Here is a 57,671-nt window from a genome sequence, read left to right on the forward strand (position 1 = left end):
GCTGGCCGGTTACACATACGAAGAAATGGTCGCCTACCTGCTGCTGACCAACGTCAGCCGGGCCTTTTCCAGCATGCCGGGCCTGGCTTCGACGATCGCCCTGCAAATCCGCAACGGCGAAATCAAGAAGTTCATGATCCAGCCGATCGACATGATCGGCTTCCTGCTTCTCTCGCGGGTGGCGCACAAGCTCGTCTATTACATGGTGGCCTTCGGGCCGTACGCCCTGATCTTTTATCTCTGTCGTGGATTCTTCTCGGGCTGGCCCGACGCGGCGACGATGGGTGCTTTTCTCGTGTCCCTCGTGTTGTCGTTCCTGCTGGGATTCTTCCTCGAAGCGACGCTGGGGATGGTGGGCTTTTGGATTCTGGAAGTCAGCTCGCTGTTGTTCGTGTATCAGTTGTTCAGCTTCTTCTTCTCGGGCCAGATGTTCCCGATCGATATCCTGCCGGACGTGGCGCGACAGATCGTCGATCTGCTGCCGATTCCGTACATGGCCTATTTCCCGGTGGCCGTATTCCTGGGAAAGATCGTGGGCCGTGACCTGGTCGTGGGCCTGGTTGTTCAGGCCGCCTGGGTCGTGTTCTTCGTCATCGCCAGCCGGCTGGTGCTGAAAGTCGGTCTCAAACGCTATAGCGGGTACGGGGGTTAGCTGATGGCGGCCCGCGAAAAGCCCTCCTACCTGCGAGTGTTCCTCACGTTCGCCCACAACAGCCTGGTGCGGGACATGACGTTCCGCGCGAACTTCATCATCGATTGCGTGGCGTCGCTCTCGTGGGTAGCGATTCAGTTGGCGTTTTACCTGCTGATCTTCAAACTCTCGCCGTCGATCGGACTGGAAGGGGGCTGGGGCAAATACCAGTTCCTGATCTTTCTAGCCACGACGCTATTTGCCAACAGCCTGGTCGGCGCCTTCTTCATGCCGAACCTGAGCGAGTTCAGCGAATTGATCCGCACCGGCAATCTCGACTTCGCCCTGCTGAAGCCGATCGATACGCAGTTCCTTATCTCGTTCGCGCGGGTCGAGTGGTCGGCATTGTCGAACTTTATCTTTGCGTTTGTGGTGATGATCGTGGCACTGTTTCACCTGGACGCCTGGCCGCAGCCCGTGCAGTGGCTCTTGTATCCGATCTACATGCTGTGCGGCGTGGCGATGCTGTACGCGCTGATGATCGCGCTTTCGAGCCTGAGCGTGTGGATGGGCAGAAACCAGAACATCTACGATTTCTGGTTCTACATCACGAACTTCTCGCGCTACCCGATGGAGATCTACGAAGGACCGATCGGCACGCCCCTGCGGAAGATATTCACCTTCGCCATTCCGATTCTGGTCGTGGTGAACGTGCCGGCGCGAATCCTGGGCCAGCCGCTCGAGGCGCAAAACTGGCCGCTGGCCGGCTTTGCCGTCCTGGTCACGATTGCGAGTCTGGCCGGCTCGCGCTGGTTGTTCAAAAGTGCGCTGGGAAGCGACCGCAGCGCGAGCAGTTGAGAACCAGGCCACGTCATGGAACCTGTAGCCGGGGTCTGTGACCCCGGAGCGAATCAAGATCACATTCGATCTCAAACGGTTTACCAATGAACGGCGGCCATCTGACAAGGCTCGACCGAATCTGGGCTGAGCAACCGGTTTTTTTCATCACCACGTGTACAGCGTCTCGACGGCGCCAACTTTCGTCACCGCAAATGCACACCATTTGCTGCGACGTTTGGAGCATCGTGTCCGAGCGCCATGGCTGGCGCGTTGGCCGTTACGTGCTCATGACCGACCACGTCCATTTCTTTTGCGCGCCGCTAGAAGCGTGTCGGCCGCTGTCGCTGCTCGTTGGAAAATGGAAGGAATGGACCGCCAAGCGCGCAGCCCGCGAACTTAATCTTGCCGTTCCTCTGTGGCAGGAAGAATTCTTCGATCACGTGCTACGATCGCAGGAAAGTTACGAGCAGAAATGGATCTACGTTCGAGATAATCCGGTCCGAGCAGGGCTTGTTTCCAATGCCAACAACTGGCCATATCAAGGTGAGTTACAAGAGTTGCGATATTAAGCAGCACGCGATTGGCTTCCTCCTTCGTCCTTCAGTCCCGGGGTCGCAGACCCCGGCTACAGAAGAAAGGCCTATATCACCCAAAGCGCTGCCAGCACCATCAGGCCGATCATCGTCAAGACGGCGATCAAGAACCATAGGCTGCCGGCCGCCGACGGCGCCCTTGAACGTGGCGTGATGTAATCGCCGCACGCGGGGCAGCGCTCGGAATCCTCGTACACGCTTGCGCCGCAGCTTGGGCAGATATATTCGTCGTCACCGGCATCGTCCTCATCGTCCGGTTCCGGATCCTCCCAATCCTCCAGTGGGCGGCGCGACATGGCGATTTTTCAACTCCCTAACCGTATGGGGAAAACAAGCTTGGCCGCGACAAATCACGCCTCTGACGGCCACGCCTGTCTTAGCATAGAATAGTTCCTCAAAGCTGGCCTCCTACCGGGCGGGCCCTGTTGTGCCGCCTGTATCTCCCCACCTACGATCCGCATCCGCATGCAACTTGCCTTCAGCTCGAACGCCTATACCCAGTTCCCGATCGAAGAAGCCGCCGCGCGGATTGCCGCCGCGGGCTATACCGGCATCGAGCTACTGGCCGACGTGCCGCACGCCTGGCCTGTCGGGCTGTTGCCCGCGCGTCGGCAAGCGATTCGCGAATGCCTGGCGGCAAACAATCTGACGGTCTCGAACGTCAACGGCTTCATGATGAATGCCGTGGCCGATCCGCGGCAACCGTATTGGCATCCGTCGTGGATCGAGCCCGACCCGAACTATCGCGCTATTCGCCGTGAGCATACGAAACGCGCGCTGGTGCTGGCGAAGGAGATGGGGGCAAAGAATTTGCAGACCGAGCCGGGCGGACCGCTCGCGCCGGGCCAGACCTGGCGCGAAGCGGCCGATATCTTTTACGAAGAGCTGATGCCGTGTGTCGAAGTCGCCGAGCGTTTGGAAGTCGGCCTGCTGATCGAACCGGAACCCGACCTGATGATCGAGCGTTTCGGCCAGTTCCTGGAATTTATCGAGCGCATCGATTCTCCCTGGATCGGATTGAACTTCGACATCGGCCACGCCTTCTGCGTCGGCGAGCAACCGCAAGATTGGGTCGCCCCGATGGCGCCCTACGCCCGGCATTACCACTTCGAGGATATTGCCTCGACGCGCGTCCATCGCCACTTGATCCCCGGCCACGGGGCCATTGATTTCGCGGCCGTGCTGAAAGCCATTAAGGCGACCGGCTACGACGGCTGGATCACGGTCGAACTGTATCCCTACATCGATCAGCCCGACGAGGCCGCCCGTGCGGCGTACACTTATATGGCCGAGGCGATGGCGAAGGTGGGCATCGATTTCCAGAAACGGTGAGCGTCGGGCCATGGCAACCGAATCGGAACCGGTCGTGCCCGAACTCGATAACGATCCGCCGGGCATGAGCGCGCGGGCGTGGCTGCAACTGTTCCGGTTGCCCAACGTCTTCACGGCGATGGCCGACATCTTCCTCGGCTATCTGCTGGTACACGACTCGCTTGAGCCCTGGTGGAGCTTTTTGCTCCTGCTGGGGGCGTCTTGCCTGTTGTATACCTCAGGCATGATTTTGAACGACGTCTTCGACGTTGCCGTCGATCGTCAGGAGCGTCCGGCGCGGCCCATCCCCTCGGGCCGCATTCCACTCTCCGTGGCTTTGCACACGGGCGGAGTCATGCTGGGTTCGGGCGTGGCGTTCGGATGGGCAGCAAGCGCGCTTGTCGGAGAGGCGCGCCCTGGCATCGTGGCCACGGCACTTGCCGTAGCAGTGCTCGCTTATGATCGAGTACTCAAGCGCACGCCGGTGGCCCCATTGATTATGGGGAGTTGCCGCACGCTCAACGTCTTGCTCGGCGCAAGCACGGCCGCTGGTGCCTGGCACACGATTCACTACATCGTGGCCGCGGGCGTGGGGCTGTACATTACCGGCGTCACCTGGTTTGCGAGGACCGAGGCACGGCAGAGCAACCGGATGGCACTAGCCGCCGCGACCGTGGTGATGGCCGCGGGCCTGACGACGCTCGCCTATTTCCCGTCGGCAGTGGACGACGCGCTCGAGCTGGCCTGGACGCCGCTTTACGCGTTAGAAATCGGCTCGCGCTGGTACGTGCTGTGGGGATTGCTCGGGCTTTTGATCCTGCGGCGTCCCGCCGCGGCGATTGCCGAGCCGATACCACGGCGCGTGCAATTGGCCGTGAAGGAATGCATCCTCTCGTTGATCGTCATCGACGCCGTAGTCTGCTATTCCGTGCGCGGCGTGCCGTGGGCGATCGTCATACTTGTTCTGCTCGTCCCGACACTTGTTCTCGGTCGGTGGATCTACTCGACGTAAGAATCCGTGTGAGCACGGTCGTCGCGCAGCGCCTTGCTACGCGAGCGAATAGGTCCCATGCCCGGCGCGGCGGAGCTTGCCTTCGTCGGCCAGCGCTTCCCAAACGGCTTTCGGATATTGATCCGGGGGCGTGATGCCCGCAATCGAAGAATGGCCGCCCGAACTCGTCGGCCCACGCCCGATGCGTGACGCATCGTCGAGCTGCGTCAACTTCAACCGCTTCTTGAAGGCCTTGAAGGCGGCCTTGAGAACCTCGGGGGACGGTGGCGCGGGCTGCGCAGCCTGGCCGGCGGTTACATCGGGAGAATTGGAGGGCGTTTCCGACATGTTACTGGCTCTGTTCTGAAGGATTTCGGGCGGCACGAGAAGCAAATCCCATCGCTCGAACGTTCTGGCCAGGTATCAATTTACCCTTCGCCTGCCCGCTCGCTAGTCTCGCGATTGGCGGGCTTCCAACGCCCAGCATTTGGGCATACCGCTCCGTCGCAAAACGGCGCCGCCGAGCGAGAACTCCGTAAGGCCCGGGGTGAACCGGGGCCAAGGCCGGGAAACGCCCTAAAACAGGACCCCGGCGCGGGATTTGCGTGCGCCCCAGACGCGTCTTTCGATTCCCTGTCTTTCTCGCCGCGTTCTCATGAACAGTTCCGCGCGCCGCGTCATCATCGGCGGAATCTTCTTCGGCCTCACCTGCGTAGCGGCCGTGGTGGGCTACATGGCGGCGGGATGGCACATGCTCGACGCCATCTACATGGTCGTCATTACCGTCTTCGGCGTGGGCTACGGCGAGGCCAAGCCGCTCGATAACTCGGTCCTCAAGATCTTCACCATGGGGGTGATCATCGCCGGCTGCTCGTCGGGCATTTACGTCGTGGGTGGTTTCGTTCAAATGCTCGCCGAAGGCGAGATCAACCGCGTATTGGGGACTCGTCGCATGTCAAAGGGAATCGAACAGCTCGAGGGGCACACGCTGATCTGCGGCTACGGCCGCGTCGGCCAAATGCTGGCCAGCGACCTGGCGGCCGCCGGTCAGACGTTCGTTGTGATCGACACCTCGGAAAGCCGTGTGGGCGAGGCCCAGGCCGCCGGCCATCTGGCGCTGCTGGGAAGCGCCTCGGAGGAACGCACGCTGGAAGCGGCCGGCATCGCGCGCGCCAAGGTGATGGCGGCCGTGCTGCCGGACGACACTGCGAACGTGTTCGTCACGCTCACGGCGCGCGATTTGAATCCGTCGATTCAGATCATCGCCCGGGCCGAATCGCCTTCGACCGAAAAGAAGTTGATGCGCTCGGGCGCCAATCGCGTGGTGCTGCCTACGCTGATCGGCGCCACAAAGATTGCGCACATGATCGTGCGCCCCTCGGCCGAAGATTTGTTGCAGGAAACCGCCGGCAAAACGCATCTGAACGAAGAGCTGAAGCGAATCGGGTTGGAGCTGACGGAAATCGAGCTGAAAGCGGCGTCGCCACTCGTGGGTCAAAAAGTGGGAAATGTCGAGGTCAGCGGACAGGGCGGATTCGTCGTCGTGGCGATCAAGCGCGCGGACGGGACATTGGTTCGTGCGCCCCAGCCCGATACGTTACTGGCCGTGGGCGACATCTTCATGATTCTTGGACATGAGGAAGCCTTACCCGAGATTGCCCGCCGCGCGAAACCGCGCGCCGTCATGAACTATCGCGGCGCTAAGGTGCAACTGCCGGGTTAGGTTTACGGTCGCGGCGTCAATGGCGCCTGCGGAACCGGCGGCGTCACTTGCGGTTGCCCGCCGCCGTTCGCCAGCGACTCCCGATAGGACCTGGCCCAGGCTTCGAGACGCGCCGCTTCGGCCGGCTGCCCTTGTTCGCGGGCCGTTTGTACCGCCGACGCGGCGGCCGCCAGCGCACGCTCCGGCTGCTTTGCCTGCGCACAGGCAACGGCCAGATTCGCGTGGGCCTGGATCGATGGCTCGAGGCGCAACACCTGTTCGAAATGCTCAATTGCTTCCGCGCCCTGGCCGGCGCCGACGAGCAGAATCCCCAGCCTCTTATGGGCCGCGGCGTAATCGGGTTTTAGTCGCAGCGCCTCGCTATAATGTTGCCGCGCCGATTCCGGCTTGCCTGCCGTCTCGTCCAATTCCGCAAGCGCGTAATGTATGCGGTAGTCGGGCAAGAGCGCGAGCGCCTGCTCGTATTCGCTTCGGGCTCGATCGGTTTCTCCCTGCTTCACGAGCAGCCGCGCGTAACTGAAATGCAGCGCCGCCATGTCGGGACGCAGGCGCAGCGCCTCTTCGTAGTGCTCTTTCGCCTCGGGCAGCCGGCCCGCGGACTCAAGCGCGCCGGCCAGGCTTTGATGCCCCACGAAGTTCGGCGCAAGCTGGAGGGCCCGCTCGTAATGCTGGATCGCCTCGTCGACTTTCCCCGTTCTTTCCAGCGCGTCTCCCAGATTGATTTGCACCAAGGAATTCTCGGGCTGGTGCTTCTCGGCGTCGCGCCACAAGGTGACTTCGTCGGCATAAACAGCCACGCGCCGCACGTCGAGCAGGAGATAGCAGCCGGCCGCGCACAATACGCCGACCATCGTCAGCCGCAGTGGCAGAGCCTCGTTCGATCGGCGGCCGCGCGAGATTCGTCCAGCGAGCATGCGGCTCGACAACGCGTAGCAACCGGCCACGACCCATGGAATGACCGCCGCGAGCACGAGGTACAAGCGGCGCTCGGCGGCCACCTCGGTGGCGATCGGCACCAAAAGCGTTGGTGACAAGACAATAAGCGAACTTGCGCCGACGAATCCCAACGATTTGCCACGATGCGTCAACCATGCAACGGTGGTTGCAAGCACCGCGGCCCCGATCACCCAGGGCCACGCGGCTGCAACGTCCGGAAAATACGGCATCGCATAATGAATCACTAGCGGCCACGGCCAGACAATCAGTTTCAAATACAGAAACAACACTTTCGACTGCGTCAACCACCACTCAGGACCCGTCACACCATTACCAAAGCCGACGACCGGCGTGCGCGGGCCGTGCAGGTTCAGTGCAGCCAGCGGCAGCCAGGTCAGGATCAGGCCCAGGTACAGCGGCCACGAGGCGCGCAGCGCCTGGCGAAACGATCCGGCGACAAACGTTCGCTCGTAAAGCAGGACGACCGCCGGAACCGTCGCGCACGTCTCCTTACTCAACATCCCCAGCAGGCAGCACAGCACGGCCAACGTCAGCCAGCCAGCACGGCCGCGCGTGGGCTCTGCCGCCCAATAACGCTGCGCCATGTACATCGTCAGAAAATAGCAGAGTGCCATCAGCACTTCCGTGCGCTGTGTGATATAGACAACGCATTCCGTTGCCAGCGGGTGCAAAGCCCATAGAAGCGCCGCGGCGATTGCCAATGGGTCCGCCACGGCAGCAAACCGTTCCTGCAAGAACGACCGTCGCAGCGTCCGTCGAACGATCGCCGCCAGAACGATGGCCGCTAAAGCGTGCAGTGCGATATTCGTCGCACGATACGATCGCGGGTCCAACTCCGCGAAGTGGTAATTCGCCGCCAGGGACAGGTTCACCACCGGTCGGCCATGCACCGGAGATCCCGGTGCGGGTTGCAGCGGGCTGTACTGGCCCGAAAAGCTTATCGCCGGCCACAAAAAGCGTATCGAGGGATTATGAACGACCGTGGCCAGGTCATCGAAGATGAACGGCGCGCTCAGCGAATCGCGATACGTCAGTCCGATAGCCACCACCAGCAGCACCGCGCCGCCCCAACACCACGCCCTGGCATGGCGGTTTTCGGCAACAACTACGCGAGCGCCATTGGGTGGATCCCTTCGCGGTGCCGCGGCCGACGTCCGATCTTTCCTGCGCGCGTTCATGGAGCTTTGCCATCGGGCAACGCCCGGTCGGAAGTCGCGGCCGGCAATGATTGGTGGTAGCTTTTCGCCCAAGCCTCTAACTGCGCCGCCTGGTCGGCTTGTCCTTGCGAGCGCGCCATGAGCGCTCCGGCTTCCGCCATCGCCAACGCCTCCTTCGAGCGGCCGATGCGCGAATAAGCAATCGCCAGATTGCCACACGCGTCGGCCGAAGGGGGCATACGGCGGAATTGTTCGATGGCCTCGCTGACCTCACCTGCCTCCATCAAGAGCAGGCCTAGCGCACGCCGGGCTGCGGCAAAATTGCCTTGCGCACGGATCGCGCTTTCATAGTGCTCACGCGCCGCAGCTCGGTTTCCCTCTTGTTCCGCTAATCCCCCCAGCGCGAAATGCGCTCTGGCGAAACCGGGGAAAATGTTCACCGCCAGTTCCAGTTGGCCCTTCGCTTCCTGTGTCTTGCCGAGCCGGCGCAACGTCTGCCCCAGACCGTAATGGCCTGCGGCCATCTCCGGATTGAGCCGCACTGCTTCCTGATATTGCGGTTCCGCTTCCTCGAAACGCCCGGTCCCGGCCAAGGCTTCGGCCAGGCGAAAATGACACATGAACAGGTTGGGCTGGATCTGCACCGCGCGCTCGTAATAAGGAAGAGCTTCCGCGCGGCGCCCCAAGTCTTCCAGAGCGCCACCGAGATTCAACAGCACGAGCGGGCTGTCGGGCTGATTCTCAGCCGCGTCGCTCCAAAAGGCATAGGCGTTTTTGTAAACCTCGAGCCGCTGTACGTCGATCAAGCCGTATGCGCCGGCCAGCACGAGCGCGATGAGCAGGGTCATCATCAGCGGAGCGTTGCTGGTCGACCGGCGGCGTGACGAGGCGCGCCTTTCGACGATGTGCCGGACGAGCATGTAGCAGCCCGTGACAGCAGCCGGAATTACTGCGGCCAGGGCCACGTACATCCGCCGCTCGGCGGCGACTTCGGTGGCGATCGGGATCACAAGCGTCGGTGAAAGAATGGCAAAGAACCAGGCGCCGACAAAGCCCAATGCCGTCCCCCGCGCCACGAGGACCAAAACGCCAATCAACAAAACCGCCGCGCCAAGCACCCAAGGCCACGCCAAGGCGACCGTGTTCAGGTACGGCATTTCGTAGTGTACGACCAAGGGCCAGGGCCAAATCGTCAATTTCAAGTACAGGAACACCACCTTCGCCTGCGTACACCACCACTCGAGCGCAGAAATACCCAGGTGAAAGCCGCCGGCTTCGGTGCTCGGCCCTTGCAAGTTCCACAGCGCGAGCGACAGCCATGCCGTGGCAAGCCCGAGATAAAGTGGCCACGACTTTAGCAGGGCACGCCGGAACGAGCCTTGCAAGAAAGTGCGCTCGTACAACAGCACCATCGCCGGTGCAGAGAGCATCATCTCTTTCGTGAGCATCCCCAACTGGCAAGCGACGGTCGCACAAACCAGCCAGGCCGCGCGAGTCCCACGACGCTCGGCCGACCAATAGTGCTGGGCAAAGTCGAGCGTCAACAAATACATCAACCCCATCAACACTTCATTGCGCTGGGTCACATAGGCGACCGACTCGGTATTGAGCGGATGCAGAGCCCATAGAAGCCCCGCCGCAAACGCCAGCGGATCAGCGACTGCGGCGAACCGACCTTGAAAGAATTCGAGGCACAACGTGCGTCGCACGACCACCGCCAGCACAATGGCCGCCAGTGCGTGCAACACGATATTCGTTATGCGGTAGCCGCGCGGGCGCAGTTGGCTGAAGTGGTAGTCGATCGCCAGCGACAGGTTCGCCACGGGCCTGCCCGTAACCGAGGTTTGCGGCGGCGGCTGGAGCGGACCGCGACGATCGGAAAAACTCACGAGCGGCCACAAGCTTCGAATCGACGTGTTTCCGATGATCGTCGGCACGTCGTCGAAAATGAAGGGGCCGTCCAACGGGCCGCGGTACGTGAACCAGACGGCCAGCGCGATAACGAACGCCCCGGCCAGGCGTCCCACCTGACGCAGGCTGATCTTCGATCGTGAGCTACCCGGCGCGATCTTGCCCGAGTTCTCCTGGCCAGCAGCGCGTGTCCGATGTTTCATGCCTGCGTGCTGCCAACCAGCAGCCAACGATTCCGCGCGCGGCAAGAGCCGCTTTCGGCGCTAGAAACGCCCCACGCAAGAGCAACATCCAAGGGCTGCTACAGCATGACCGCCGCTGACAAGCGGCTCGGCGGCCATGCATGCCTCGTACTCTGCGCGTCGCGTCCATAGCGAACGATCGATGCGACAAAGCACTAGCCTAAGTCCGCCGGCCGCGGCTTACCAGTAGCGATAAACCGTGCGGGCCCCCCACGGACGAACGATCGTCCGGGCACGCACGGGTGCGTAATACACAGGCGCCGGAGCATAGTACGTCGTCACCGGAGCGACGACGGGAGCCGGAGCGACAATCGGAGCGGGGGCCACGACGGGCGCCGGGGCAACGACGGCCGGGGCGGCAACCACGGGTTGCTGCACGATCACCGGAGCCTGAGCCACGGTAACCGGAGCGTACACCGGATAGTTGATCGGCAGGGCCGACTGCACCGTATCCAAGCGGTAGGTTCCGGCACCGGCCGTTCCGATACCCAACAGTGCAATCGCGGCTGCGGTCAGAATCGTCTTCATATTTCTCGCTCCTGTCGTTTCGCGCCACTTCACGAGCGGCGCGGTCTCTGTCGCGAAACAGTTATGTCTACGCGACGATGGGAATTTTGTGCGGTTGTCGCGTGCGTTTTTCGCAACGCTGTGGAAACGTAGTTTATCGCTGCGCACCGCGGCGGACAAGGAATGCAACGCTGGCCAGCACTGCTGTCACGCAGCGCCCGCGCATGCGGAATAATCGGCAAAGTCGTTCGTCACTTGCGCGTGAGTCGCGGCAGATCCGCGATAGCAGGCAAACGGAAATCTTCGACGACGTGCGCCACTCGACGGCAATCGTGTCTTCGAGCGCGCGTCATCACGCCTGGTCGGCGCGCGAGTCGACGTACACGGCTTCTTTGGCCGTGGGGCGATGGCTGGTTTCCACTTCCTTACCACCAGGGCCGATCTCGACGAGCTTGTAGCCGCCGATCGCGCGGAAGTAGAGCAACAAGAGCAAATACCCAACCGCCATCGTGGCCGGGATGGCAGCCGTGACTTTCAGCGCCATCTGGCCGCCATAGTCGGTAGCCTCTTTCACTTCGGTCGCGGCCTCGCTGTCCTTCGGCAGCTCCGCGACTTTCGTACCGTCGAATCCGGCGACGGGCGGAAAGAACAGGAAGTGGTTCTGCTCGTCCGACTTCACTTGCTCGAAGACCGTCGGATTCAATTGCTGCAACTTGGCCGACGCGTTGACATCTTGCGTGTAGCCGATGCCCGGTCCGCCCAGCAGGCCGGCCGACAACATGCCGATACCGCCCATGGCGCCCATCGTCAGCGCGCCCCCCTTGGGAAAGCGTTCGCCGACGACGCCGAGCATGGTGGGCCAGAGAAAGGTCTTGCCGACGCCGTAAATCGTGGCCGCCACCAGAATGCCCACCGTGGTGCCGGCGCCCAGCATGTTCCCCATCATGAACAAGCCGGTCGAGCCCAACAAAGCACTCACAAACAGCAGACCAAGCGGATTGATGCGTTCGACGATCGGCCCGGCAAAGAAACGCAATACGAACATCAGGCCCGCCGTGTAGACCAGGAGCAGCACGCTGTTGCGAATGTAGCCGCCCATGATGTTCGTAATCCAACTGTCCGTTCCCAGTTCGACGTATCCGACCAGGGCGTGCAAGAACAGCAAAAACAACAGGACGGGGGCCGCGAACTCGGCCAGCATTTCGCCAAACTTGACACCAGCGGCCCGGGCTTCGGAGATGGGGAATTTTTCCTTGAATGTGATAAACCCATACCACAGCGTCGGCACCAGGAAGAACACCATAGGGATTTCCCAGCGCAACTGCGTGACGACGCAGCGCTCGCCGACAAAGCAGAAAGCCAACAATCCGCCCAGGATCAATCCGCCCGGCCAACCGGCGTGCAGGATATTGAGGTAATGCGTTTTCTGTTTTGGATAGAGCGTGGCGACAAGCGGATTGATGGCCGCCTCGCACATGCCGTTGGCCAGTGAGAACATGAACATGCCGACGTACAGGCACCAGTACGTCGCGTCTTTGCCGGCCGCTTCGAACACAGGCGTGGCGGCCAACGTCACCAAGGCCGACGACACGTGCAGCAAAAACGCGCCGATCAGTAACGCCTTGTAACCGACGCGGTCGGCAAACAGGCTGAAGCCGATGATCGTAAAGGCCATGCCAGTCAAGCCGCCACCGGTGATCGTGCCCAGCTCGGTCTTGGTGAAACCGAAGATGCGGCTCCACTCGGCCAGCACATCGCCGCGCACGGCAAACCCCATTCCCGCCGCGATCAGGGTCAGGAAGCTGGCCCAAAAGATCTTGCCGTTGGACTGCATTACCGATGTCTCCGAGTGCAAAGAATTCGACAGCTCAACCGCGCCAGGAAAAGTCCCGTTCGTCACTGCTTGCTTGCTGCGCAAGGTGCCATCACCGCGCGTTCGAGCTTCAAAAGCAACAGGTAGGACCGGTCGCGGGCGCGCCAGCAGCAAAAGCGGACTGTGGAGTATAACCCCGGCACCGCCTAGGTAAATCATTTCCCGCGAAAATTGCAGCTTTCGCATCTCCCTTGAACCCCCAGCTGCGAAGTAAATGGCAAAGCTTACGGGTTATGAAAGGGTTGCAGGCTTCCCGAGATCCTGCGATCAGATGACGCTCGAGCCGTGCTGGCATTCCTGCGCGAAGCCGTTCGGAAGCGCATGTCGCGGGCCCTCAGGCTGCCTTGACCCTGCGGCGCAAATCGCCGTAACATGTGCGGCCTTTCTGAGTTGAGCGTGGACCATTCCCGTCGCGCGAGCCGCCCCCGATGAGCTTCGCGAAATTCGCCCGCAGCCCACTCGTGTGGGTTCTGATCGTCGCGCTGGCGATGCGCCTGGGCATGGGGCTGTGGTGGCAAGCGCAACTTCCGCCCGGCGCGCGATTCGCCTTTCCCGATAGCGAAAGTTATTGGTCGCTTGCCGGGGCGATGGCGCGCGGCGAGCCCTATGCATTCGGTACGCCGCCGGCCATGGTCTTTCGCACGCCCGGCTATCCGTTGATCCTGGCCGGGCTATTCATTACGGCGGGGCGCGAGCCGCCCGTCAGCGCGGCGATCGCGCTCAATGCCGTGCTCGGCGTGCTCGCCGTGCTCGGCGTTTACGCTTTGGCCGTGCGGCTCTTCGATCGTCGCACGGGGCTCGTCGCCGCGACGATCGTTGCTCTCTATCCCGGCGCGATCGGCACGAGTGTCTTTATCCTGAGCGAGGCGGCCTTCTGCCCGCTCTTGATCGCGCAGCTACTTGCCACAACGCTTGCCTGGCAAAGCGCGGGAACGAAGGCCACGATCGCGCTGGCCGTCGCAGCCGGTTGCTGCGCGGGCGCGGCCTCGCTCGTCAGGCCCAGCTGGCTCCTCTTCGTCCCCTTTGCCTTGGCTGTCGGGCTCCTCTCGGGACGTCACTTGAAACGGCACTTACTGTGCGGCGTTTGTTCGCTTGTCGGGCTGGCGATCGTCATGGCTCCTTGGTGGATGCGCAACTATCGCGTCACCGGGCATTTTGTGCCCACCACGCTGCAAGTCGGCGCCAGCCTGTACGACGGATTGAATCCACGCGCCACAGGCGCAAGCGAGATGTCGTTTGTGCCCGGGTTCGTGGCCCTCGAAGAGCAGGAGCCGGAGGGGGGTGAGTCGTTCGAATATCGGCTCGATCGCCGGCTGCGAAGCGCATCGCTCGAGTGGGTCGAAACGCATCCTGGCCGAGCTTTGCAGTTGGCGCTCGTTAAGTTCGTGCGTATGTGGAACGTGTGGCCGAACGAGGCCGAGTTCCGCAGTTGGCCGATGCGCATGGCCGTGGCCGCGACGTATGTGCCTTTATTGCTCTTGGCGCTCATCGGCGCGTTTCGATTCACGCCGCGCGGCTGGTCCTATGCGCTGTGCTGGCTGCCGGCCGTGTACCTGACTCTTTTGCACATGATCTTCGTCAGCTCGTTGCGCTATCGCGAGCCGGCCATGTTGCCCCTGGCGATCCTGGGCGCCGGCGCGCTCATGTTTTATCCGCCGCACAAAGGCCAAGGATCGGCTCCCGCCGCGGGCGATCTGCGCGAGGCATAACCGCCGCACCCGACCCGCGACGTCACGGCGACCACGATCGATTCCGAGGTAAGCAAGGACGCTTTCCGATTATCAAGCCGACGATCAACTTCTGCTGGTTCTTCTTCAAATGGGGAACGGTGGCCACCGTGATTGGTGTGCTGGCCGCGGCTCCCTATTTGTATCGCCGGCTGGACGAGACCGCACGCCGATACGTCGAGTCGATGTTCGCCAAGCACTACAAACAACAAAACCTGGAAGTCAGCGTCCATTCGGCCGCGATTGTCGAGGGCGGAATCCAGGTGCGCGGCGTCTCGATCGTCGATCCGCATGCCGACGGCCCGCGCGCCGAGCTGGCCTATCTCGACGAGCTGTTCATCGTCTGCGACACGGATCTGAAGACGCTCGTCCAAGGCATGCCGACGATTTCCGAGATCATCGCCCGGCGTCCTACGATCCGCGCCACCCACCGGCCGGATAAAACCTGGAGCACAAGCCGGTTGTTTCCGCTGCCACACTTCGGCGATCGGCCGCCGCTGATCACGATCGAAGCAGCTACGCTGGAACTCTTCGACCCGCTCAAGAACACACCCAAGTCATTCACCGTTCGCGACGCGTATTTCAAAGTCGGTCGTTACAACGGTGCGCAGGCCAAGCCCGGCCATCCCCTGCTGGCGATCAACGGGTATTGCGCGGCCGAGAGCATCCGCCGCGTGGAGCTTGCCGGAACGTTCGATCCTGCGAGCGGCGGCATCACGCTCAGCGGAATCGTCGACGGCTTGGATGTCACGCCCGAGTTGGTCCGCGACATTCCCTACGAATGTCCTCAAGGGCTGAACTTGCTGGAAACCTTGCGAGGGCAGGTGAAGGGCAAATTCGACGTGCGTTACGCGGCCGGCGCGCCGGTCCCTTGGACCTACGACATCTCGGGGCAACTCAGCCGCGGCCGCCTGGACGATTCGCGCTTACCCCACCCGCTCACCGAGCTGAAAGCCGGGTTCCACATTACCAGCAGTGGCTTCGCCATCGACGATCTGACCGCCAACAGTGGGCCGGCAACCATTGCCCTGGCGGTGCGGCGCGACGGTTTCGACGAGAAGGCGCCGATGACGCTCGTGGCGCATGCGACGCAGCTCAAGCTCGATCGGCAATTGTCGGCGATCTTGCCCGACAAGTACCAGGAAGCCTGGCAGCAATCGCAGCCCGAGGGGGAAATCGATCTCGATGCAACGCTCCAATTCGACGGCGTGCAATGGACGCCCGACGTCGCGGTGGCGTGCCATAACGTGGCGTTCACCTATCCAAAATTTCCCTATCGGCTCGAGCACGGCTCCGGCCAGGTTACGTTGCGCAATAATGCGCTGACGGTCGACATGACAGCCTACAGCGACGTCGAACCGGTGCGCTTACGAGGCGACATTCGTCAGCCGGGACCCGATTGGACGGGCTCGGTGACGGTCGACACGCGCAATCTGCGCGTCGATCAAAAACTGACGCTGGCCCTGCCGCCCAAGCCGCGCGAAATCGTCGAATCGCTGAACGCGCGTGGTTCGATCGGGCTGTTCGTCCACTATCATCGCGAGCCCAATTCACCGCTGCACAGCCGCATTTCGATCCGTCTCAACGGCTGCGACATCCGCTACGCAAAGTTCCCCTACCCGCTGCACAACGTCCGCGGCATCGTCGAGTCGAACGACAAGACGTGGATCCTGCAGGATCTGCAAGGCACGAACGACACGGGCCTGGTGCGGTGCCAGGGGGACATGAAGCCCGGGCCCGAGGGAGACGTGTTGGTGCTGCACTTCGCGGCCATGAACGTGCCACTGGAAGAAGAGCTGCGCGATGCGCTGCGTCCCTCGGCACGGCAATTGTGGAACGAACTGAATCCGACGGGCGCCGCCGACCTGCGCGTCGACGTCGTTCACCAGACCGGCTGGCGCGACCCGCAGATTCATGTCACGGGTGCGCCGGTACAAGACACGGTGAGCGTGCAGCCACGATACTTTCCGTACCGATTGGAAAAAGTGCGCGGTCAGTTCGATTACCAGAACGGCCGCGTGATCCTCGATCGTTTGGCCGCGCAGCACGGTCCGGCAACCCACGTGACGGGGCGAGGTTTCTGCGAGGTCGACGCCGGGGGCGGCTGGCGGCTGCACCTGGAGAACCTCGATTGCAACCGGCTCACGACCGACCGCGACCTGATGCAGGCCTTGCCGCCGAAGCTCAAAAAGGCCATGACCGACATGCACCTCTCGGGCCCGGTCGCGCTGCGCGGCCGCTTCGACCTCTCCAGTTCCGGTCGGCCGCAAGAGCCGTTGCGCGCCGGCTGGGATTTGCGCTGTGATCTGCACCAGGTGCGCATGGCCTACAGCGTGCCGCTGGACAATATCAACGGACGCTTGTGGCTGGGCGGAGAATTCGACGGCCGCGAGTTCCGCTCGCGCGGCGAATTGATTCTCGATTCGCTGACCTACAAGGACTTTCAGTTCACCGAAGTGCGCGGGCCGGTGTGGATCGACGATCAGAAGCTGCTCTTGGGCGCGAGTGTGCCACCGCCGCAAGGAGAACCGGTCCGCAGCGTCACAGGACATTGCTGCGGTGGCTCGGTTCGCACCGACGGCTGGGTTTCGTTCGGCGCCAATTCGCATTACAACTTCGACGCCGTCGTGGTGCAGGCCCAGCTCGCGCGGTTAGCGCAAGACATGTTGGCCGGCCGTCAGAAACTGACCGGCGATATTTCCGGCCACGTCAACATTCACGGGCAAGGCTCGAGCTTCAATCTTGCCGAGGGCGCGGGACATGCCGAGCTACGGAACGCCGACGTGTACCAATTGCCGGCAATGGTCTCGTTGCTGAAGATCCTCAGCCTGCGCGTGCCCGACACGCACGCCTTCTCGACGAGCGATATCGATTTCCATCTGGCCGGCGAGCACATTTACTTCGACCGAATCAATTTCAGCGGCGACGCCATCAGCCTGCGCGGCACGGGCGAAATGGGGACCGACAAACAGCTGCAATTGATGTTCTACACCGTCGTCGGTCGCGACCAATGGAAAGTGCCCCTGGTGAGCGACGTCCTGGGCGGCGCCAGCCAGCAGCTCATGGCCATCTACGTCGACGGCTCGATCAATCATCCGGAAGTACGCAAAGAGGCGCTGCCGGCGGTGAACGAGGCGCTGCGCGAAATTCAGGCCGAGCTGCAAGCCATGGGCACAGGCACAACCAACGCACCGTCGGGAACACGCCAACAACCGAATCAAATGCCGGCGCAACGACGCTATTAGCCAGAAGCGCCAGCGAGGGACGCATGGCGTTCGTGCCGCGCGGGAAAACCCTCGCTGGCGCTTCGGGCTGATATGAGAACTGCGAGTCGATTCCTTCGGAATTAGTGCGGTAGTGAACGTCCATTTCCTTATCCATCTAAGGATGGTCCGCACATGAGCATCAGTCCCCTATCGCCAATGCATGACATGGCAGCGGTCCCCTTGGCCCAGGCCAAGGGACCCGCGGCGGAGCGCGCTGCGCACTCGGCCGACGCCCGGGCACGGCTCGTCGAGGGACAGCGACGTTCGGATGCGGCCGCCGCGCTCGACGGCGCCGCGGGAGACAACGACGTGCCAGACGACCGCGAATCGGCCGAGCGCCCACCCTGGCAGGCCTCGCATCAATCCACGCCGCGCGACACCGTCCCGGATGCTTCCGGCGATCAGCCCGATAGGGCGCTAGGCGGCAGCCTCGATCTGACAGCGTAAACCGTTTGTCACACGTCGGACTGTTGCGGCCGGCTACCACCGCTGAGCGGTGCGGCTTGATTTCCGGTCTTCCTCGGTCAAAACTTCAATAGGCGGCCCATCGTGGTTCATGCCGCCTCCCTCTCAGCCGGGGCCACAGCCGTGAGCAACTCTGCGACCGCACAATCGGTACTTGATCGGGAATTCCTCGAGCTGCGCGCTCGTATTCTTGAGCTGGGGGCCGCGCTCGATCGCTTGGATCGGGCCGGTGGCCCGCCGGCCAACGATCCGCGGATGGCCGCCATCGGGCAGGCCCTCGACGTGCTGCGAGCAAAACATGCCCACGGTGCCGAAGCCGATCGGGCCGAGCAGGTGCAACTGATCTTTTCCATTCCTTACGACGAAGCGTGGCGCACGACGCTCGGCGTCCGCCCTCGTTAGGTAGCAAGCGCATGTACTACATCGACCCGCACATTCACATGGTCTCGCGCGTCACCGACGATTACGAGACGCTGGCCAAGATGGGTTGCGTCGCGGTGAGCGAGCCTGCCTTCTGGGCCGGCTTCGATCGCGGCAGCGTCGACGGCTTCCGGGACTATTTCCGCCAACTGACGGAGTTCGAGCCGAAGCGCGCCGGCTGGTATCGGGTGCAGCACTTCACCTGGCTGTGCATCAACGCCAAAGAGGCCGAGAACGTCAGCCTGTCGCGCGAAGTCATTGCCATGATTCCGGAATTTCTCGATCGACCCGGCGTGCTGGGCATCGGCGAGATCGGGCTGAACAAGAACACGCGCAACGAATCGATCATCTTCCTCGAGCACCTGGACCTGGCCGCTAAGACCAACGAACAAATTCTCATCCACACGCCCCACCTGGAAGACAAGTTCAAGGGGACGCGGATGATCCTGGATATGCTCTGCGACGATCGGCGCCTGGATCACGGCCGGGTGCTGGTCGATCACGTCGAAGAACACACCATCCGCCACGTACTCGACGCGGGGTTCTGGGCCGGCATGACGCTCTATCCGGTGAGCAAGTGCAACCCGCAACGGGCCGTCGACATGGTCGAAATGTACGGGCCCGAGCGGCTGCTTGTGAATTCGGCCGGTGATTGGGGGCCCTCGAAACCGACGGCCGTGCCCGACTTCATCATGGCCATGCGTTTGCGCGGGCATCCCGAGTCGTTGATCCGCCGGATCGTGTACGACAATCCGCTGGAATTCTTCAGCCAGAGCCGCGGCTTTCAATTCACACCGCCCGAATTGCCGGAAGCGGCGGAGCTGTAGCGTCAGGACTTACCAGCCCGAAGCGCCAGCGAGGGTTTTTTGTGAGGAAGTGCCGTGGCATAGCGCTCGCTCGACTGCCCACGTTTGCTCACATCCCGTACTGCCGTAGCACCAGGTCGCACACGTCGGTGTCGGCCAGGGCGTTGCCGACCAGCACGCCGCGCTCGGACGAAACGATGACGCCGCGTTGGAAAGGCTCGCGGGCCGGCGCACCGTGAGAGCCGCGCACCAGGTTGGCATTCAGCGGAATGCCCTTCGTCGCCGGATCGAAGAATAGCTCTACCGGGTCGTAACCGGGCTTGCGATGAATGTCCACGGTGCGGGCGAAGCCCGGCGCCCGCGCGTCGTCGAGCCAGTAGTAATACGCCTGCCAACTGTTGGGCGTCGAGACGAGCACCACGTCGCCCGATCGCTCGTGCCGCAGGCCATAGGAATTTTGGTCCGACGCGAGCAACACCTCGGCGAATCCTTCGCGGTCGCGAAACAACTCCGCCACGCGCTCGATCGTCGCCGGATCGCGATCGCGCACAAAAACGTGCGAGAACTGATGATCGACAAGTGCCCAGGCCGCGCTCTGGGCGAGGTCAATGTGCTCGCCATCGTTGCGCGCGTTGATTTTCAAGAGCCCGGCTTCGCGCAAAACCCGATTCGGATACGTCACGTGATCGACCGGCACGATCGCGTATTCGCTGGCCACGAGCCACAAAGGTTCGCGTTCGCCATAGATCTGCCTGAACGCGCTGAGCAATTTTCCCAGCACTTCGTCGAGCGCTGCAAGTGCAGCCTTGGCCTCGGGGCTGTCGGGCCCGTTCTTCTGCGCCGCGTAATCGAGGTGCGGCAGATAGACGTAAAAGAAATCGGGCTTCCAGGTGCGCGCCGCGTGAATGGCTGAATCGATGATCCACGCGCTCGATTTGATGTTGGCAATCGGTCCCCAAAAGTGTTGCAGTGGGAAATGGCCCAGTGCGTCGCGTAGTTCGCCGTACAGTTCGGTCGGCTTTGTGTAGCACCACAGGGATTCGGTGCCGTCAGGATTGTGAATCGGGGCCGGCGTGCAGATGTAGTCGGCGCCACAACCCTTACTATGCAGCGGAAACCACACCGCCGACGAGATGCCCAGGTCGCGCTCGTGCAGCAGGTCCCAAATCTGCGGCCGCTGGATGCAATCGTTCCAGGCGGTCCACATTTCGATTTCTTGCTTATCGCGCCAGTAAAAACCATTGGCCACCACGCCATGCTCGGCCGGCAGCGCGCCGGTGGTCATGGCAGACTGCACGGGGCATGTCACGCAGGGAAAACTGGGGACCAGCGCGGTTTGCTCGCCGGTTGCGGCGAGCCGGGCCAGGTTCGGCATCGCGGCAATATCTTGCGCGCGCAATCCGGGAATCGATAAGAGCACAACTCGCTCAGACATGTTTTGCTATCCCGCGGTATTTGAAAACCGACGGTACGGTGAGTTAGAGAATCGGATCGGAACAATCGTCCCGCGATTGTAACGTAGAACCCGACCGCTGTCGCGCGGACGTGCATTCTGTAGCCGGGGTCTGTGACCCGGAGAAGCGCGCAAATCTAACGGCCTCGCAGAGGCCGGCTACAGGCATTACCCCAAGCCGAAACTCACCTGGCCGAACAAGCATTCCGGATCCCCCTGCGCTCCAGTACCGCCACGGCGCATATGCCGCAGCCGACGGATGCGGTGCAATCCCCGACGTTCCAAAAGTTCCACGGCCCACTGGTTCGACCGCGGCACGAGGACGTGCGCCGACGGCTCGCCATCTAATCTCACGGCCGCATCCAGAAGCTGCTCGGCCGTCTCGATGTCGTCGGCAACCCACGGCCCGAGCACGACGCGCGCGAAGGCGTAACCAGTGATCCGGCCCTGGGCGTCGCGAGCGACCAGCGCGCGGTCGGGCGTCTCGGCAAGCAGGATCTGCAATACCGTGCCTCGATCGGCGCCGAAGCGAATCCGGTCGAACGCCGACACTTCGGCAAGCATATCCGGCGTCATTAGCTCAACGCTTCCGCCGGCAAAACCACTGGCGCCTGTGACGTCCCCTTCATATTCATAGGCTTGCGAATCATCGACGAAGCCCAATTGCTCGTACAGCGCGGCGCCGGCCTCGGTGGCGTCGAGCAATACGACGGGACAGCCATGCTCGTCCAAACGCGCCAACACGTACTCCATCATCTTTCGAGCGATGCCACGACGGTGGTACGCCGGATCGACTCCCATCAGGGCCACGTAGGCGAAACGGCCAAAGTCGACGGCCCCAACAGTCGCCACGACTCGGTCGTCGAGTATTGCCACGCACTGATTGCCCGGCTGCGCGGCGCCGTTGAGCCGCAGCATCGGAATGAAGCTGTGCGTCCGATCGAATGCGGACTGCAGAATGCGATCGACCACGGGCAGATCGGCTTCGACAAGCGGACGGATCGTGATCGACATCGGCTCGGGGCTTCACTCGTGGTCAGAGAAATCGAACGGCATTTGCCCTGATCGTGAGCAAGACAGCGGCGCCCTGCAAGTGGTTCGCAACCGCCCCCTTTGGCGGTCCGGGGATTGGCGGACTACAATTGTGCCAGAGCGTCTAACCGGCCCAGTTCCCCGCCGCCAGCCAACCTCATGCCGCCACGTTTTGCACGGTGTTTTCGGCGAGCCGTATGGGCGGCCTGCTGCGGCATGGCCGCGTGGGCCGTGCCTACGGCGCTCTACGCCGACGGTAACCGGCTCACGTATCTCGACGCGCAAGATCCCTATTATGCCTCGCGCGATTTGCCGGTGCTGGCGACTCCGCAATGGATCGGCGAGCCGGGGGTCGAGGCCGTCGTCGTCCTGGCCATCGACGATATGCGCGGCCACGACAAATGGGAAGCCTATCTGCGGCCCATTATCGAACGGCTGAAAAAAATCGACGGCCGCGCACCGGTCAGCATCATGACCAACGACGTGCGCCCCGACGAACCGCACCTGCAGCAATGGCTGGCCGAAGGCCTGAGCCTGGAAACCCACACCAAGACGCACCCGTGCCCACTCTTGGCAAAGGGGGACCTGGCGGCGTCGAAAAAAACATTCGACGACTGTGTCGACCAAATGGCCGCTATCCCGCGCAGCAAGCCCGTGGCCTTCCGGATGCCGTGCTGCGATTCACTGAACACAGTCAGCCCGCGGTTTTTTAGCGAGATCTTCAACAGCACGACGCCGGCCGGAAACTACCTGGCGATCGACTCCTCGGTCTTTCAGTTGTTCACGGCCAACGATCCGCGGTTGCCGCGCGACCGCGTGTTGGACGGCGGAGGTCGAGAGCGGTTTCGCCGCTATTTGCCGGCGGATCGGGCGTTCGTCAATCGCATCGACGATTATCCCTATCCGTACGTGATCGGCCGCTTGTGTTGGGAATTCCCCTGCATCGTGCCGAGTGATTGGGAAAGTTTTCATCTGCAAGGCGCAAACAGTCCACGCCTGGTGGCGGATTTGCAAGCCGCCCTCGATTGCGCGGTCGCCAAGCAAGGCACGTTTACGCTCGTCTTTCATCCGCACGACTGGATCAAAAGCGAACAGATCATCGAGTTGATCGACCATGCCGTATCGAAGCACGGCGGCAAGGTGAAGTTTTTGAATTTCCGCGAGGCGCTTGAGCGGCTCGAGAAAAACCTGCTAGGAGGTCAGTCGCTGCGGGCCGCCCCTCAAGGGGGCGACAACGGCGTCCGGCTCTTGGATCTCGATCAGGATCATTATCTGGACGTTGTCGTCGGCAACGACAACTTGAAACAGACGCGGGTTTGGTCACCACAGTCGCAGCGCTGGATTGAAACCGAGTTTCCCTGCGAATTGATCGCGCGCGACAGCGCCGGCAACCATCGCGACAGTTGCGCTCGCTTCGGCGTCGTCAGGCCTGACGGCGCGGCATCGGTGATCGTTGCTAACGACGCGCGCCGCGGCGCCTGGACCTTTCGCGACGGAGGGTGGAAACAGGACGACGCGCTCTTGGCCGGCTTATCGATCGTTCCTGCCGGCCGCCCGTCCGCTGACGCCTCGCCGGTCATGACCGGTGTCGGCGGTCGTGACCATGGCGTACGTCTGCGCGATCTGGACCGCGACGGGGTTTGCGAATTGATCGTTGGCAACGACAAGCAGCAAGCGATCTTCGGGTTCGACGCGAAGCAAAACGCCTGGCACCGATTGCCGTTTATACTGCCTGAGGGAACCGCGATCGTCGATGACCAGGGGCGCGACGCCGGCCTGCGGTTCGTCGATGTCGATGAGGACGCCTACGACGACGTCGTTTTTTCCAACGACGATCGCTACAGCCTGGATCTGTTCCATTCGATCGGCACCGGCTGGTCGCGGCGCGTTCTGGTCGGCAAAGCCGGCGACAGCGCGGCCGCCATTCCGCGAATCGTTTCCGGCGGAACGAACAACGGAGCCTGGTTCGCTGCCGGACATATGTACGTCGTCAACGAGCGTACGGACAAGATCAAGGAGCTTGTCGACCAGCGTTCGTTCGCCACGTGGCTGAAGGACATCGAGCCCGAGGCCAAATCGCCGGCGGCTTCGCTCCGCGCGTTGCGCGCGAGGCCCGGCTTTACCGTAGATCTGGTCGCCGCCGAACCACTACTGGTCGATCCGGTGGCGTTCGATTGGGGGCCGGACGGCCGGCTATGGGTTGCCGAGATGCGCGACTATCCCACCGGCATGGATGCCGACGGCAAGCCCGGCGGCGTTATCAAATGCCTCGAAGACACCGACGAGGACGGCCACTACGACCGCGCCACCGAATTCCTGACCGACGTTGCCTTTCCGAACGGCGTCAAGGTTTGGCGCAAAGGAATCATCGTCACCTGCGCGCCCGACATTTTGTACGCCGAGGATACCGACGGCGACGGCCGCGCCGACGTGCGCGAAGTTTTGCTGCACGGCTTCGGTGAAGGGAACCAGCAGCATCGCGTGAATGGGCTGACGTTCGGCCTCGACAATTGGCTGCACTGTGCCAATGGCGACAGCGGCGGGCAAATCGAATCGACGAAGACCGGCGACAAGGTGCCGCTGAGCTTCCGCGATTTCCGTTTTCAGCCCGACGACGGTCGTATCGACTTATTGCTGGGTCAATCGCAGTTCACACGCGTGCGCGACGACGCCGGGAACTGGTTCGGCTGCTCGAATAGCGAGCCCTTATACCAGTTCGTGCTCGAAGATCGTTACCTGCGCCGCAATCGGCAGGTGGCGGCGCCCAACGCGCGCATCGACGTTTCGGCGGCACCTGGCGCCGCGCCGGTTTTCCCGCTCAGCCGCACGCTGCCGCGATTCAACGACCTGAACGTCGTAAACCGCTTCACATCGGCTTGCGGCGCTACCGTCTATCGCGACGACCTGTTCGGCGCCGGATTTATAGGCAACAGCTACGTTAGCGAGCCAGTTCACAACCTGGTACATCGCGAAGTGATGACCCGCGACGGAGTGCGCTACACCAGCCGGCGGGCGGACGACGAGCAACAGTCCGAGTTTCTGGCTTCGAGCGACAATTGGTTTCGCCCCACCATGCTGCGCACCGGGCCGGACGGGGCGCTGTGGGTGGCGGATATGTATCGCGCCGTGATCGAGCACCCCGAGTACATCCCCGTCGATTGGCAAAAGCGATTGAACCTGCGAGCCGGCGATGACATGGGACGCATCTATCGCGTCTACCCGGTCGATCGGCCGCCACGCAAATTCGCGCGGCTCGATCGGCTCGACATCGCCGGGCTGGTCGCGGCGCTTGTTAGTCCGAACGGTTGGCAGCGCGACATGGCGCAGCAGATGCTCGTCTGGCGCGATGACCGCGCGGCGGTCCCGCTCTTGAAGCAGCTGATCGTAAGCGAGCCCGTCAAGCCCGCAGAAAAGGACGCAGCATCGGGTCCTTCGACCAGCGTTCACGCTCTCGCGCGTGTGCACGCCCTATGTACGCTCGACGGGCTGCGGGCAATCGACGAGGACGTTCTGTTGGCCGCGCTTGAAGACACGAACGCCACGGTGAGGCGTCATGCGATACGCCTTGCCGAACCGTGGTTCGCGCGCTCGCCGCTCGTGGCCAAATCCGTGCAACAACTGGCCGACGACACGAATGAAATGGTTCGCCTGCAACTCGCCTACAGCCTGGGCGAATGGGCCGATCCGCGCGCAGGCGAAACGCTGGGCGCCATGGCCGTGGCCGATCTGGACGACGTTTACATTTCGGCGGCGATCGTCAGCTCCATCGGCCGGCCGCAACTCGACGGCGTCGTGCAAGCAGTCCTCGCCAAGACGCAGGAAAAAGAACGGCCCGCCGAACTGCTGCAAAAACTATTGACGCTGGCCACGATGTTCGAAAATCATCGATCGCTCGTGTCACTCTTGGCGGCCGTGGCCGTGCCACAAGGCGCCGGGTATGCGGGCTGGCAAATCGATTCGTTGGCCGGCCTGCTCGACACGCTCGATCGCAAGAACCTGTCGCTCGCCAAGTTTCGGAGCGATGCCGACGCGCACGTGCAGGCGGGTCTCGATCGGATTCGGCCGATGTTCGCTTGGGCGCGAGACACGGTCAAAAATGAGAAGGCCGCCGAGGCCGACCGGCTGGCGGCACTTGCGCTCCTGGCACGTGGCTTCGAGGATCAGCAGCAGGATATCGACCTCTTGGCGGGCCTGTTGACGCCGCGTTCAAGCGCGGAATTGCAGTCAGCGACCGTCGCCGCGCTTGCGCGGCTCGATGAGCCGCGCATTCCGACCGTGCTGTTGGCTGGGTGGAAAGGGTACGGCGCCGAGCTGCGCGGCCAGGTGCTCGATGCACTGCTGCGGCGCGAATCGTCGATCAACGCGTTGCTCGACAACGTCGATTCCGGCCAGATTCACGTGCAAGAGATCGACGCTTCGCGCCGGCAGCGCCTGCGCGAATATCGCGACAAAGACGTACACGCCCGCGTCGATAAATTGTTCGCCAGCGATACCGTCTCCAGTCGCCAGGCCATTATCGATCAATACCGGGCGGGCCTGGCAACGCCCGGCGATGCGACACGCGGAAAAGCGATCTTCAAGAAAACGTGTTCCGTGTGCCATCGTCTCGAAGACGTAGGCACGGCGGTCGGGCCAGACCTGGCCGCGCTTACCGATAAATCGAGCGCCGCCCTCTTGGTCGCGATCCTCGATCCGAATCGCGCCGTCGAAAGTAAATTCGTCAGCTACGCTGCCGTGACGACCGCGGGCCTGACGTACACGGGCATGCTTGCCGCGGAGACCGGCGCCAGCATCACGCTTGTCGGTCAGGAGGGAAAGCAAACCACGATTTTGCGCTCCGACCTGGAAGAGCTGGCCGCGAGTGGCCGATCGCTCATGCCCGAGGGGATGGAAAAGGACATCCCGCCACGCGACTTCGCCGACTTAATCGCCTATCTTTCGGCTTTGCGTCCACCGCGCCGCGTGTTCGCGGGCAATGAACCGAAAGTCGTCGAGCCCGAAGGCTTTCGCGGCGAGTTCTGGCTGCTGGCGAGCGACTGTGAAATCTACGGCGACACGCTCGCCTACGAACCGGTCTACCGTAACCTCGGCATGTGGGGAAGCACGACCGATCACGCTGTATGGACTTTTGATGTCAAGAAAGCCGCCAAGTACGTCGTGCGCATTGATTATGCATGCGACGAAGCCGTGGCCGGCAATCCCTATCAATTGACCATCGGCGACACCGTGTTCGCGGGCAAGGTACCCAGCACCGGTAACTGGGACACGTATCGTCAGTTGAGCTTGGGACGCCTCTCGCTCAAGCCCGGCCGGTATCAGGTCGTGCTACGTCCCGACGGCGCAATCGCCGGCGCCTTGATGGATCTCAAGAGCGTGCGCATTACGCCCGTTGGACCTGACTGAATCGCAGCAGCACGGGCGGCAATTCATGGCGCGAACATTTTGTCGTATTTCTGCGTCGCCGTTCACCATGGTCCGCGTCTCGTTCGTGCTTGCGCTCTTGCTCGGGCTGTGGTGCACGATCGCCTGCGCGAGCGCGGCCGGACCGGTTGACGAAGACGACGACGCGCCGCCGGAATTACCAGCCGGCTTGCGCGCGGAAATCACGGCCGCCGGTCGCACGATCTCCCGCATCGATCCCGAGCTGCGCTTTGATTGGACCGAGAGCCCCGTTGACCCGCGATTACCGCCCGGCGACTTCCTGGCGCAGTGGACGGGCAAGCTATCGGTGATCGCTCCAGGAGCGTATCGGTTGCACGTCCATGCCGACAGCGGAAGCATTCGCATCTCGCTCAAGGGCCAAACTCTCGTCGAAGAGTCAGTCGCTGCGCCGCGCTGGCTCGATAGCGAGCCGATCGAGCTGGAATATGGGCATCACGCGATCGCAATCGAATTTCGCGGACGAGCGCCGACCGCAAAGCTCGGCCTGTTCTGGTCAGGACCGCGATTTCGCCTCGAGCCGATCCCGCCACGCGCCTTATTGCACGAGCCGCAGGGCGCAGCGGAAGATCGGTTCGAGCAGGGCCGACTGCTCGTGCATGGGTTGCGCTGCGCGGCCTGCCATGAGATTCCCGATGCGCAGCCGGTGCCGCCCGCACCCTCGCTTGCCAAATTGAAGGGAAATATCGCGAGGTCGTGGCTGATGAATTGGATCGGCGGCGCGAGAAAGAGCACACCGGACGAGTCGCCACCTTCATCCGATGCTAAAGCGGCGAACGAAGTCGCGCACTCAAGCAAAGTCGCCCCCAGTTCGGAGAGCCACCCGCTTCCGGCCATTGATGACGTCAAATTCCGCATGCCGGGGCTGGGCCTGACACGCGAAGATGCCCGGCACATCGTGGCTTTCTTGCTCGAGGAAACAGGCGAGGCTGCAACGAAGCAGGACGAACAAGCGCAAGCAGCGGCCGCAAAGCTCGGCGACGCTGCGGCAGGCGAAACGCTCTTCGATTCGCTCGGTTGTCTCGGCTGCCACGCACTCAAGGGACTCGGTTCATCGCGGCTCAGCGGCGGAGGCGAGCTCACGAACATCGCCGACAAGCGGCCAGCGGACTTCTTCGAGCGTTGGCTGGCCGAACCGGCGAGCACGAATCCGACCCATCGCATGCCCGTATTCCCCCTCTCGACGGACGAACGACAGCAGTTGGCGGCGTACCTTGCCGGGCAGCATTCCAGCGTGCCCGCGGACGGCGTGCCGGCAGATCGGCGCGACTACGGCGGAGAGCAGAGTCGTGGGCGCGCGCTAGTCGCTACGCATCACTGCGGCGCGTGTCACGAGTTGCCAGCCCGCGGCGGCCAACCGGCGCCCGAACCGGCGGCGATTCGTAAGCAGAAGATCGCCGCGGACGCTGATTGGGAAAAGAGCTGCGTCGGCGAGCCCGACCCGACGCTAACGCGCCCGGGCTATCGCTTGCGCGCGGAGCAGCGCGCGGCCGTAATTACCTACGTACGTGAAATGGCGCAGGGCCCCTCGACAACGGCGATCGCGTCAGCCCGGCTTGATGGCGCGCGCATCATGCAAGATCGCAACTGTCTTGGCTGCCATAGTCGTGGGCTGGCGCTTGGCATCGCGGCGCACACGCCCGGAGTGGCCGCGGCGCATCGGCCGCTGGCTGCGGCGCTTTCGACGCTCACGCCGCCAGCGCTCACGGACGTGGGTGACAAGCTCGAGCGCGCGGCGCTTGTCGAGGCGATGACGGTCGCCGGCGATCCGCGTCGCTCGTGGCTGAAGATCCGGATGCCGCGCTTCCGCTTCGCGCCCGGCGAGACCGAGGCGCTCGCCGATTGGCTGATCCGCACTGATCGAATGCCTGATCGGCCGGTGCCTGAGTCGGAAACGCTTGCCGATGCATTACTAACGACCGCCGGAGGGCGACTGGTATCGGCCCAAGGGTTCGGCTGCGCAAGCTGCCATCAGATCGGCAAGTCGATTCCGAAGCAAGACAACCCGGCCGCGCGCGGTACTGATCTATCGCTCGTGGGGAAGCGCATTCGTCGCGAGTGGTTCGATCGCTGGGTGCGCAATCCGGCGCGCATCGTCCCGCGCATGGAAATGCCGGCCATCGAAATTCCGGCCGGCGGCGTCCTGAACGAACGGCTCGACGATCAACTTGCGGCCGTGTGGCACGTGCTCAATGAGCCGGGCTTCACTCCGCCGGCGGCCGCCGCGGTGCGCATAGTAAGCACGCGGAACATGCCGAACGAACCTGAGCCGGCCGCGATACTGACCGACGTGCTGCGCATCGAAAAGCGCGCTTATGTGCGACCCTTCGTTGTCGGGCTGGCGAACCGCCACACTGTGCTTTTGGATATGGAGCAGAACCGGCTGGCGGGCTGGTGGATCGGCGATGCGGCGCGCGAGCGAACCGAAGGAAAGCGTTGGTTTTGGGAGCCCGGCGGGACGCACCTGCTCGCGCCGAGGCGCCTAGGGACCCGCGAGCTCGTGCTCAAGCGCGACGGACAAACCATCGCGCCGGTCGCGGCGCCGCAATTCGTAGCGCTCGTCGACTCCTGGCAACACGTCGAGGGGGGCGTGTCAGTCGATTACCGGCTGACGTTCCCCACGGACGGCGACGAGTCGCCGCTCACCGTCCACGTGTCGCAGCGCGTGACCGCGATTGCCGCCAACAACAATTCCGGTCATGCCGGCTTCGAACGCCGCTTGGAAATTCGCGGCGTGCCCGAGGGTACCGAGATCGTCTGGCGGCCGCTCGACGAGGGAACAACCGGGACGATGACGAGAAACCAATATGTGGCGACAGGCGGTCCGGCGGGCGACCTGTTTTTGACGATACTCCGACCTGAAAGCGCAACCATCGGCGACAATTCGGGCCCGACGATCACCCTCGCTTCGGCGGGCGCGGATGTGCCGCTCATCACCGCTGTGGAATACCGCAGTCAATTGGCGGCGGACCGCGTGCCGGCGCCCGCCGCCGCGGTGGCGCAATCTCGCCCGGCGGTCCCTTTGCACTGCGTGCCGGGCTTCGAAGCGGTGCGCTTGCCTTTACCGGCGAGCGAAATGCCCACTGGTTTTGCGTGGCGGGCCGACGGAACTCTCATGTTCACGTCTCTCAAGGGGGGCGCGTGGCTCGCGCCCGATACCGACGGCGACGGGCTGGCCGACACGTTGCGCCCGCTAGCCGACGAGTTGGCCGCTCCGTATGGGCTGTTGGCGCGCGGGGATGGCACGGTGGACGTCAGCAATAAAAATGGCCTGCTGCGGCTCTCCGACTTTGATGCTCAGGGGCGCGCGCGCCGCGCCGATGTGGTGGCCGATGGCTGGGGACACACGGCCGATTATCACGATTGGGTCGTGGGCCCGGTGAGCGACGGCGCGAGCGGATATTATCTGGCACTTCCCTGTCGACAAGACGAGCGGGACGACGCCGCGGCGCGCTGGCGCGGCTGGTCGCTCCACCTCGTTCCCCGGAATCCAACTAGTGACAATCCTCGCCGCTACGAACTCGTCCCTTTCTGCTCGGGCTTGCGCTTTCCCATGGGGCTCGCGCGCAAACCGGACGGCGCGCTTTTCGCCACCGACAACCAAGGACATTACAACCCTTACAACGAACTGAATCATTTGACCGCCGGCGCGCACTATGGCTTCATGAACAAGAGCGAGGCGCGGAAAGGCACGGCGCTGCCACGGCAGGACGCGGCCATCGAAATACCGCATCCCTGGACGCGCAGCGTAAACGGCATCTGTTTTCTGACCACGCCCGAGAGCGTGCGCGCCGCGACAGGTCACGCCGCGTTCGGCCCTTGGGAGGGGCACCTCGTCGGTTGCGAATACGACACCAGGCGCCTGGTGCGCATGAGCCTGGAGCGGATCGGCGACGTGTATCAAGGCGCTGCCTATCCCCTGAGCAGCGAGCCGGCCGAGGGGGAAGAAACGTTCGAGGGGCCGATCGCGTGCGGGGTGGCGCCCGACGGCTGGCTCTACATCGGCAACATGCGCGACAGCGGCTGGGGGGCAGGTCAGAACACCGGATCGATCGTGCGCTTACGCCCGCGTGGTTCGTTGCCATCGGGAATCGCCGAGGTGCGCGCGGCGGCAAGCGGCTTCACTATCCTCTTCACGCAAGAAGTCGACACGGCCGCCGCAGGCAATGTGGCAAACTACGTCGTCGAGTCGTTCCGCCGCGTCACGACGTCCGACTACGGCGGCCCCGACGTCGACCGGCGGACCGAGGTGATTCGCTCAGCCAATGTGTCAAGCGACCGGCGCTCGGTGCGGCTTGCCCTCGATTCGTTGCGGCCGGGCTTTGTCTACGAATTTCATCTTCAAAACATGGCCGCGGCAGGAAAGCTGTTTTTTCCGGGCGAAGCCTACTACACGCTGCGGGTCGTGCCCACGGAGAATTGACCCGGCATAGTATGCTTCTGAAGGGACTAAAGCGGTCGCTTGCGATAACCGCGGTAGTAACCGAGAATCCGTGCTTTCGGGTCGCACATCCTCGCTCGATCGATGCCGCATGCAGCTCTCGAATCTCCACCAGGTGCCCACGGCGGTGCGCGACTCGGTTCGAGAGTACGCCGAGCGGGTAGTGGCCTATGGCGGCGAGCACGTGCTGGGGCTCACGATTTATGGCGCCGCGGCCGGCCCAGGGTTCGATGGCAGCTTGCACATGGTTCACAGCCTGCTCATGGTCGACAGCCTGGGCTTGGACATTTTGCGCCGGCTGTCGGGGGATGGAACTCACTTCGGCCGCCGGCGGATCACGGCGCCGGTCGTGATGACGCCCGACTTTTTGAAAGCATCGCGCGATGCCTTCCCCTTGGAATTGATCGAAATCCAGCAGCAGCGCCTGGTGCTTTTGGGCGAGGACTACCTGGCCGACGTTACGTTTGACGCAGAGCACGTCCGTTTGCAGTGCGAACGCGAGCTGAAGTCGATCTCGGTCGGCATGCGACAGGCCGTGGTCGTGGACGGCACCAAGGAATCCACGATTCACAAGGCGGCGCTACCGGCGCTGTACAGCCTGCTGCGGGTGCTGCGCGGCATGTTGTGGTTGAAGGGGCAGCGTCAGCCCTTGCCGGCGGCAAAGATTCTGGCCGAAATCGAGAATCTGGCCGGGCGTCATTTGCCCGGGGTCCGCGAGGCGTTCGAATTTCCGTCCAGCGTCAGTTGGCTGACCTTCGAAAGACTTTACAACCACGTCGAAGTCCTGGGACAACTCGTCGATGGCTGGTAAGACGTCGCTGGCAGCTCTCTGGTCGATCGCGCTTTTGCTCGCGGCATGCACGGCACATGCCGATGCCGCGGTCACGGTTCAGGATCCCGGCACACGCATCGTTGACCAGGCAGGCGTGATCGATGCCGCCACAAAGCAAAAGCTCACGAACTATCTGGCCGAACTCGAGGCCAAGACCGGCGCGCAAGTCAAAGTGCTGACGATTCTCAGCACGGACGGCGAGGAGATCTTCGAATTTGCCCAGCGGCACTACGAGCTGTGGAAGCTCGGCCAGAAAGGCAAGGACAACGGCGCGCTCATCATTCTCGATGTCGGCGATCATAAAGTACGCATCCACACCGGCTATGGTCTGGAGGGAGCGCTGCCGGATTCCTTTTGCGGCTCGTTGTCGCGCAAGATTCGCGACGACTTCTTCCGCGCGGGGCGTTATAGCGACGGCATCAATGAGATGACGATCGCCGTGGCCAACAAGGTGGCCGACGACGCGGGCGTGAAGCTCGACGGCGTGCCGCCCGTCCGGCATCAGGTTGATGAAGGGATCCACCCGATGGCCGCGTTCGTGCTGCTGGTCTTCCTGATGCTCTTCGTCTTCGTGATTTACTCGTCGATGCGCCGGCAACACCATCGGCGCGTGTGGGGCACCGATCTCACCGATATGTGGTACTGGGGCCGGGTGCTGGGAGACGTCGGCGTATCGGTGCTTTCCTCGGGTGGCAGCGGCAGCTCCGGAGGGGGATTCGGCGGCGGGGGCGGATCGTTCGGCGGCGGCGGTAGCTCAGGGGGGGGCGGCGGCGGAGCCAGTTGGTGACACGCTCGCTACCATGACGCGACCAACGGGCCTCATTTCGAGCCCTGAGAATTCTCTTGCAGTCGCAAGGTGGCAGCAAGGCTTTCTTTGTATTTGCTGACCGTGGGGAAGCGGTCGACCAGTTTTCTGCGCAGGGAGACTGCCTGCCGCAAAGACTGCTCCGCCTCGGCAAAGGCCTTCAGGTCGCGTTGAATGACCGCGCAGTCGACGTAGGTCGCCGCCAGTTGGTTCTGAATTTCTCCGTTCGCGGGATTATCGCGCGCCACGCGACCAAGAATCATGGCGGCGCGCTGGTGCGCTTGAAGAGCTTCGACATCCCGGCCAGTTTTGTATTCCGCCAATCCCAGGCGCGCATAGGCGGTTCCCAATTGTTCTTGATAGCGGCCTTCGTCAGGATGTTCGCGCATCAATCCTTCGCGAATGGAAATCGCCTGTTGCAGTTGTGACACCGCGTCGCCGAATCGACCGCGCTGGAGCGCCACGACGGCGAGATTGTCGTAGCTCCAGGCGAGCTCCTCTTGGTACATTTCGTTTTTCGGATATTCGTTGGCAAGCGATTGGCGCGCTTCGAGCGCTACCAGGTGCCCGGTCTGCGCCTCGTCCAGTTGGTTATGCACCTGCTTGAGCCTGGCCAGATCGGTTTGCGTGGTGGCAAGCCGCTCGCGGTAACGGGGCTCTTGCGGAACTTCTCGCACCACTTGTTGGCGCAGGTCAATTCCCTTGCGCAGAAATTTCTCGGCCTGGCTGGTGTCCCCCAGATCATTTACGAACGTGGCCGCCGCCACGTAGTCGCTGGCCAGGTCCTCGCGGTGCTCGGCGACCGTCGGATGAAGGTCCGCGATGGCCTGGCGGATCTCGATCGCCTCCAACTGGGACGCGAGAGCATCGCCGGAACGCTGTGCCTTCCGCTGCGCCAAAGCCAGGTTGGTATAGCCGAGCGCCAGCTCCGATTGATAAGCGGTAACCGAAGGATATTCGCTCGCGATCTCGCGGCGTAAGTCGATGGCCTGGCGATAGGAGGGAATCGCCTCCTCGTAGCGGCCCGCGGCGTACAGTGCCCCGCCGAGATTTTGATAGGCGACCCAGCACGTTGGATTCTGCTGAATCGTATCTTCGTAGAGCGTGAACAAATCGTGATAGACGTACGTGCGCTCATGACTGATCATGGCCAGGGCGAGCAACAGGCCGCCGAAAATAACCGGCGCAACCCAATGCAAGCTCGCCGCCAGGCGCGTCGCAATGAGTGCCAGGCAGGCCGCCGCCAAGGCGAACATTGCCAGCGACGCGTGATATTGAAAATGATCGGCGACGTATGAATAACGAAACGGAAAAACGTTGAAGAACCCGAGCGCCGGTACCAACACCCCCACAAAGATCAGCACGGCCGCCAGCGGCCCGCGCCCCACGCGGCCGCGCGCAAGCCACAACAACACGATCACGGCGAGAACCGAGCCCGGGTAGGCGTACTGCCACCGCTCGGCGGGATCGACCGTCCAGCGCGGATAGAAAAACACAAGCTGCCGCGGCCATGCGAGCTTTTCAACATAGAACCACACGGCGCGCCCCGCCACGATCGAGCGCGCCGGCAATGTCAGCTCCCACTCTTCTCCCTTGGCCCCCACGTGCCCCAACTCCAACCAGGCGGTGACGCACGCCAGCGCGATGCCAATCACGAAAAACGGCATGAGCCAAAGTATGTCGCCTTTCGCAAGCCGTCCGCGCTTCCACCAGTAGATCACCAGCAGCACGGCCGGGACCGATGCCGTCACGGTCTTGCTCAATAGCGCCGCCACGAAGAGCAACAGCGCGAGCAAGTAGTAACGAATGCGGCCCCAGGCAAATCCGGTTTCGAGCGTGGGGGGCTCGTTCTCGAACGGCGCGAAGCGCAGATAAGCAAACAACGAACCCAACGCCAAGGCGCAGGACAACACATTCTTGCGTTCAGTGATCCAGGCGACGCTCTCGGTACAAACGGGGTGCACCGCAAATAGCGCCGCGGCCAGCCAGGCGCCGGGCACCCCGAGACGAACGAACAGCCGCCAGGCAAGCAGGACCGCCGCCGCGTGGAGTGCCAGATTTACCGCGTGGTACCCGCGAGGATCCAATCCCCACAGATGGTACTCGACCCAAAACGTCGAATGCGTAAGTGGGTAATACTGCGGCAACGATCGAGGGGCCAACCAGATTCTGGCCAGGCCTCGAGTGCTTGTTAGCGTCTTGTTCTTTTCGACATGGACGTCGTCGTCCCAGATAAACCCATTTTCGAGGGTGGGAAAGTAAACGACGACGACCAACAGTACCAAGGCCGCGGCGCAGACCCAGTCCCACACGGCCGATGGCGGGACCGCTTTTGGCTCGCGAATGCGCTCTTTAGGACGTAACATGGGCGTGCGCTAAACAGGTCGTTGGTCAGGGGCCGAGGCCCCCGAGGAATTGTACTTTGCCGACGCCACTGGTCGGAAGCGCAGGATGATCGACTTACCGCACACGAGAGATCTGTTGCCCATGACCACGCGACGAGCATTTTTGCAGATGGCCGCGCAAGCCGGCGTGACGGCAACGCTCGGGCTGGGCCGGTTACGCGCTGACGAGTCGTCGGCCGGCAAGAAACCGAGCCAGCCGGTCGTCGACACGCACATGCACGTGTGGATCCACGACCCACAGCGATTTCCGTTTGCGCATCCCTACGCCGCCGATTATCGGCCGCCCGATACGGACGGCACGCTCGAAACCTTACTCGCGGACATGGACCAGAACGGCGTCACGCACGCCATCCTGGTGCAGACGATCTGCCACGGCTGGGACAATCGTTACACGGCCCATTGCGTCCGGGCCTGCCCCGGCCGTTTGCGCGGACACGGCCTGATCGATCCGGTGGATCCGAACGTCGCCGATCGACTTGCTTATTGGGTCGAGGAGCAGGGGCTCTCGGGCATGCGTTTCAGTCCCATCTACTACAAGGGCAAAGACGATTGGCTGACGGCCCAACCGGCCCGACAAATGTGGAAGCGTGCGGCCGCGCTCGGTGCCGTGCTGAACTTCTACATCGCGACCGACCAGTTGCCGAAGCTCGAGGTCATGGTGCGCGACCATCCCGACGTGCCCACGATCGTCGATCATGTGAGCCAGATCGACCTCTCGGCGCCCGACCCCTTGCCGGAGATGAAGAAGCTGCTCGCGCTGGCGCGCTATCCGAACGTGCGCGTGAAGATTTCTGAATTGACGTCTGTCTCGAAGTCGCACGAGTATCCGTTCTCGGACGCGTTGCCGTGGGTAAAGAGGGTGTACGACGCCTTCGGCCCGTCGCGCTTGCTGTGGGGAACGGGCTACCCGGGGCCGGCCCGTGCGTTCTACAAGCGCCCCACCTTGGCGCAGGAACTGGCCCTCGTCCGCGAGAAGATTCCGTTCTTCACACCGGACGATCAGCGAAAGATTCTCGGCGAGAATGCGGCCACGCTATGGAAGCTGTCAGCCTGAAGGATCTGGCCTTTGAGAACGTAGGCTCGCCTACGTTGATAAGCCCAGAGCGGCACGGCCTGCGTCCGTGAGCCGCGCGGTCGACCAGGCCGGCTCCCAGGTGAAGTCGACGACAACGTCCCGCACCCCGGCCAGCTTGAGCAGGCGCTCGCGAATCCCTTCGCTGACGCGGCCACCTCCTTGCGAGACGAAGAATTGATACACCGGCCGGCCGCGGTGCGGCATGGTCATCAGGATGCGCGCCACGCCGTCGCGATGGCTCACATCGTAGATAAGGCCCATATCGACCACGTTGGCGTCGATCGTATAGAGCTGCTCATCGCGCACCTCGCGCAGCACTTTCCAAATCGCTGGCTTCAGGGAAGCCGTGTCGGGCGTTTCACCATCGCGCGCAAGCGGCCGATTGTTGGTGGCCGCCCCGGCCAGGCCGGCGGGCATTTCGGCTTTGATTTCTAGCGGGTTCAAGAGCGCATGTCGACTTTGCTCGTAAAACTCGGCCGGATTCTGTTCGGGGTACGGCGCGAGCAGGTAGGCGTTCTTCTGCTCAAAGGAAACGCCTGAGTGCATCTCGGTCTTTTGGGCCGGGTACCGGCTCGACAGCTGGCCATGCCCCGCGTAGTGCATGGTCGGGGCTCCGCCATGCGAAATCGACGCCCCGCCGGTCGCCTCGTGTACTAGCCGCAGGGCGACGAACGCATCCCGGCTCGTGCGATTGAAGAAGCCGACACCCCACAGTGCCTCGGTCTGGTCTGCCGGCACCGCCCCTTCGTGCAATTTGCCCGACGAGTCGATCCACAGCATGTCGGTGAATGAATAGCCGGAGAAGACCCATTCGTCGTCGCGCATGGCCTCGATCCGAAAGTCCTGCACCATGTCCATCCGGCTGTGCTTCAAGAAGTAAGGCAGGCCGGCGTAGAACGTATAGGTGACGTCCATGTGCATCCGACTGGGCGTAAAGAGTGGATGCATAGGACTGGCCGGAAAACCGAAACGGCGAAGCTGAACAAACAGCGGCCCGCGCGTCACTTCATAGCTAGGGCACTCAGCCCAATTGCGCATTCTTAGTTTCTGAAAGTCTCCCTGATCGACATAATCGTGCCCCCAATCGATGTCGGGCGGTTCACCGTGGCCTTTGCCGCCGGCGTACAGCTCCAAGCCATGCTCGCGCCTGTAGGTGAGGCGTTCGAGTTGTCCGGTTTGGCGCGAGAGCCGTGCTTGATAATGCGAGTTGGTGACGTCCAGGCCGTATCCCTCGCCAGTCACGCGTAAGTCGGTCTGGTAGTCGGGCCGCTCTGCGTTTGGGTTGCCCGCAAGGATCAAGTAACTGGCTGAGTCATGCGCGCCGACCTCGGCAAAGAAGGCGACCCGGCAGCGCACCTCGTCACCATGTCGGGTGTGGGCATAGACCTGGCTAGGAATCTCCTGCAAGCGCCGCGTCGTTGGATTCCACTTCGCCACGCGCATCTCGCGCACGGGATCGACAATCTCCGCGGCCCCGAAGGCCAGGCTCACGTCAACCGGGTCGTTCGCGCGCCGGGCGCCCACCGTCTCGAACAATGTCACCGGTTTGCAGATCGACCAGCCGCGCGCCCATTGAGCAATCACCGGCGGCAGCTTTGATACCGGGATCGACGCAGACGCCGGCAGTTGGGCAGCAGGCGCCGGTACTAGCTGCCGCTCGAACGACAAGGTCTCCTTGAGCGATGCCGCCAATGACATGGCCACGTCGAGCTTGCCGGCGGCATAAGCGGCCTCGAGCAGTTCCAGCTTGCGGGCCACCGAATCGGTGTGGTCGGAGTAACGGATGTCATTCATGGAAACACCCTTCGTGCAGAGCTTGTGTCGCCTTATCGGCGCGGTGCGCCCTTCGTCTCGCGCGGCAGCGAAGGCTTTGCTTCGCGGGTCCAGATTAATCGCCTCGAAAGGGCCGGCATAGAGGCCGGTTAGTGCGACTCGGCGGTCAATTCTCAGGGCAAAACACGTCGTTGCCGGGGATTCAGAAACTTGCCAGCTCTCGCCGGTTCCGGTCGTGTCAGTCGTTGGGAAAAATCCTCGGCCGTGGCATTTGCTCAACGCGCAACCGTAAGCCATGTTTCCTCAGATAAACGCGAGCCAGCAATGCGCGCAGGCTTGACTATTTGCCTTGTCGGCCGACCATTGCTCTCGACTTGTCATCCCTAGACATTCTGAGTCACTGGCAGAAGGCTCTATGGTGTTCGGGCGGTTCGGGCATTTTGGCGTGGTCTTCGGCGCTCTTACGATCGCCGCCGTGCCAGCTGCGCGCGATGCCCACGCTCTAGAGCCGGCGCCGATGGGCGTGCCTGGCTATGTCAGCGGTTACGCGACTCAGCCCGCGGGCGGCTACGTGGTGCCGGTCGCACCCTATCAACGGGCGCCGGTTGTGAACGGAAGCGGCGCCCGCGTCGTCGTGCGTAACGCAGCACCTTCGGTTCCCGGCTACGTCGCCAGCTATGCCGTTCCAGTTCCCGTCGCGGGGCAAGCGCCTGCCATAGTTGGTTATCGCGCCAGCTATGAAGCGCCGGTTGCTGTCATGCCATCGCCGCCTCCCTCGCGCCCGGCTCCGGCCAATGCGCGGTTTTACAATCCCGTCGGCAATGGCTTTGGCGGTTACAGCTACGGAGAGTATCCGGCTTACGGGTACAACGGATACTTGCCGGCCGCCTACGACGGCTTCAACGTTTCCGGTTACGCGAGCCGTGCCGTGACATCGGCTGGTTATCGCGGTTTCTCCACGCCCGCTCAGCCCGGCGGCTACAGCACGTTCAACATGTCTGATGCCTGGACCGGCTATATCGGCCCCAACGGCAGCCGGATGAACTATCGGGCGTACTAGGCGCTACTTCGGGCGTGACACTCCCGCCATCTTCGCACCGGTCCGGATGCACGTCTTGCTATCGTGAAAGTTCGACTTGGTTGTTCGACTTTCAGGACACTCGGGCGACGCTCGCGAACCCGGTGAACTCCTGATACGATTGACAGAGGAGAGGCATCGGCGTTTCGAGCGCTCTCTCCGCGCTTATCACCTTCAAACACTCAACACGCGGCCCGGCGCCTTTATCTCGGCGCGTCGAGCGGCCAATTCTCTTCCGGGCGGTAACCGCGTGACGAATCCCAGTACGGCAGACGGTTCAAGGCCGCGAGCTATGTTCTGCCCGCTTTTGCTTGCTCTGCTTCTGCTGTCGCCCCCGATCACGGCTGCCGCCGACCAGACTGTAACGCCCAAGTCGAAACCCACCACGGCGTCCAAGAAGCCGGACCAGCCGACGGATACCAAGAAACGTCCGGCCAGCGGAACGGACGCCAAGGATCCCTCCCAAGTGGCGGCCCTCGTTCAGCGTGCGGATGCACTGCTCGGTTCGAGTTCTTTTGCCGCGGCGGTGAAGGAATATGAGGCTGCGCTTGCCCTGTGCGATCCGAAGCACCCGCGGCCCGCGACAACCGCACTTATTCAATCGCGCCTGTCGGCGGCCTTGGCTTTCGTGGCCGATTACGCCCGCGCGCGAACGTTCGCCGAGCAGGCGGTGGCCAATTTCATAACGGCCTTTGGTCCTGCCAGTGCCGAAGCGGCCGTAGCGCTGACGGATTACGGCGTGCTCCTCACGAAACTCGGCGAATTATCCGCGGCGCGGTCGAGTTTCGAGCGCGCGCTCCAGATCATGCAGCAGTTGCACGGAGAGCGCAATCCAAAAACACTCGGCTTGCGCACCTCGCTGGCGGCCCTCCAGGGGGCCTTGGGCGACCGGGCCGCGGCCACCCAGGGATTCGAAGAAGCGTTGCTCATTCAGAGCAAGTACGCAGCCGAAGAAAATGCCGACACCGCGTTCCTGCACGTCGAATACGGCAACTTCCTGACAAACCAGGGCAAATATCGCGAGGCGCGCGAACAACTGGAGCTCGCGCTCTCGTTGCGGCGCAAGTTACTAGGCGACCGTAATCCGGTTACGGCCGGCACGCTCGATTCGCTGGGAAGGGTCTGCCACCTTCTCGGTGACGACCCACGGGCGCAAGCGTGCTTCGAGGAAGAACTGGGCATCTACAAGGAGGTGCCGCCAGCGGATCATGGGGACTTGATCAACGCGCTAAACAACCTGGGCTTTGTTCTCGGTTGCCAACAGCAATACGCCCCGGCCCTGGAAGTTTTCCGCCAGGCGTTGGCCGTGGGAAAGCAATCGTTTGGGGACAACGATCCGCACGCGGTGACCGGCTACACGAACTTGTCCCTGTTTAGTGCCGCACAGGACGATTGGCAGCGCGCTGTCGAATTCGCGGACGAGGGACGGCATCTCGCCCGTCGCCGTCTGGCCACAACGCTTTCGACACTCTCCGAGCGCGAGCAGCTCGCTTATCTTTCCACTCACGATCTCCCTGCGCATTTCATGGCCCTTTCCTTGGCCATCGAACTGCGGCGCCACCCGCGCGTGGCCGAGTTGTCGGCCGGCTGGCTGTTGAACGGCAAATCGCAATCGCAGGAACTGCTGGCCGATCGCGCGGTCCGGGCGCGCGAACAGAGTGATCCGGCTCTGGCCAGAATCTCGCAGCAACTGAAGCAGGTGCGCGACGAGCAGGCGAAGATCGTCTTTTCCGGCACCTCGCGCAACGAGCGGGGCGATCGGATCTCGAAACTGGCGCGAAGCGAAGAGGAGCTTTCGCGGCGGCTGGCCCGGGCCGGCAGCCACTCTTTGCAAGCCCTGGACTGGATCGACGTCGGGCAGGTTCGTTCCGCGTTGGCCCCTGGCGAAGTCCTCGTCGATATCGCCTGCGTGCCGCTCGTGAATCTGAAGGCCCCCGACGAAAAGACCAGCTCTCTGCACTATGCGGCCTGGATCGTGCCGTCGGCCGACCAGGGCGAGGTGAAACTGATTGATCTGGGGGACGCCGAAGACATTCACGAGGACATCCTCGAGCTGCGCAAAGCCATCAATGTGGTCTTCACGATCGACCGCAGCACCGGACTGACGAAACCTGCTGAACCGAAGACATTGACGCAGGCGCACACCGCCATGTTGCGGTTGTCGCAGCGATTGCTGTTTCCGCTGCTTTCGCAGATTCGCAACGCCGACAAGCTGCTCATCAGCCCCGATGCGCAGTTGTGGCTCGTTCCCTGGGCCGCGCTCTACCTGCCCGACGGACGATTTGCCGTCGAGCAATATCAAATCTCGCACCTGGTCAGTGGCCGCGAACTGCTGGCGCCGAAGGTGAAGCGGCCGTCGAATGCGCCGTTGATCGTGGCGAACCCGAATTTTGATCTGCTGCCCGCCGAGGCACGGCAGATCGCTCAGGCCACGCTGACGGGCAAGAAGATTCCCGCGCAGCCGCGGCCGAACATACGCCTCCGGCCGCCGGCGCGGCTGGGCACGCCGCTTCCGGAGCTCGCCAGGCAAGTGAAGGTGGTCGGGCCGAAGCTGGCCGCCTACGCGGGAAAGAAACCGGCTGTCTTCGAAGGGGATAGGGCTCTGGAAACCCTGGTCAAAGCCGTACACGGACCAAGGGTGGTCCTGTTTGCGACGCACGGCTTCTTTGAGCCATCGGACCTGGCTTTCCGCGCGCGCACTTCGGGATTGGGCGCTGATGCGAGAGCACCGCGAACGGCCGATAACCCGCTGTTGCGCTGCGGCGTGTTGTTGGCCGGCTGCAATTGGCGAGATTCCTCGAAGGGAGACGATGGAATCTTGACGGGCATGGAAATCCTGAGCCTGGATCTCCGCGGCACGGAGCTCGTCGTCTTGAGCGCCTGCAACACCGGGGTGGGCGATCTGCGAATCGGCGAAGGAGTGGCGAGCACCCGCCAGGCCTTTCAACTGGCCGGCGCCGAGGCCGTCGTAGCGACCCTCTGGCCCGTGACCGTCGACGAAGCCAACGATCAGATGAGCGATTTCTTCGCGCGCCTCGCCAAGGGAGAAGGGAAGGCACAAGCCCTGCGCAGCGCCCAACTAGCGGCCATCAGCCGGCTGAAGGCCAAGTATCACGCTGCGCTCCCGGTCATTTGGGCAGCCTTCACAATCACCGGACGCGGCTGAACGGCGCTGTCGGCCTGCAATCGACGAGGGCCACGCCCGCCGCTGATAAGCCGCGAGCCATCCGCTCAGGCCAGCTTTCGAACCAGGCGTGCCGGCAACGAGAGAATCGCATCCACCGTCTCGAAGAGCACGGTGAACGTCAACCCAATCAACCGAAACGGTAACAGCACCAGCCAGACCAGCGGATAGAGCAACAAGACACCGATCGCCAGCGGCCAGCAGATCACGAACAGCACGCACCACAGCACGAATGTCAACATCAACCAGGATTCCCGCGAAAGGATTCGGAAACAAAGGCCAAATACGATCCGCAGATTCCACAGATTACGCAGAAAACTTCAGAATGCCCGGTCCCAGTTCCGCATCATGTTTCAAACTATTCAGGAATCTGCGTCGATCTGCGAAATCTGCCGATGATTCTCTCTGCCCCTCGGTAAGCTATTCGTAGGGGGAAGCGACTTCTTGGCACGAATCTGCCGCGATTTCTTGGCTATTTCGAATTCCTGCCCGACGGCGTGACCTAAACTTCTGGGTGCCCGCGGGCACGAACGACTATTAGAAAGGACCAACGCCATGGGCCGACGAATGATCATTTCCATGATTGTGGCATTCTTGTGCCTGGCCGCGCCGCGGGTCTACGCGCAGCGCGGCGGACGGGGCGAGGGACGATCAAGCGGCCACGCCCCCGGCGGCGAATGGTCCGAGCGCTCGCATCAAGGAAGCAGTCACGGCCAGGCGGGCGGCGGCAATCGCGAAGCGAGCGGCGCTCGTGGCTTTGAAGGAAAGAACGCAGGTCGTAACGAGTCGCAACGCGGCGCCGGACAACAGGGCTTCGCCGGCAATCAGGCGGCACCCAATGGGCGCTCGCGAAGCGCCGGCGGAGCAGCCGGCACTGCTGGTACACGTGGACCTCAAGGAATTGCAGGCGCAGGCGGGACTACCCGCCGTGGAGCCGAAGGTTCGGGCACCGCCACAACGAACCGCACCGCCGGCACACGCACCGGCACGGCAAACGCAGCAGCCGCCCCAGGCACGCGCGCGGCTACAGGCAACGCGGCAACCGCCGCCACGACTAATGCATCAAACACCGGCGCTGCCGCGGTTCGCAATGCCTACAACAACCCGAACCTCTACAACGACCATTGGTACGCGGCGCACACGGGCGCCTGGTATCCGCACGGCTGGACCACGGCCGCCGTCTGGGCCGTGCCCACCTGGGGCGCTGTGTCCGGCTACTACGGAGCCAGTGCGGTGCCGATGTCGTACAACTACGGCGTGAATCCCGCTTATGCCAACGGTATGGTCACCATGAACGGCCAGCCGGTCGGCACGCCGGCCGAGTTCAGCCAGCAGGCCGCCGACCTGGCGGCGACCGGCGCCGGCGACGTAGCCACCGACGGCAACGACTGGATGTCGCTGGGCGTCTTTGCCATGGTTCGCAACGAGCAGCAGCATCCGCAATTGATCCTGCAATTGGCGATCAATAAGCAGGGCATCCTGCGCGGCAATTACACGGACGAAGTGTCGGAGCACACGCAGCAGATTCAGGGCGCGGCTGACCCCAAGACGCAGCGCGCGGCATGGACCGTGGGCGGCAACACCAGCTCCATCATGGAAGCCGGGCTCAGCGACCTCGCCCAAGGCGAGGCGCCGGCCCTGATTCACAAGAACGGCAAGACCGATCATTGGTTACTGGTGCGTCTCGACAAGCCGGCAGGAGAAACTGCTGACAGTTCGCCGGGCGGACGCTAGATTGTTCGGGATGGCCGCACTCTTCGAACGCGCCTGAGGGTGCTTCGCATCGTGGCGCGTCCGAATATTTTCGAAAGGAGTCGAACGTGATTGCTGGGTCACGATTTGGGGTGCATTCTGCGGCGGCGTTCTTCGCCCTGCCCCTTTGCGTAGCACTTGGTGTGGCATCTTCGGTCCGCGCGCAACAACCACCAGCTGGGCCTGCTGCCGGGTCGGCCATTTCCACGCGCACGATCGACGGTAAGTATCTGCCACCGCAGCCGGCGCCTTTCGGCGGCGTGATCAACATGAACGCGGTCAATTCAAAGCCGTGGTGGCCGTCGAGCGTGGTCCCTCCCAAGGGCGCGCCGAACGTGCTGTTGATCATGACCGACGACGTCGGCTTCGGCGCGCCGAGCACCTTCGGCGGCGTCATCCCCACGCCCTCTTTGGACCGCGTTGCCAAGATGGGATTGCGCTACACGCAGTTTCATTCGACCGCGCTCTGCTCGCCCACGCGGGCGGCCCTGATTACGGGCCGCAACCATCATTCGGTCGGTTTCGGCGTCGTCGCGGAAATGGCCACCGGTTTTCCCGGCTACGACACGTTCATCGGTCGCGATTCGGCCACGCTTGGTCGTGTTCTGCGAGACAACGGCTACGCCACGAGCTGGTTCGGCAAGGATCACAACACGCCCGCCTTCCAGGCCAGCCAGGTTGGCCCCTTCGATCAATGGCCGATCGGGATGGGCTTTGATTACTTCTATGGCTTTGTCGGCGGCGACACCAGCCAATGGCAACCCAACTTGTTCCGCAATACGACGGCCATCTATCCGTACGTGGGTAATCCCCAGTGGAACCTCACGACCGCCATGGCCGACGAAGCGATCGCGCATTTGAAGATGCTCAACGAGGTCGCGCCCGACAAGCCGTTCTTTTGCTACTACGTCCCTGGCGGCACGCACGCGCCCCACCATGCCACGCCCGAGTGGATCGAGAAATTCAAGGGCAAGTTCGACATGGGATGGAACAAGCTGCGCGATCAGATTTTCGCGAACCAGAAAAAGCTCGGCGTGATCCCGGCCGATGCGAAATTGACGCCCTGGCCCGATGTCCTGAAAAAGTGGGACGATCTTTCGGCCGAGGAGAAGAAGCTGTTCACCCGGCAAGTCGAAGTGTACGCGGCCTACCTGGCGTACACGGATCATGAAATCGGTCGCGTCATTCAAGCCGTCGAGGACTTGGGCAAGCTCGATAACACGCTCGTCATCTACATCAGCGGAGACAACGGCGGCAGTGCCGAAGGATCTCCGATCGGCACGCCGAATGAGGTCGCGCAGTTCAACGGGGTCGAGGTTCCGGTACCGGCGCAACTGGCGCTGTTCTACGATTCCTGGGGTTCGGACAAGACGTACAACCATATGGCCGTCGGGTGGACCTGGGCCTTCGATACGCCCTTCCAATGGACCAAGCAGGTCGCTTCGCACTTTGGCGGCACGCGGCAAGGCGTGTGCATTGCCTGGCCCAAGCGGATCAAGGATGCCGGCGGAATTCGTAACCAGTTTCATCACATCGTCGATATCACGCCAACGATCCTCGAAGCAACCGGCATCCCGGCGCCGAATGTGGTCGATGGCATTGCACAGCGTCCGATCGAAGGCGTGAGCATGGCGTATTCGTTCGACAAGACCAGGGCGCAAGCCCCTTCGCCGCACAAAACGCAATACTTCGAAATGCTCGGCAATCGGGGCATCTATCACGATGGCTGGTACGCCAATACCGTGCCCATCAGCCCGCCCTGGGTCCTTACAGCGACGCCCGATCAGGACGTTATGAGCAGCTACAAGTGGGAGCTCTACGACCTGACGAAGGATTGGACGCAGAGCAACAACCTGGCCGCGAGCAAGCCTGATAAGCTCAAGGAATTGCAAGAGAAATTCATCGTCGAGGCGACGAAGTACCAGGTTTTCCCGCTCGACAATTCCATGGCGGCCCGCATGATCTCGCCGCGCCCCAGCCTGACCGCAGGACGCGACACGTTCACCTACAGCGGCGAACTGACGGGCATTCCGATGGGGGCCGCGCCGTCGCTGCTCAACGCCTCGTACAAAATCACGGCTGATATTGAAATCCCTGCGGGCGGCGCCGAAGGCGTGCTGGCCACGCAAGGAGGCCGATTCGGCGGCTGGGGTTTTTACCTCTTGAAGGGGAAGCCGGTCTTCCTGTGGAACATGCTCGACCTGCGCCGTATCCGCTGGGAAGGAAATTCAGCACTCGCCCCCGGTAAGCACACCTTGGAGTTCGCCTTCAAATACGAAGGACTGGGCGCCGAAACGCTGGCTTTCAACAATCGCAGCGGCCTCGGCCACGGCGGCCCCGGCACGCTGAAGGTGGATGGGCAGGTCGTCTCGTCGCATAAGATGGAGCACTCGATCCCCGTCACTTTGCAATGGGACGAAAGCTTCGACATCGGGGCCGATACCGGCACGCCGATTGACGACAAGGACTATCAGGTCCCCTTCAAGTTCACGGGCAAGCTCACGAGCTTGACGCTAAAGATCGACCGCCCCCAGCTGAGTCCGGCCGACCAAAAACGACTGGCCGAGGAAAGCCGTCGGAATAATCGGGCCAGTGAATAGTCCGCAGGCCCCCAAAAGGGTCGGTATCTCCCGGCACGTCGAAAAAGGGCGAAACTCAGGCCTCGCTCAGGCGGTATCGGTAGCGTGACGATTCGCAATGTCATCGGCTAGTGATGAGTGCCAGGCACTGCGATAATTGGAACCGCACTGGCCGGCCCATCATGCGCGCCGGCGCTCGTCCGAATTCCGTGATTGTCCATCGCCGATTGTTCGCCGCATGATTGTCCGCTGCATCACTGTCCACTGCATGACCGTCCACTGCATGACCGTCCACTGCATGACCGTCCACTGCATGACCGTCCACCTTGAGAACGCACCATGACCTCGCTCGCCGCATCGCTCGTCTTAACCTGCCTTCTATCGGCAGAACCCGCGAATAACTACCGCATCGGCCGCGCCGCAAGCGATATCACGTTACCGGTCTGGGGCGTGCAGATGTTGGGCTACGTACACCCGGACCAGATTGGCCAAGGGTTGCGGCAGCGGCAATATGCGCGGACATTCGTGATCACGGACACCGATGACCAGTCGCGACTGGCCTACGTCACGTGCGACATCGCGTTTCCGACGCACACTCTGAAGCTCGCCGTGCTCGAACGCCTGGAGAAATCGCTACCAGGCCGGTACACGCACGCCAACTTGATTCTTGCCGGCACTCACACGCACGGAGCGCCTGGCGGTTATCACCATCATCTCTCGACGAGCGTCCTGGGAGGCGATTTTTTCGTCCAGGCCTTCGAAGCTCTGGCTGACGGTATCGCCGAATCGATCGTGACCGCCGATACCGACTTGCGCCCCGGGCGCATTCTTTTCGCGCAAGGCGAAGTGACCGAAGCCAATGCCAATCGCTCTCTGGTCGCTTATCGCAACAATCCGGCCGACGAGCGGGCCGAGTACAAAAACGACGTCGACAAGACGATGACCTTGCTCGAGTTCGTGCGCGACGACGGTCCGATCGGTCTCTTGAACTGGTTCGCCGTTCATCCTACGTCGGTCAACTTTCACTACCGGCTGACGACCAGTGACAACAAGGGCTACGCCGCGTATCTGGTCGAGCAAGCCCACGGGGCGCGCCATCACGGCGGCGGGGAGTTTGTCGCCGCGTTCGCCAACACCAACTGCGGCGACTGTACCCCGAACTTGAATCTCGACGCCACGGGCCCGGGAAAGACCGATCTGGAAAGTTGCACGATCATTGGCCGTCGCCAGGCCGAGGCTGCCCAGCGACTGTGCGATGGAAAGGGCGATGTTGTTTCGGGTCCTATCCAGGTGATCCACACGTTTGTCGACTTCTCGCGTCTCGAGGTCGACGCCGAGTTCACCGCGGACGGCCAGCACCGGACTTGCCCGTCGGCCTGGGGTTATTCCTTCGCCGCGGGTTCCGATGCCGAAGGAGGTGGGCTGGCGCTGTTCCGTGAAGGAATGACGAAGACGGATCCGGCCGTCGACGCCGTCATTCGGCTCGCGTTGCCACAGGTGCGCACCACGCCCGAGTTTCTCGAATGCCAGAAACCCAAGGCCGTGCTGATCGCCAGCGGCCTGGCGAACCCGCCCATGCACGAACAGGTGTTGCCGCTAGCGCTCGCACGCATCGGCCAGTTGGCATTCGTCGTTGGGCCGGCCGAGTTCACGACGATGAGCGGGCGACGATTCCGCGTCGCCGTCGGGCACGAACTGGGCATCGACCCGCGCTACGTCATCGTGGCCGGATACTCGAACGACTTTGCCGGCTACGTCACCACGTGGCACGAGTATCAGTTGCAGCAGTACGAAGGGGGGCACACCTTGTTCGGCCCTTGGACCGAGGCCGGTTATCGGCAAGAGTTCGTCCGACTGGCACGCGCGCTAAAGGCAGGCAAGCAAGTCGAACCGACAGGCCAGTCCACCGATATGCGCAGCCGCGTGGCGAAGCCGACCTTGCTCGACGGCCCTGACGAAAAGCAACCGCCGGATGCGAAATTCGGCGACGTCGTCGAAGGGCCGCAAAACGATTACGCGCCGGGTGATGTCGTTTCGACGGTGTTCTGGACCGGCAGCCCGGTGAACGAATATCAACGGCAAGATCGCTATATGGCTGTCGAGCGGTTGACCGCCGCGCCTGACACGTGGGAAGTCGTCCGCGAAGATTTCGATTGGGACACCACCGCCCAATGGGAGCGGCCAGCCGCCGAACGCAAATCGTCGTCCGCGCGGGCTGGACAGCAAATGAGCCTGTTGAACCTCTCACCACCGAAATACAAGACCAGCCCCGATCCGTTCCGCGTCACGATCACCTGGGAGACCGCGGCCGACACGCCTCCGGGCACGTATCGGCTGGTCCACTTCGGACGATACAAAGAGGACGGTGCCGTCAAACGCTTCACGGCCCGTTCGCCCGCGTTTCAAGTAAAGTGAAGAGACTACGATTGCGCCGGGCGATGATGGGATGGTGTTGAAGCATCGCGCCTGGTGCCGGGGCCATAGCGAGTTGTCATTTGGGGGTCCTGGCTGTTGGCGCCGTCTGCATCGAAGTTACTGGGCCTCCGCGGCTTGCGACGGGGGCTGCGGCGCGGCCAGGTATTTGTCGAACCAGGCAACCGAGCCTTTGAAGGCCTTATCCCACTGGGCCGCCTCCGCGGGATTGCGGGCCGCATGGTGCCCTATGCCCTCCATCACGATCAATTCGGTCGGTACGGATTTCTCGTTCAGCTCGGCGAGAAGGTTCTGGCTGTTCTCGATCGGCACCAGGGTGTCCGTGTCGCCGTGGATCAATAGCGTGGCGGCATCGTCGCCGGTGACTTGTAGCCGTGGAGATAACGATTCGACCAGCGCCGGGTCGAAGGCAAACGCCGGCTTCAGCTTTTCGGCGAAGAGCTTGTCGATCGTCCCCTTCTGCAACAGCTGTTCTCGTTTCTGATCCATGTCGCGCAGGTCGGACGGTGCCGCGATCGCCACGGCGGCGGCCACTCGGCTGCTGGTGCGCGACAACTCATCGCGCGCCTCGGCATTGCCGTCGTCACCGGTCGTGGCGAGCATCAGGGCCAGGTGCCCGCCGGCGCTCGTGCCAATCACGCCCAGGCGCTTGGGATCGATCCCGTAATCCTCGGCGTGCAGGCGAATGAAGCGGATCGCGCGCCGCATATCGCCCACGATCTCGGGCACGGTGTACTTGGGATTGCTGCCGTGAAAGACCGAGAAAACTGTAAAGCCACGATCGAGAAACAAACCCACCAGGGGCGCCTTCGGATTGGTCGGTTCCCAGAACGAAAAATAACCGCTGCTATTGATTTGCACCACGGCGGCGCCATTCGCATTGGCCGGGCGATAAACGTGCATCACCAGCGCCATGCCGTCTTTGTGGCCGTAGACCACGTCCGGCGTGACCTTTGTCTCGTCGCCGCGACTGACACCGGCGCTGACGATCCACAACAAGCCGGCAAACGCTAACGAGATGTTGGGAAACATCTGTTCTCTCTCCTGCGGGAACGCGACCCGATGCGTTTTGGTGTTCTAGCTCTTGCGGTACATGGTCACAACGCACGCGCCGCCCAGCCCCAGGTTGTGTTGCAGCGCGATTTCTGCTTCTTCAACCTGTCGGTCCTGCGCCTGCCCTCGCAACTGCCAAACCAGCTCGGCGCATTGCGCCAGTCCGGTTGCGCCCAGCGGATGCCCCTTCGATAACAACCCGCCCGAGGGATTCGTGACATACTTCCCGCCGTACGTATTGTCGCCCCGCCAGATGAAATCCTCGGCACCCCCTTCCGGGCAGAGGCCGAGCGCTTCGTAGGTCAATAGCTCGTTGGCGGTGAAGCAGTCGTGCAGTTCGACCACGTCGACGTCTTCAGGGCCGATGCCCGTCTGCCGGTAGACGGCTTGCGCTGCCTGCTTGGCCATGTCGTAGCCGACCATGTTGATCATGCTCTTCGAGTCGAAGCTCGAAGGGTAATCAGTGGTCATCGCCTGGCCCGCGATGTACACCGCGTGGTCGATGCCATGCCTCCTCGCGAAGTCATCCGAGCACACGATCGCGGCCGCCGCGCCGCAGGTCGGTGGGCAGCACTGGAATCGCGTCAGCGGGTCGAACACTTCGTCCGAGGCGAGCACCTCTTCCACGCTGAGCTTCTTGTTGAAAAGCGCAAAAGGATTCCGGCTGGCGTGATCGCGCGCCTTGGAGGAAATCTTGGCAAACGTCTCGCGTTTCGTGCCGTGCCGCCAGCGGTACTCGCGTCCCGCGCCGCCGAACATTTGTGCGGCGGCCGGCGCCGCGTTGATTCCTTGCACGTCGTTCATCACTTCGGCGTGCTTGCCAACCGGGGGTTCGCGATCGGCGAACTTGGCGCTCAAAGCCCCCTTTTCCATCTTTTCAAAGCCCAACGCCAGCACGCATTCGGCCGCCCCACTCTCGACGGTCTGCCGTGCCAAAAACAGCGCGGTCGAACCGGTGGAACAATTATTGTTGACGTTGAAGACGGGAACGCCGGTCAGGCCCAACTCATACGCCGAGCGCTGTCCGCACGTTGAATCGCCGAAGACATATCCGGCGTAAACCTGCTCGATTTCGTTGTAGCCAATGTTGGCGTCGGCCAGCGCCAGGCGGCCCGCTTCGGCGGCCATCACATAATATTCGGGACTGTCGCCCGGCTTGGCGAACTTCGTCATGCCGACGCCGAGGATATTTGCGCGACCCTTCACGTTTTCGTCTCCCGTTTGCTGCGACTTAAGCGTTTGATGTTCCAACGAGAAAATCCAAATCGTGCGCGAGTCGCACGTTACCGTCGACGCGCAGCCGCCCACGCTGGAACAAATCCTGCGGGCTGGCCGCCCCGGCAGCCAAGGCCACCAGGTCTTCGTCCGTAATGCGGATCACTGCCGACGGTTCTGCGCTATCGCTCTCCGAGACCGCTGGCGATGGACCGCGGAAGTCGATATGCCACGTGGCTTCCGGTTCTTGAACCTTGAAGACCACGACCTGCCCGGCGGCCGCGGGCGGTGGGTAACGTTCCTTCTCGAAGCGCGCGGCTACACGGCGAAAAATCGAGGGCGCTTGCGCGCTCTTTTCACGACGTGGCGCAGAGGTTGTTTCGCCATTGGTCAGGCCCAGCCGCGCGTTCATCGCATCCTGAACCAAAGACGGATCGAGCTTCTTGAAGAATTCCAGCTTTTGCGCCGCGGCCATGTTGCCCGTGATTTTCAGCTTGCCAGACATGAAAAGCTTCATCGAATCGGTCGTGCCCAGGCACATGCCGACAAAATCCTCTTCCGAGCAGGCGAGCGTCGCGTCCGGCTGCGCCGCAGGCGCGGCCGTCACCGAGCCCGGACTGTTCTTCAGGTCCAGCGTCCACACGCTGTCGGGCTTCGAAAGCCGGAATTCCAGCACCACGTTGGCGCGCGATACCACGTCCGGCGTTTGCGAAACGTAAGTTCCGATCGCGCGGAAAACATCCGCGCTGGTGACCGTTGCCGGGCCAGCGGCGGCGGTCATGGATGCAGCAGCTGGTGCGGCGACCGTCGCAGCCACTGGCGTGGGCGCCGACATTGCTTCGCCCAGCTCGACGGCGGCGTTCTTGATCACCACCTTGTCGCGCTCCTTGACCGACGTTTCGAACAAGATGCGCTTGTCCGACTGTTTCCACATCCGCGTCACGAGCGTTTCGCCTGGAAAAACAACGCCTGTAAAGCGCACCTTGATATTGCGGAAGCGGCGCGGATCGCCTTCGCCAAAAGCCTTCAGCACATGGCGCCCGGCATAGCCGAACGTACACAAGCCGTGCAGGATCGGCCGGTCGAAGCCGAAGGCCTTCGCGAACGCGGGGTCGACGTGCAGCGGATTCCAATCGCCGGAAAGGCGATACAGAAGCGCCTGCGAATCGGATGTCTTCTCTTCGATGATCGCGTCAGGCTCGCGGGCCGGCGGAACGTTCACCTCGCCCGACGGCCCGCGCTCGCCTCCCCAGCCGCCGCAGCCGCGCAGGAAGGACGTCATTTCGTTGTACGCGATCTCCTGGCCTGCCTCGTCGAAGCTGCGCACCTCGACGATCGCGATGGCATGCTCGCCTTTGTCGTAAGCATCGCGCAATTTGATCTTGTGCTTGAGCGTGGCATTGATGGGCAGCGGCCGCCGGAGCTCGACGTATTGCTCGCCGTGCAGGATGCGATCGAACCCCACGTTCAAGCCCGGCAGGCTCGCGCCTTCCTTGGCCAACTGCAGCATGGCGTTGGCCGCGGGAAGGGCCGCGTAGGTCGGCAGTGCCTGGAAGTTTTCGCTTCCCTCGTTGAGAAACGTCAGCTCCGCCGGATCGAGAGGATTCGCACCGGCGCCGACGCCCAAGGCGTAGAGTGCCAGGTCACGCTCCGTGTAAGCGGCCTCGTATTCCACGGGCGGTTGCGATGCCGCGGCGTCGAGGTCGATAAATTCATTGCCGCCGCGGCGCGGCTGTGTCATGTGCTCCAAAAGCGCCGCCATCGACGCGGTCACGTCGTTGGGATGCGTAGCCTCTGCAAAATCGCAAATCTTCGACCACTGGTTCGCAATCTGCTCGGGTCGTAGTTCAGCGTCGTGGCGGAAGGCATGCCCCACGGAGCGTTCCCAGCGCAGCCTGGTAATGCATCCGGCCCCCAGCTCGAACAGGCCGCCGCTCTCTTTGCATGATTCGTGGCACAGCCACAGCACCAGCGGTGAGATCAGCTCCGGCTTCAAGCTATCGAACAATTCCTTCGGCAGCACGGATTCTGTCAATCGCGAGGCAGCGACCGGCGCGATTGTGTTCACCAGAACATTCTTGGAGCGCCCCTCGACGGCCAACGTGTTCGACAGGCCGAGCAGCCCGAGTTTCATGGCCGAGTAGTTGGCCTGGCCGAAGTTGCCGTAAATGCCCGCGGCCGAGCTGGTCATAATCACGCGCCCGTATTGCTTCTCGCGCATGATCGGCCAGGCGGCGTGCGTGACGCGGAAAGCCCCGTTCAGGTGTACGCGGTAAATCAGGTCCCAGTCTTCGGCGGTCATTTTGTGGAAACTTGAATCGCGCAAGATGCCGGCGTTGTTCACCACGATGTCGACCGTGCCAAAGGCGTCGAGCGCGGTCTGCACGATGCGCTCGCCCTCCTCGACCGAATCATGATTGGCAACCGCCTCGCCGCCGAGCGCTCGGATCTCGGCCACCACTGCGTCGGCCGGTCCCGCCGAGTGACCGTCGCCGTGGGCGCCCCCGCCCAGGTCGTTGACCACCACTTTGGCGCCCCGAGCGCCGAACATCAGGGCGTGCGAACGTCCTAGGCCGTTACCTGCGCCGGTGACAATGACCACGCGGCCGTCGAATCTCAATTGCTCAGCCATGTTCTTGACCATCCCTTGTGTGTTTTGCAGAAGCCGCCTGCTTAGAATCCCAGCGAGCGGCCGATGACTTCTTTCATGATCTCGTTGGTGCCGGCGAAGATCGTGGCGGCACGCGAGTCGATGTACGCCTTGGCGATCGGGTATTCGAGCATGTAGCCGTATCCACCGTGGAGTTGCAGGCATTGATCGACGACGCGCTTCTGCACGTCAGTCGTCCACCACTTCGCCATGCAGGCCTCGACCGGCGAGATGTTGCCGGCGTTGTGCTCGGTAAGGCAGCGGTCGACGAACACGCGGGCGATTTCGATCTCGGTCTTCATCTCGGCCAGTTTGAAGCGCGAGTTCTGAAACGTCCCGATCGGGCGGCCAAAGGCCTTGCGCTCCATGCAGTAGCGCGTCGTCCACTCGAAGGCGGCCTCGGCCGAGGCCACGGCGCCGACAGCCAAAATCAGGCGCTCTTGCGCCAGGTTTTCCATCAAGTAGTAGAAGCCGTGCCCTTCCTGCCCGAGCAGGTTTTCGCGCGGCACGTGAACATCGTTGAAGAACAGCTCGGCGGTATCCTGGGCGTGCATGCCCATCTTGTTCAGGCGGCGGCCGCGTTCGTAACCCGGCATGCCGCGCTCGATCACAACGAGGGACAATCCCTCGTGCGAACCCTGCTCCTTGGGCGCGGTCTTGACCGCGACGATCACCGCATCGTTCATGATGCCATTAGTGATAAACGTCTTGCTGCCGTTGACGATATATCCGTCGCCGTTCGGCGCGGCCGTGGTTTGAATCGCCGCCAGGTCGCTGCCGGTATTCGGTTCGGTCATGGCGATGGCCCAGATGCAATCGCCCTGCACCATCGGGGGAAACCAGCGTTTCTTTTGTTCTTCGGTGCCGAGGCGCAACAAGTACGGCAGCACGATATCGGTGTGCAGCGGGAAACCCGGCCCTGTCGCGCCGACCCGCGCCAGCTCCTCGGTGACGATGGCGTTGAAGCGAAAGTCGTTGGTGCCAACGCCGCCGTACTCCTCGGGCACGGCCATGCACAGGAATCCGTACTCCCCCGCTTTCTTCCACACATCGCGCGAGACTTCGCCATCCTGCTCCCACTGTTCGTGGTGCGGCACGATGTCTTCCGCGACGAAGCGGCGAAACGAGTCGCGAAACAGGGCGTGCTGTTGCTCGAAAATATTTCGGTTCATGATGCTGTCTGTGCGGCTGATTCGGGCCAATACGCGGCTCGCAATTGCCGCTTGAGGATCTTTCCGGCGCCGCTGATCGGTAGCGGCTCGGTGCGAAATTCGACACTGCGCGGGCATTTGAAGCCCGCGATCAGCGTTCGACAGTGAGAAATAACGTCGTCCTCGGTCAGTTGCTGGCCCGGCTTGAGGTGCAAGATCGCGTGGACCTGCTCGCCCCATTTCTCGTGGGGAATACCGACCACGGCGCACATGGCGACCGCGCTGTGTTTGCAAATGGCATTTTCGACTTCGGCGGAATAGACGTTCTCGCCACCGGTGATGATCATGTCCTTGATCCGGTCGACGACGTACAAAAAGCCGTCTTCGTCCATGTAGCCGGCGTCGCCGGTGTGCATCCAGCCGCCGCGCAACGTCTCGGCGGTTAACTCCGGCTGGTTCCAATAGCCCTTCATTACGCCGGGCCCGCGCACCAGAATCTGGCCGACGGTGCCGCGCGGGACTTCGCGGTCGTCGGGATCGGCAACTTTCACGTCGGCGATCTGAGCGGCCCGGCCCGCCGAGCGCAGCTTCGACACGTAGGGCCCGGAAAGTGCGTGATGCTTCGCCTCGAGCACAGTCGCCACAGGCGCCAGTTCGGTCATCCCGTAGGCCTGGGTGAAGCTCACCGACGGCATGACCCGCAGCGCCTGCTCGATCATGGCGCTGGGCATGGGCGAGGCGCCATAAGTAATCATGTTCAGGCTTGATAGGTCGTGGACTGCGGGATTGAACTCGGCCAGCACCATTCCCAGCATCGTGGGAACCAGCAACGTGACCGTCACCCGCTCTTCGCTAATCACGCGCAGCACGTCGGCGGGATCAAACTTCGGAATCACGACATGCGCGCCCGGCGCACTGGTGATGCCGACCATCATGGCAATATCGGCCAGGTGAAACATCGGTGCCGCGTGCAGATAAACCGAATCCTCGCCGTCCGGCAGGCGCTGCAGTGAGGCGATGGCGTTGATACTCATGTTGGCGTGCGTCAGGGTGACGCCCTTCGGCTCGCCGGTCGTCCCGCCCGTGTAATAGATGCCCGCCACGTCGTCCCCGTCGCGCATCGCGTCGTCGATCGGCGCGGCCTTGGCCAGCAGCTCTTCGTAAGAGAGAACATCCGCCGGCGGCGGTGCGTCCCCCATCGAGATGATGTGCTTTAGCTCAGGCGCCAACTGCTTGAAGAGGGCCAGCGACACGCCCATCTGCTCGGCCAGTTGCAGGACAGGATCGTCGACCAGCAGGACTTCCGCCCCCGAGTCGCGCAGCATCTGCACCAATTCCGGCGGCGCCGAGCGCACGTTGAGCGGCACCGAGATGCAACCCGCCCACCACGTGCCGTATATCGTTTCGATATACCGGTCACTGTTCAGCGCGAGGATCGCCACGCGGGAGTTCGTCCGCAGGCCGAGCCGCATAAGCGTACCCGCGAACCGGGCAATACGATTTTCGAACTCCGCCCAGGTGCGGCGTCGCGCGCCGAAAATCGTGGCTGGGCTTGCCGCGCGTAATTGGACCGCCCGACGAATCGCTCGAGTGAGTTGCATAGCCGACCTAATCCTCTTTGCCGGTGCCCCGACGTTCCTCGAGCACCGCGCTCATCAAACGCTCCCAAAGCTTGAGAGCCTGGCGGCGATGCCGATCGTCGTCTTTCACGATTTTTTGCAAGGCCATCCCGCGCATCATGTGCACCGTCAGGTGCATCATCAGCTCGAAATCGGGATGATCGACGTAACCCGCATAAAGCTCGCGTAGCAGTTGCGAGCTGGCCTGTGCGAACTCTTTCTCGATGGGCCATAGCGCCGTGTGCAGCTCACGATCGGTCCGCGAGGCGACGATCAAATCCA

General features: G+C 62.6%; 38 protein-coding genes (1 of these 38 running past the window's edge). 21 read left to right on the plus strand and 17 right to left on the minus strand.

Annotated features, from left to right (window positions below; genetic code table 11):
• The 3 genes from VHD36_04530 to VHD36_04540 all read left to right on the plus strand — a co-directional run.
• Nucleotides 1-652 (plus strand): ABC-2 family transporter protein (locus tag VHD36_04530; protein ID HVU86561.1); only part of this gene is annotated, 652 nt, incomplete at its 5' end.
• 3 nt (nt 653-655) lie between these two features.
• Nucleotides 656-1,489, plus strand: coding sequence for an ABC-2 family transporter protein (locus VHD36_04535; protein ID HVU86562.1), 834 nt, complete (start codon nt 656-658; stop codon nt 1,487-1,489).
• A gap of 86 nt (nt 1,490-1,575) precedes the next feature.
• The gene (locus VHD36_04540; GenBank protein HVU86563.1) at nt 1,576-2,040 is read left to right on the plus strand and encodes a transposase; all 465 of its coding nucleotides are present in this window, start codon (nt 1,576-1,578) and stop codon (nt 2,038-2,040) included.
• A 71-nt stretch (nt 2,041-2,111) separates the two neighbouring features.
• Here the strand turns inward: VHD36_04540 and VHD36_04545 are convergent, their stop codons facing one another.
• A complete protein-coding gene (locus VHD36_04545; protein HVU86564.1) occupies nt 2,112-2,360 on the minus strand; it encodes a hypothetical protein in 249 nt (82 codons plus the stop codon).
• 169 nt (nt 2,361-2,529) lie between these two features.
• On the opposite strand from VHD36_04545, the gene VHD36_04550 reads away from it, so the two are divergent.
• Entirely contained in the window at nt 2,530-3,396 is an 867-nt protein-coding gene (locus tag VHD36_04550) for a sugar phosphate isomerase/epimerase family protein (GenBank protein HVU86565.1), read from the plus strand.
• 10 nt (nt 3,397-3,406) lie between these two features.
• Nucleotides 3,407-4,387: a UbiA family prenyltransferase gene (locus tag VHD36_04555; protein HVU86566.1), complete on the plus strand. Its 981-nt coding sequence runs from the start codon at nt 3,407-3,409 to the stop codon at nt 4,385-4,387.
• Between the two features lie 36 nt (nt 4,388-4,423).
• On the opposite strand, the gene VHD36_04560 is transcribed toward VHD36_04555, so the two are convergent.
• The gene (locus VHD36_04560; protein HVU86567.1) at nt 4,424-4,714 is read right to left on the minus strand and encodes a hypothetical protein; all 291 of its coding nucleotides are present in this window, start codon (nt 4,712-4,714) and stop codon (nt 4,424-4,426) included.
• Between the two features lie 307 nt (nt 4,715-5,021).
• Between VHD36_04560 and VHD36_04565 the strand changes: the two genes are divergently transcribed.
• Nucleotides 5,022-6,089, plus strand: coding sequence for a potassium channel protein (locus VHD36_04565; GenBank protein ID HVU86568.1), 1,068 nt, complete (start codon nt 5,022-5,024; stop codon nt 6,087-6,089).
• A 2-nt stretch (nt 6,090-6,091) separates the two neighbouring features.
• On the opposite strand, the gene VHD36_04570 is transcribed toward VHD36_04565, so the two are convergent.
• The 4 genes from VHD36_04570 to VHD36_04585 form a co-directional block, all read right to left on the minus strand.
• Nucleotides 6,092-8,092: a tetratricopeptide repeat protein gene (locus tag VHD36_04570; protein ID HVU86569.1), complete on the minus strand. Its 2,001-nt coding sequence runs from the start codon at nt 8,090-8,092 to the stop codon at nt 6,092-6,094.
• 128 nt (nt 8,093-8,220) lie between these two features.
• Nucleotides 8,221-10,317, minus strand: coding sequence for a tetratricopeptide repeat protein (locus VHD36_04575; GenBank protein HVU86570.1), 2,097 nt, complete (start codon nt 10,315-10,317; stop codon nt 8,221-8,223).
• 219 nt (nt 10,318-10,536) lie between these two features.
• Nucleotides 10,537-10,884, minus strand: coding sequence for a hypothetical protein (locus VHD36_04580; protein HVU86571.1), 348 nt, complete (start codon nt 10,882-10,884; stop codon nt 10,537-10,539).
• A 331-nt stretch (nt 10,885-11,215) separates the two neighbouring features.
• Nucleotides 11,216-12,697, minus strand: a complete 1,482-nt coding sequence (locus VHD36_04585) for an MFS transporter (GenBank protein HVU86572.1) — start codon at nt 12,695-12,697, stop codon at nt 11,216-11,218.
• Between the two features lie 467 nt (nt 12,698-13,164).
• On the opposite strand from VHD36_04585, the gene VHD36_04590 reads away from it, so the two are divergent.
• From VHD36_04590 to VHD36_04610, 5 genes are all read left to right on the plus strand, one after another.
• Nucleotides 13,165-14,445: a glycosyltransferase family 39 protein gene (locus VHD36_04590; GenBank protein HVU86573.1), complete on the plus strand. Its 1,281-nt coding sequence runs from the start codon at nt 13,165-13,167 to the stop codon at nt 14,443-14,445.
• 119 nt (nt 14,446-14,564) lie between these two features.
• Nucleotides 14,565-17,708 (plus strand): hypothetical protein, encoded by a 3,144-nt coding sequence (locus VHD36_04595; protein HVU86574.1) that lies wholly within the window; start codon nt 14,565-14,567, stop codon nt 17,706-17,708.
• A 153-nt stretch (nt 17,709-17,861) separates the two neighbouring features.
• The gene (locus VHD36_04600; GenBank protein ID HVU86575.1) at nt 17,862-18,176 is read left to right on the plus strand and encodes a hypothetical protein; all 315 of its coding nucleotides are present in this window, start codon (nt 17,862-17,864) and stop codon (nt 18,174-18,176) included.
• 141 nt (nt 18,177-18,317) lie between these two features.
• Nucleotides 18,318-18,596, plus strand: a complete 279-nt coding sequence (locus VHD36_04605; protein ID HVU86576.1) for a hypothetical protein — start codon at nt 18,318-18,320, stop codon at nt 18,594-18,596.
• An 11-nt stretch (nt 18,597-18,607) separates the two neighbouring features.
• Nucleotides 18,608-19,441 carry a TatD family hydrolase gene (locus VHD36_04610; protein ID HVU86577.1) on the plus strand — a complete coding sequence of 278 codons (834 nt, stop codon included), beginning with the start codon at nt 18,608-18,610 and terminating at the stop codon, nt 19,439-19,441.
• An 88-nt stretch (nt 19,442-19,529) separates the two neighbouring features.
• On the opposite strand, the gene VHD36_04615 is transcribed toward VHD36_04610, so the two are convergent.
• Both VHD36_04615 and VHD36_04620 read right to left on the minus strand, forming a co-directional pair.
• Complete coding sequence (locus VHD36_04615; protein ID HVU86578.1) at nt 19,530-20,855, minus strand: alkaline phosphatase family protein; 1,326 nt, start codon at nt 20,853-20,855, stop codon at nt 19,530-19,532.
• Nucleotides 20,856-21,041: 186 nt separating this feature from the next.
• Complete coding sequence (locus VHD36_04620) at nt 21,042-21,887, minus strand: GNAT family N-acetyltransferase (GenBank protein ID HVU86579.1); 846 nt, start codon at nt 21,885-21,887, stop codon at nt 21,042-21,044.
• A 234-nt stretch (nt 21,888-22,121) separates the two neighbouring features.
• On the opposite strand from VHD36_04620, the gene VHD36_04625 reads away from it, so the two are divergent.
• From VHD36_04625 to VHD36_04640, 4 genes are all read left to right on the plus strand, one after another.
• Nucleotides 22,122-27,308 (plus strand): PVC-type heme-binding CxxCH protein, encoded by a 5,187-nt coding sequence (locus tag VHD36_04625; protein HVU86580.1) that lies wholly within the window; start codon nt 22,122-22,124, stop codon nt 27,306-27,308.
• Nucleotides 27,309-27,333: 25 nt separating this feature from the next.
• Nucleotides 27,334-31,767, plus strand: coding sequence for a c-type cytochrome (locus VHD36_04630; protein HVU86581.1), 4,434 nt, complete (start codon nt 27,334-27,336; stop codon nt 31,765-31,767).
• 109 nt (nt 31,768-31,876) lie between these two features.
• Nucleotides 31,877-32,596: a hypothetical protein gene (locus tag VHD36_04635; protein HVU86582.1), complete on the plus strand. Its 720-nt coding sequence runs from the start codon at nt 31,877-31,879 to the stop codon at nt 32,594-32,596.
• Nucleotides 32,586-33,404, plus strand: a complete 819-nt coding sequence (locus tag VHD36_04640) for a TPM domain-containing protein (GenBank protein ID HVU86583.1) — start codon at nt 32,586-32,588, stop codon at nt 33,402-33,404. The genes VHD36_04635 and VHD36_04640 overlap by 11 nt, the downstream gene beginning before the upstream one ends.
• Nucleotides 33,405-33,436: 32 nt before the next feature.
• Here the strand turns inward: VHD36_04640 and VHD36_04645 are convergent, their stop codons facing one another.
• On the minus strand, nt 33,437-35,788 hold the full coding sequence (locus tag VHD36_04645; GenBank protein ID HVU86584.1) for a tetratricopeptide repeat protein: 2,352 nt from the start codon (nt 35,786-35,788) through the stop codon (nt 33,437-33,439).
• A gap of 121 nt (nt 35,789-35,909) precedes the next feature.
• On the opposite strand from VHD36_04645, the gene VHD36_04650 reads away from it, so the two are divergent.
• Nucleotides 35,910-36,881 carry an amidohydrolase family protein gene (locus VHD36_04650; GenBank protein ID HVU86585.1) on the plus strand — a complete coding sequence of 324 codons (972 nt, stop codon included), beginning with the start codon at nt 35,910-35,912 and terminating at the stop codon, nt 36,879-36,881.
• A gap of 30 nt (nt 36,882-36,911) precedes the next feature.
• Here the strand turns inward: VHD36_04650 and VHD36_04655 are convergent, their stop codons facing one another.
• A complete protein-coding gene (locus VHD36_04655; protein HVU86586.1) occupies nt 36,912-38,696 on the minus strand; it encodes a metal-sulfur cluster assembly factor in 1,785 nt (594 codons plus the stop codon).
• A gap of 394 nt (nt 38,697-39,090) precedes the next feature.
• On the opposite strand from VHD36_04655, the gene VHD36_04660 reads away from it, so the two are divergent.
• Together VHD36_04660 and VHD36_04665 are read left to right on the plus strand one after the other, a co-directional pair.
• Entirely contained in the window at nt 39,091-39,735 is a 645-nt protein-coding gene (locus VHD36_04660; protein HVU86587.1) for a hypothetical protein, read from the plus strand.
• 310 nt (nt 39,736-40,045) lie between these two features.
• Nucleotides 40,046-42,919 carry a CHAT domain-containing tetratricopeptide repeat protein gene (locus tag VHD36_04665; protein ID HVU86588.1) on the plus strand — a complete coding sequence of 958 codons (2,874 nt, stop codon included), beginning with the start codon at nt 40,046-40,048 and terminating at the stop codon, nt 42,917-42,919.
• 65 nt (nt 42,920-42,984) lie between these two features.
• Here VHD36_04665 and VHD36_04670 read toward each other — a convergent pair whose 3' ends face one another.
• Nucleotides 42,985-43,179: a hypothetical protein gene (locus tag VHD36_04670; protein HVU86589.1), complete on the minus strand. Its 195-nt coding sequence runs from the start codon at nt 43,177-43,179 to the stop codon at nt 42,985-42,987.
• Nucleotides 43,180-43,516: 337 nt separating this feature from the next.
• Between VHD36_04670 and VHD36_04675 the strand changes: the two genes are divergently transcribed.
• The 3 genes from VHD36_04675 to VHD36_04685 all read left to right on the plus strand — a co-directional run bounded on the left by VHD36_04675 (nt 43,517) and on the right by VHD36_04685 (nt 49,683).
• Nucleotides 43,517-44,671, plus strand: coding sequence for a hypothetical protein (locus tag VHD36_04675; GenBank protein HVU86590.1), 1,155 nt, complete (start codon nt 43,517-43,519; stop codon nt 44,669-44,671).
• A gap of 161 nt (nt 44,672-44,832) precedes the next feature.
• Complete coding sequence (locus VHD36_04680; GenBank protein HVU86591.1) at nt 44,833-47,289, plus strand: arylsulfatase; 2,457 nt, start codon at nt 44,833-44,835, stop codon at nt 47,287-47,289.
• 318 nt (nt 47,290-47,607) lie between these two features.
• On the plus strand, nt 47,608-49,683 hold the full coding sequence (locus VHD36_04685) for a neutral/alkaline non-lysosomal ceramidase N-terminal domain-containing protein (protein HVU86592.1): 2,076 nt from the start codon (nt 47,608-47,610) through the stop codon (nt 49,681-49,683).
• A 117-nt stretch (nt 49,684-49,800) separates the two neighbouring features.
• Here VHD36_04685 and VHD36_04690 read toward each other — a convergent pair whose 3' ends face one another.
• The 6 genes in view from VHD36_04690 to VHD36_04715 are tightly spaced (at most 45 nt apart) and all read right to left on the minus strand, a layout consistent with a single transcriptional unit that may run on beyond the window.
• Nucleotides 49,801-50,733, minus strand: coding sequence for an alpha/beta hydrolase (locus VHD36_04690; protein ID HVU86593.1), 933 nt, complete (start codon nt 50,731-50,733; stop codon nt 49,801-49,803).
• A 45-nt stretch (nt 50,734-50,778) separates the two neighbouring features.
• Entirely contained in the window at nt 50,779-51,960 is a 1,182-nt protein-coding gene (locus tag VHD36_04695; protein HVU86594.1) for a lipid-transfer protein, read from the minus strand.
• A gap of 25 nt (nt 51,961-51,985) precedes the next feature.
• Nucleotides 51,986-54,601 (minus strand): SDR family NAD(P)-dependent oxidoreductase, encoded by a 2,616-nt coding sequence (locus VHD36_04700; GenBank protein ID HVU86595.1) that lies wholly within the window; start codon nt 54,599-54,601, stop codon nt 51,986-51,988.
• A gap of 41 nt (nt 54,602-54,642) precedes the next feature.
• Entirely contained in the window at nt 54,643-55,791 is a 1,149-nt protein-coding gene (locus VHD36_04705; GenBank protein ID HVU86596.1) for an acyl-CoA dehydrogenase family protein, read from the minus strand.
• On the minus strand, nt 55,788-57,371 hold the full coding sequence (locus VHD36_04710) for a long-chain-fatty-acid--CoA ligase (protein HVU86597.1): 1,584 nt from the start codon (nt 57,369-57,371) through the stop codon (nt 55,788-55,790). Before VHD36_04710 ends, VHD36_04705 begins: the two co-directional genes overlap by 4 nt.
• A 7-nt stretch (nt 57,372-57,378) precedes the next feature.
• Nucleotides 57,379-57,671 carry the 3' portion of a TetR/AcrR family transcriptional regulator gene (locus VHD36_04715; GenBank protein HVU86598.1) on the minus strand. It continues 337 nt past the right edge of the window, so only the last 293 of its 630 coding nucleotides appear in the window; its start codon lies beyond the right edge, outside the window — the gene reads right to left on this strand; its stop codon occupies nt 57,379-57,381.

The sequence above is a fragment of the Pirellulales bacterium genome, from assembly GCA_035546535.1.
In the GTDB taxonomy this organism is placed as follows: domain Bacteria; phylum Planctomycetota; class Planctomycetia; order Pirellulales; family JACPPG01; genus JACPPG01.

Coding starts and splice junctions, on each gene's coding strand:
- VHD36_04615 (HVU86578.1), bottom strand. CDS start 20,855: ATGTCTGAGCGAGTTGTGCTCTTATCGATTCCCGGATTGCGCGCGCAA.
- VHD36_04545 (HVU86564.1), bottom strand. CDS start 2,360: ATGTCGCGCCGCCCACTGGAGGATTGGGAGGATCCGGAACCGGACGAT.
- VHD36_04645 (HVU86584.1), bottom strand. CDS start 35,788: ATGTTACGTCCTAAAGAGCGCATTCGCGAGCCAAAAGCGGTCCCGCCA.
- VHD36_04700 (HVU86595.1), bottom strand. CDS start 54,601: ATGGCTGAGCAATTGAGATTCGACGGCCGCGTGGTCATTGTCACCGGC.
- VHD36_04665 (HVU86588.1), top strand. CDS start 40,046: ATGTTCTGCCCGCTTTTGCTTGCTCTGCTTCTGCTGTCGCCCCCGATC.
- VHD36_04625 (HVU86580.1), top strand. CDS start 22,122: ATGGCCGCGTGGGCCGTGCCTACGGCGCTCTACGCCGACGGTAACCGG.
- VHD36_04650 (HVU86585.1), top strand. CDS start 35,910: ATGACCACGCGACGAGCATTTTTGCAGATGGCCGCGCAAGCCGGCGTG.
- VHD36_04555 (HVU86566.1), top strand. CDS start 3,407: ATGGCAACCGAATCGGAACCGGTCGTGCCCGAACTCGATAACGATCCG.
- VHD36_04535 (HVU86562.1), top strand. CDS start 656: ATGGCGGCCCGCGAAAAGCCCTCCTACCTGCGAGTGTTCCTCACGTTC.
- VHD36_04585 (HVU86572.1), bottom strand. CDS start 12,697: ATGCAGTCCAACGGCAAGATCTTTTGGGCCAGCTTCCTGACCCTGATC.
- VHD36_04560 (HVU86567.1), bottom strand. CDS start 4,714: ATGTCGGAAACGCCCTCCAATTCTCCCGATGTAACCGCCGGCCAGGCT.
- VHD36_04675 (HVU86590.1), top strand. CDS start 43,517: ATGATTGTGGCATTCTTGTGCCTGGCCGCGCCGCGGGTCTACGCGCAG.
- VHD36_04690 (HVU86593.1), bottom strand. CDS start 50,733: ATGTTTCCCAACATCTCGTTAGCGTTTGCCGGCTTGTTGTGGATCGTC.
- VHD36_04640 (HVU86583.1), top strand. CDS start 32,586: ATGGCTGGTAAGACGTCGCTGGCAGCTCTCTGGTCGATCGCGCTTTTG.
- VHD36_04575 (HVU86570.1), bottom strand. CDS start 10,317: ATGAAACATCGGACACGCGCTGCTGGCCAGGAGAACTCGGGCAAGATC.
- VHD36_04630 (HVU86581.1), top strand. CDS start 27,334: ATGGCGCGAACATTTTGTCGTATTTCTGCGTCGCCGTTCACCATGGTC.
- VHD36_04660 (HVU86587.1), top strand. CDS start 39,091: ATGGTGTTCGGGCGGTTCGGGCATTTTGGCGTGGTCTTCGGCGCTCTT.
- VHD36_04610 (HVU86577.1), top strand. CDS start 18,608: ATGTACTACATCGACCCGCACATTCACATGGTCTCGCGCGTCACCGAC.
- VHD36_04580 (HVU86571.1), bottom strand. CDS start 10,884: ATGAAGACGATTCTGACCGCAGCCGCGATTGCACTGTTGGGTATCGGA.
- VHD36_04710 (HVU86597.1), bottom strand. CDS start 57,371: ATGCAACTCACTCGAGCGATTCGTCGGGCGGTCCAATTACGCGCGGCA.
- VHD36_04685 (HVU86592.1), top strand. CDS start 47,608: ATGACCTCGCTCGCCGCATCGCTCGTCTTAACCTGCCTTCTATCGGCA.
- VHD36_04590 (HVU86573.1), top strand. CDS start 13,165: ATGAGCTTCGCGAAATTCGCCCGCAGCCCACTCGTGTGGGTTCTGATC.
- VHD36_04670 (HVU86589.1), bottom strand. CDS start 43,179: ATGTTGACATTCGTGCTGTGGTGCGTGCTGTTCGTGATCTGCTGGCCG.
- VHD36_04600 (HVU86575.1), top strand. CDS start 17,862: ATGAGCATCAGTCCCCTATCGCCAATGCATGACATGGCAGCGGTCCCC.
- VHD36_04550 (HVU86565.1), top strand. CDS start 2,530: ATGCAACTTGCCTTCAGCTCGAACGCCTATACCCAGTTCCCGATCGAA.
- VHD36_04540 (HVU86563.1), top strand. CDS start 1,576: ATGAACGGCGGCCATCTGACAAGGCTCGACCGAATCTGGGCTGAGCAA.
- VHD36_04635 (HVU86582.1), top strand. CDS start 31,877: ATGCAGCTCTCGAATCTCCACCAGGTGCCCACGGCGGTGCGCGACTCG.
- VHD36_04655 (HVU86586.1), bottom strand. CDS start 38,696: ATGAATGACATCCGTTACTCCGACCACACCGATTCGGTGGCCCGCAAG.
- VHD36_04565 (HVU86568.1), top strand. CDS start 5,022: ATGAACAGTTCCGCGCGCCGCGTCATCATCGGCGGAATCTTCTTCGGC.
- VHD36_04620 (HVU86579.1), bottom strand. CDS start 21,887: ATGTCGATCACGATCCGTCCGCTTGTCGAAGCCGATCTGCCCGTGGTC.
- VHD36_04705 (HVU86596.1), bottom strand. CDS start 55,791: ATGAACCGAAATATTTTCGAGCAACAGCACGCCCTGTTTCGCGACTCG.